This window comes from Vibrio sp. MEBiC08052 (assembly GCF_001506075.1).
Lineage (GTDB): Bacteria > Pseudomonadota > Gammaproteobacteria > Enterobacterales > Vibrionaceae > Vibrio.
Window position 1 is genome coordinate 3,916,473 of sequence record NZ_KQ947475.1, and the last position, 41,173, is coordinate 3,957,645.

At 48.1% G+C, this 41,173-nt stretch carries 32 protein-coding genes (1 of these 32 running past the window's edge); 23 read left to right on the forward strand and 9 right to left on the reverse strand.

Annotation, left to right across the window (positions count from 1 at the left end; all coding sequences use genetic code 11):
- Positions 1 to 1,054: the 3' portion of a carbohydrate-binding protein gene (locus tag VRK_RS16825; protein ID WP_082671423.1), read on the forward strand. 122 nt of this gene lie to the left of the window's left edge; 1,054 of the gene's 1,176 nt are visible here — the last part of the coding sequence; the start codon falls outside the window, past its left edge; its stop codon occupies positions 1,052 to 1,054.
- Positions 1,055 to 1,332: 278 nt separating this feature from the next.
- On the forward strand, positions 1,333 to 2,370 hold the full coding sequence (locus VRK_RS16835) for a tetratricopeptide repeat protein (RefSeq protein ID WP_157371944.1): 1,038 nt from the start codon (positions 1,333 to 1,335) through the stop codon (positions 2,368 to 2,370).
- Between the two features lie 120 nt (positions 2,371 to 2,490).
- Here VRK_RS16835 and puuE read toward each other — a convergent pair whose 3' ends face one another.
- Positions 2,491 to 3,405 carry an allantoinase PuuE gene (gene puuE, locus VRK_RS16840; RefSeq protein ID WP_059122448.1) on the reverse strand — a complete coding sequence of 305 codons (915 nt, stop codon included), beginning with the start codon at positions 3,403 to 3,405 and terminating at the stop codon, positions 2,491 to 2,493.
- Positions 3,406 to 3,429: 24 nt separating this feature from the next.
- Positions 3,430 to 4,104 (reverse strand): GntR family transcriptional regulator, encoded by a 675-nt coding sequence (locus tag VRK_RS16845; RefSeq protein WP_059122449.1) that lies wholly within the window; start codon positions 4,102 to 4,104, stop codon positions 3,430 to 3,432.
- Between the two features lie 332 nt (positions 4,105 to 4,436).
- Between VRK_RS16845 and VRK_RS16850 the strand changes: the two genes are divergently transcribed.
- The 11 genes from VRK_RS16850 (at position 4,437) to VRK_RS16905 (ending at position 17,105) form a co-directional block, all read left to right on the forward strand.
- Positions 4,437 to 5,885 (forward strand): NCS1 family nucleobase:cation symporter-1, encoded by a 1,449-nt coding sequence (locus VRK_RS16850; protein ID WP_231735794.1) that lies wholly within the window; start codon positions 4,437 to 4,439, stop codon positions 5,883 to 5,885.
- Positions 5,886 to 6,847: 962 nt separating this feature from the next.
- Positions 6,848 to 7,597, forward strand: coding sequence for a transporter substrate-binding domain-containing protein (locus tag VRK_RS16860; RefSeq protein WP_331456295.1), 750 nt, complete (start codon positions 6,848 to 6,850; stop codon positions 7,595 to 7,597).
- A gap of 16 nt (positions 7,598 to 7,613) precedes the next feature.
- A complete protein-coding gene (locus VRK_RS16865; RefSeq protein ID WP_059122452.1) occupies positions 7,614 to 8,282 on the forward strand; it encodes an amino acid ABC transporter permease in 669 nt (222 codons plus the stop codon).
- A gap of 12 nt (positions 8,283 to 8,294) precedes the next feature.
- Complete coding sequence (locus VRK_RS16870) at positions 8,295 to 8,936, forward strand: amino acid ABC transporter permease (RefSeq protein ID WP_059122453.1); 642 nt, start codon at positions 8,295 to 8,297, stop codon at positions 8,934 to 8,936.
- 62 nt (positions 8,937 to 8,998) lie between these two features.
- Positions 8,999 to 9,727 (forward strand): amino acid ABC transporter ATP-binding protein, encoded by a 729-nt coding sequence (locus VRK_RS16875; protein WP_059122454.1) that lies wholly within the window; start codon positions 8,999 to 9,001, stop codon positions 9,725 to 9,727.
- A 95-nt stretch (positions 9,728 to 9,822) separates the two neighbouring features.
- Positions 9,823 to 10,677, forward strand: a complete 855-nt coding sequence (locus tag VRK_RS16880; RefSeq protein WP_059122455.1) for a MurR/RpiR family transcriptional regulator — start codon at positions 9,823 to 9,825, stop codon at positions 10,675 to 10,677.
- Positions 10,678 to 10,744: 67 nt separating this feature from the next.
- Entirely contained in the window at positions 10,745 to 11,749 is a 1,005-nt protein-coding gene (locus VRK_RS16885; RefSeq protein WP_059122456.1) for a bile acid:sodium symporter family protein, read from the forward strand.
- Positions 11,750 to 11,763: 14 nt separating this feature from the next.
- On the forward strand, positions 11,764 to 12,969 hold the full coding sequence (locus tag VRK_RS16890) for an amidase (RefSeq protein WP_059122457.1): 1,206 nt from the start codon (positions 11,764 to 11,766) through the stop codon (positions 12,967 to 12,969).
- Positions 12,966 to 14,534, forward strand: a complete 1,569-nt coding sequence (locus VRK_RS16895; RefSeq protein ID WP_059122458.1) for a gamma-glutamyltransferase family protein — start codon at positions 12,966 to 12,968, stop codon at positions 14,532 to 14,534. Before VRK_RS16890 ends, VRK_RS16895 begins: the two co-directional genes overlap by 4 nt.
- Before the next feature lie 35 nt (positions 14,535 to 14,569).
- Positions 14,570 to 15,802 carry a pyridoxal-phosphate-dependent aminotransferase family protein gene (locus VRK_RS16900; protein WP_059122459.1) on the forward strand — a complete coding sequence of 411 codons (1,233 nt, stop codon included), beginning with the start codon at positions 14,570 to 14,572 and terminating at the stop codon, positions 15,800 to 15,802.
- Between the two features lie 61 nt (positions 15,803 to 15,863).
- Positions 15,864 to 17,105 (forward strand): allantoate amidohydrolase, encoded by a 1,242-nt coding sequence (locus VRK_RS16905; protein ID WP_059122460.1) that lies wholly within the window; start codon positions 15,864 to 15,866, stop codon positions 17,103 to 17,105.
- 99 nt (positions 17,106 to 17,204) lie between these two features.
- Here the strand turns inward: VRK_RS16905 and VRK_RS16910 are convergent, their stop codons facing one another.
- Positions 17,205 to 17,969, reverse strand: coding sequence for a DUF3307 domain-containing protein (locus VRK_RS16910; RefSeq protein WP_059122461.1), 765 nt, complete (start codon positions 17,967 to 17,969; stop codon positions 17,205 to 17,207).
- Positions 17,962 to 18,612 (reverse strand): DeoR family transcriptional regulator, encoded by a 651-nt coding sequence (locus VRK_RS16915; RefSeq protein ID WP_059122462.1) that lies wholly within the window; start codon positions 18,610 to 18,612, stop codon positions 17,962 to 17,964. Before VRK_RS16915 ends, VRK_RS16910 begins: the two co-directional genes overlap by 8 nt.
- A 245-nt stretch (positions 18,613 to 18,857) precedes the next feature.
- Here VRK_RS16915 and VRK_RS16920 point away from each other — a divergent pair, with 245 nt between their 5' ends.
- Positions 18,858 to 19,535 carry a hypothetical protein gene (locus tag VRK_RS16920; protein ID WP_231735795.1) on the forward strand — a complete coding sequence of 226 codons (678 nt, stop codon included), beginning with the start codon at positions 18,858 to 18,860 and terminating at the stop codon, positions 19,533 to 19,535.
- 56 nt (positions 19,536 to 19,591) lie between these two features.
- The gene (locus VRK_RS21090) at positions 19,592 to 19,756 is read left to right on the forward strand and encodes a hypothetical protein (RefSeq protein ID WP_157371945.1); all 165 of its coding nucleotides are present in this window, start codon (positions 19,592 to 19,594) and stop codon (positions 19,754 to 19,756) included.
- Between the two features lie 164 nt (positions 19,757 to 19,920).
- On the opposite strand, the gene copI is transcribed toward VRK_RS21090, so the two are convergent.
- The 5 genes from copI to VRK_RS16945 form a co-directional block, all read right to left on the reverse strand.
- Positions 19,921 to 20,436: a copper-resistant cuproprotein CopI gene (gene copI / locus VRK_RS16925; RefSeq protein WP_059122819.1), complete on the reverse strand. Its 516-nt coding sequence runs from the start codon at positions 20,434 to 20,436 to the stop codon at positions 19,921 to 19,923.
- Between the two features lie 31 nt (positions 20,437 to 20,467).
- Entirely contained in the window at positions 20,468 to 23,587 is a 3,120-nt protein-coding gene (locus tag VRK_RS16930; RefSeq protein ID WP_059122463.1) for an efflux RND transporter permease subunit, read from the reverse strand.
- Positions 23,584 to 25,068 (reverse strand): efflux RND transporter periplasmic adaptor subunit, encoded by a 1,485-nt coding sequence (locus VRK_RS16935; protein ID WP_059122464.1) that lies wholly within the window; start codon positions 25,066 to 25,068, stop codon positions 23,584 to 23,586. The genes VRK_RS16930 and VRK_RS16935 overlap by 4 nt, the downstream gene beginning before the upstream one ends.
- 16 nt (positions 25,069 to 25,084) lie before the next feature.
- Positions 25,085 to 26,482: a TolC family protein gene (locus tag VRK_RS16940; RefSeq protein ID WP_059122465.1), complete on the reverse strand. Its 1,398-nt coding sequence runs from the start codon at positions 26,480 to 26,482 to the stop codon at positions 25,085 to 25,087.
- A gap of 70 nt (positions 26,483 to 26,552) precedes the next feature.
- Positions 26,553 to 26,939 carry a hypothetical protein gene (locus VRK_RS16945; RefSeq protein ID WP_059122466.1) on the reverse strand — a complete coding sequence of 129 codons (387 nt, stop codon included), beginning with the start codon at positions 26,937 to 26,939 and terminating at the stop codon, positions 26,553 to 26,555.
- A 665-nt stretch (positions 26,940 to 27,604) separates the two neighbouring features.
- Between VRK_RS16945 and VRK_RS16950 the strand changes: the two genes are divergently transcribed.
- From VRK_RS16950 to cas2, 8 genes are read left to right on the forward strand one after another with little or no spacing between them, the layout of a single operon-like run.
- The gene (locus tag VRK_RS16950) at positions 27,605 to 29,425 is read left to right on the forward strand and encodes a Cas10/Cmr2 second palm domain-containing protein (RefSeq protein ID WP_059122467.1); all 1,821 of its coding nucleotides are present in this window, start codon (positions 27,605 to 27,607) and stop codon (positions 29,423 to 29,425) included.
- Positions 29,418 to 31,505 (forward strand): hypothetical protein, encoded by a 2,088-nt coding sequence (locus VRK_RS16955; RefSeq protein ID WP_059122468.1) that lies wholly within the window; start codon positions 29,418 to 29,420, stop codon positions 31,503 to 31,505. The genes VRK_RS16950 and VRK_RS16955 overlap by 8 nt, the downstream gene beginning before the upstream one ends.
- A complete protein-coding gene (locus tag VRK_RS16960; protein ID WP_059122469.1) occupies positions 31,502 to 32,953 on the forward strand; it encodes an RAMP superfamily CRISPR-associated protein in 1,452 nt (483 codons plus the stop codon). The genes VRK_RS16955 and VRK_RS16960 overlap by 4 nt, the downstream gene beginning before the upstream one ends.
- The gene (locus VRK_RS16965; RefSeq protein WP_059122470.1) at positions 32,950 to 33,549 is read left to right on the forward strand and encodes a hypothetical protein; all 600 of its coding nucleotides are present in this window, start codon (positions 32,950 to 32,952) and stop codon (positions 33,547 to 33,549) included. Before VRK_RS16960 ends, VRK_RS16965 begins: the two co-directional genes overlap by 4 nt.
- Positions 33,549 to 35,714, forward strand: coding sequence for a TIGR03986 family type III CRISPR-associated RAMP protein (locus VRK_RS16970; RefSeq protein ID WP_059122471.1), 2,166 nt, complete (start codon positions 33,549 to 33,551; stop codon positions 35,712 to 35,714). Before VRK_RS16965 ends, VRK_RS16970 begins: the two co-directional genes overlap by 1 nt.
- A gap of 20 nt (positions 35,715 to 35,734) precedes the next feature.
- Positions 35,735 to 37,783, forward strand: coding sequence for a hypothetical protein (locus VRK_RS16975; protein ID WP_059122472.1), 2,049 nt, complete (start codon positions 35,735 to 35,737; stop codon positions 37,781 to 37,783).
- A complete protein-coding gene (cas1, locus tag VRK_RS16980) occupies positions 37,776 to 40,622 on the forward strand; it encodes a CRISPR-associated endonuclease Cas1 (RefSeq protein ID WP_059122473.1) in 2,847 nt (948 codons plus the stop codon). Before VRK_RS16975 ends, cas1 begins: the two co-directional genes overlap by 8 nt.
- A gap of 15 nt (positions 40,623 to 40,637) precedes the next feature.
- Positions 40,638 to 40,943, forward strand: a complete 306-nt coding sequence (gene cas2, locus VRK_RS16985; RefSeq protein WP_059122474.1) for a CRISPR-associated endonuclease Cas2 — start codon at positions 40,638 to 40,640, stop codon at positions 40,941 to 40,943.
- Positions 40,944 to 41,173 lie beyond the last annotated feature (230 nt).

Consider the following 41,173-nt stretch of genomic DNA (forward strand, 5'->3'; position numbering starts at 1 on the left):
TTGGGTATTTGAAACCGGTAATGGCAGCAACGGCTGGGGGAATCAGGAGTTGCAATATTATCAACGACAAAATGCCACGGTTGAACAAGGGAACTTGGTGATTACCGCCAAACGTGAAAATGTCAATGGTTTCCGCTATACATCATCGCGGATGAAAACGCAGGGCTTGGCGTCATTCCGTTATGGTCGTGTCGAAGCCCGTATTCGTTTACCGAATGGCAGCGGTCTGTGGCCTGCATTCTGGATGCTGGGCAGCAACATCGATAGTGTTGGCTGGCCGCGCTGTGGTGAACTGGACATCATGGAACATATCAATACCGAGAGCCAAATCTACGGCACTGCGCACTGGGAAGAAAATGGTCATGCGAGCTACTCCAGCCCGAGTTATAACCTCGATGCAAGTCAATACCATAACTATGCAATCGAGTGGGATGAAAATGAAATTCGCTGGTATGTCGATGGCAATATGTATCATGTGATGAGCATTGCCAATAATGCCGGCGGTACCGAAGAGTTACACAACGATTTCTTCTTATTACTCAATATGGCGGTTGGTGGCCAGTGGCCCGGATTCAATATTGATGAAAGTAAACTCCCCGCGAAGATGTATGTCGATTATGTTCGGGTTTACCGCGATGCCGATCGCCCCTCCGATGAGCCGTCAAACGATTTCCCAAAACAGATTGAAGCTGAAGATTATACCAATATGAAAGGGGTCGGAACCGGGCCGAGTAACGATGTCGGCGGTGGTGACAGTGTTGGCTGGATCGACACCGGTGACTGGATGTCCTACGGCAATATCAACATTCCGACCTCAGGCAACTATCGTATTGACTACCGTGTTTCGAGCTTAAACGGTGGCGGGCGCTTGTCGTTGGATCACTCATCTGGCTCAACCGTTTTAGGCTATCTGGACATTGGTGCTACCGGTGGCTGGGACAAGTGGACGACCTTATCACATACCGTGCATATCAATGCCGGGACTTATAACTTTGGAATCTATGCCCAACAGGGAGGCTTTAACTTGAACTGGTGGCGGATAACCAAGTTATAACGCTTGGCTTATCAGTCACAGATACCCCCACGAGACTGAGTCTTGTCGGTGCATCCACCAGTGACGGCGCGAATCTGGTTCAGGAAACCGGTATTTCGGGGGAGCAGTTCGGTTTAAGTCGCTGGATCTTTTGCCCGGATGACAAATCCCCATGCATGGTCATGTGTGGGGATTTTTAATAGAGCGGTGGGTACGGTGAACGCTGTGGTTGATCCGGCGCGCCCAAAAAAACTGACCAGATATCGGGAGAGATTCCGACATCCGTCAGGATCCTGTATTTGAAGGCATTCTGGCAAACGGCTATGCTTGAGTCAGCACAATACCGGGGTAACGGTGGCAACATAACGATGACGCATGGCTATGAACTGGGTCTGAAACTTTATAAAGCAAATCACTATTCGAAAGCGTTTGTGCTGTTTCAATCGCTGGCGCAGGATGGTGACATTCTTGCGCAGGCGATATTGGCTCATATGTATCACAACGGTGAAGGTGTGCGGCAGGATAATCAAACCGCCTCATTCTGGTATCAGCAAGCAGCAGAGCGGGGGCATGCCATTTCCCAATACAATCTCGGCAATCAGTTCAGAGATGGCAACGGGGTTGAACAAAATTATCGCCTGGCGATGCAATGGTATCAAAAGGCCGCAGAACAAGGTCTGCCCGAAGCTCAGGTGGATATCGGTCGTCTCTACTATTATGGTCTCGGGGTTGCCAGAGATTATCAAAAAGCCTTTGCGTGGAATCAAAAAGCGGCCGCGTGTGGGTTAGCTGAAGCACAGGCCAATGTTGGCACCATGTATCGGTACGGACAAGGTGTTGCTCAGGATCTTGCTTTGGCTTATCAATGGTTACTGAAAGCGGCAGAGCAAGGTTCCCCGGTTGCCATGAGTCAGATCGGCGTCATGCATCTGGAAGGTCAGGGAGTTGAACGCAACGCACAACAAGCCTTGCCATGGTTAATGAAAGCTGCCCGTTCAGGGGTTGCCCAAGCCCAATATCAGGTCGGGATCTGTTATCTGGAAGGACACGTGGTGAAAAAGTCGCCCCGGAAAGCTTTCACATGGTTGCAAAAGGCCGCCTTTCAAGGGGATGGCTTGGCGCAGTATCATCTCGGGCTAATGTATATTCACGGTATGGCGGTACCGGTCGATAAAGTGGGAGGGTATGCGTGGTGGATTCTGGCTGCACAATCTACTGAACAGGCACGGATTCAGTCCGCAAATCTGGCGCTCAGTCTGTCATTCTTTGATCGTGCGAAAGCCAAACTCAGAGCTAAAGAACTACAGAAATTGATCGATGAGGGCATTGAGACCTGAGCCGTCTCGGCCTGAACCACTGAAAGCTGAAACGTAGCGCTCGGACAGCCGGGCGTGCAATAGACGAGTTCAGTCATTGAAGACTGAACTCAGTCTCGGTTGGTTTGATTTTGAGAAGGGTTAAATGGCGGGCGGATGCGTCTTAATCCAGTGTCGGGCAATATCTTCCCGCTTGGCGATCCAGACGTGATCGTGTGACTGGACATAATCGAGAAACTTCTTCAGCGCCATAAACCGACTCGGTTTCCCCAGAATCCGACAATGCATGCCAATCGACATCATTTTGGGGCAGTCTTTACCTTCTTCATATAAACAATCGAAATGATCTTTCAGGTACCGGAAGAATTCATCCCCGTGACTGAAACCATAAGGGGAAGCAAAGCGCATATCATTGGTATCAAGGGTATAAGGAATCACCAGATGCGGCTCGGCTTTACCTGCAACGGGCATCCAGAATGGTAGATCGTCTCCATAGTAATCAGAGTCATACAGCAAGCCATCTTGCTCGGCCACTAACTGACGCGTATTCGGGGAGTCGCGTCCGGTGTACCAGCCAATCGGGCGTTTACCGGTCAGGTTTTCAATGATATCCAGTGCTGCTTGCATATGCTGCCGTTCCTGATCGATAGGCATATTTTGATAATGAATCCATTTCAGACCATGACAGACAATCTCATGGTCCGCCTCGATAATCGCCTTGGTCACTGCCGGGTTACGTTGGAGTGCAGTCGCAATGCCGAAAATGGTCAATGGCAGCCTACGTTGATGAAATTCGTTCAGAATCCGCCAGACACCGACCCGGGAGCCGTATTCATACAAGGATTCCATACTCAGATGGCGTCCGGGATAAGGCTCGGCACCAAATATTTCAGAGAGAAATGTCTCGGCATGGTCGTCCCCATGCAGGACACAGTTTTCCCCGCCTTCTTCGTAATTCAAGACAAACTGCAATGCGATACGCGCCTGTCCCGGCCAGCGGGCATTCGGCACTGTGCGGCCATAGCCGATATAATCGCGGGGATTGTTCTCTTCCATGTGTAATTCCTTCCTTCGTTATCATTACTTTGCTGTTCCGGCAAAAATCTGCTGGAAATCAATGACGGTGGTTTGATCGTGTTCAAGCCTCAAAGAGGCACGGATATGATGAAGATGGTGTGTCATCCACTGTTGAGCCGCTTGCGTGTCTTGCCGATTGAGCAGCGCAACCAGCTCGGCATGATCGCCACAGTCACAGCTGACGCTGTGGTGTGAGCCAAATGCTGCAATGACCAATGAAGAGCGGTAGCAGAGTTGTTCGATAAAATCAGCCAGTACCGAGTTACCGGCCAGTTTCGCCAGTTCGTAGTGAAAACGAGCAGTGAGCTGAATGGAATCGGAGAGATGACCATGCTGTTCGGCCTCTTTTTCCTCGTGGATCATCTGGGTAAACCGCTCAGACTGCTGGGCATCCCAGCGCTGCTGTAGCTCAGGAATCAATAAGGGTTCGAGTAATATCCGGCTGCGTAACACTTCTTCTGCTTCTTGTCGGGTGGGGCGATTCACATGTGCGCCTTTATTGGGCTCAATCACCACAAACCGTTCTAATGCCAAACGTTGTAATACCTTGCGAATGCCTGTCCGGCTGACACCGAATGCTTCCGAGAGCCGATCTTCCGGCAGGCGCACGCCCGGTGCAAGTTGATGCTCGACAATTGCTTTGAGTATTTTCTGGTAAATTTTTTCATCATTCGACATCGCGGGTTCTCTTCGTATGACTTAGATTCTTTGACTAATGCATTTTGTATACAGTTTATGTCGGTCTGCTGTATACAGGCAATATATATACCATGGAAAGACACACTTGTTCAGGATGTTTTGCTTGCTTGAGGTTTCCGTGTGACTTGCACAGTGGCCGGCTCCCGAATCTTATCCCCGTGCACCATGAGGCTGCAAAATTGCATGGAATCAGTGCAATTCAGATGAACCATTTTGTCACAAATCCACGCACCATGCGGTTTTGTCATGAGATTTCAGATTGGCACATAAATTGTATTTATCATTGTATACAATCTTGACATGGAGAGTCGATGATGAAAACAACACAACTACCAACCAGCCCACGGCTGAGTAATGCAGATCTGGCCCCGGATACGGAACAAAAATGGGGATGGTATAGTATTTTTGCGTTCTGGATGTCTGATGTCCATAGTGTCGGCGGCTATGTTTTCGCTGCGAGCTTGTTTGCACTCGGACTGAATGGGATTCAGGTATTTATCAGTTTATTGGCCGGAATATCCATCGTGATGGTCTTTGCCAACCTGATGGGCAAGCCGGGTCAACAATCCGGTGCACCGTTTCCGGTCGTTGCCCGGATGTCATTCGGGGTGTTCGGGGCTAATATTCCTGCGGTGATTCGCGGGTTAATCGCGGTGGTCTGGTACGGGATTCAAACCTTTCTGGCTTCAAGTTCATTTATTATTTTGTTGTTGTACTTTTTTCCGCAGATGAGCAGCTTGGCAGATGATAGTTTCCTCGGATTATCCTATCTCGGCTGGATTGGCTTTAGTGCGATGTGGCTGATGCAAGCCATCGTCTTTATGTTTGGCATGGCGATGATTCGCAAAGTGATCGACTGGTCAGGGCCTGCTATTTATGTGGCGATGTTTGCGCTATGTCTGTACATGATTGACCGCGCCGGATGGGACAATATCAGCTTTAACCTGAGTAGCCACAATCTGGAAGGGTGGGACGCGATCACTCAGATGATCATTGCGATTGCACTGGTTGCCGGCTATTTCGCTGGCCCGACTCTCAACTTCAGTGATTTCTCGCGTTATTGCGGCAGCTATCAAAAGCTGAAGCTCGGCAACTGGCTGGGACTGCCGCTCAACTTTATTCTGTTTTCACTGTTCAGCGTGGTGATCGTTTCTGCCTCGATTCCGGTCTTTGGCGAGATGATTACCGATCCGGTTGAAACGGTCAAACGACTCGATTCAGGACTGATTACCGTGCTGGGCGCAATGACATTTATCTTTGCGACCGTTGGGATCAATATTGTGGCGAACTTTGTTGCCCCGGCATTTGATTTCTCAAATGTGTCACCGCAGAAGATCAGTTTCAAACTCGGTGGTTTTATCGCTGCGTTTGGCTCGGTACTGCTGACCCCGTGGAACCTGTTTAGCAACCCGGAAGTCATTCACTACACGGTGGATATTCTGGCTGCGATGATTGGTCCGTTGTATGGCATTATTTTGGTCGATTACTTCCTGATTAAAAAGGGTCAGATTGATGTTCCGTCGTTATATACCGAATCCCCGCAAGGGCAATACTGGTATGAAAATGGGGTGAACAGAAAGAGTATCTACGCCCTGGTTATTGCCGGTTTCGTTGCCGTCTGTGCCACATTCTGGGTCACAGAGCTTGCCAACTATGCGCTGTTTATCGGTGGTGGCGTTGCCGCCTCGACTTATCGTTTCCTGATGGAATCGGAGCGTGCACGTGTCGGCAGCTTGAAGCTGGCGAAACAGAAATCGTAACGAGCATCAAGGCTGTAACAACCCGGTTCGCCTTTGATCGAGTAAAGGCGAACCAACCGATTTTTATCATAAATCGGATCAATCAATCCACCACATCGCAGCCCAATCAAATTTTCAATCAATTGTGAATCTACACGCAAAAAAATGGCACCGAAGTGTTACCAAGCTGGGCTGCTGATGATGCACTGCGACATAATGACAATATATTGAGGCAGAACTGATGAGTGAATTTATCAAAGACAAATTAAAGTTGATTTCCGTCTCTGTCGTGCTCGCCGCATGTGCTTATTTTATTATGACATCACTGAATATGCTGTTGGGTGACAAAATATTGTGGTTATTGACGATCATAGTTGTATATTGGGTTGGATGGCGTTTAGTGCGGCTCTGGAAAATGTACAAATCAAAGCAAAGCTGATGTTCTAGTATGTTGGCAGATTCCTCTAGTTTAGACTGATTCGATTTTCAGGAGGGAGGTTATAGCCTCCTACCTGACATAGTAGACGATTATATTCGTTACGTGTTGCTACACTATGGTTTATTATGCCAGTATCATCGTGGTTAGCGGCATAATAAACCCAACGCACTACTTCCACAGGGTAATGTGTTGTTATTACTTCCATTTTTCCTTCTCCCTCTCCTTCAATTATCCAAGCGTAAATTGCTCCATTTTGGATAGGAAGTGTGGTCGAATTTAGAAACAGTACGCCATTTTTTGTTTGTGTTCCACTGCACCGTATTGGTTCATTAACTGCATGAGAATAGCCCAATGATGTGCGATGACGGATCGCTATAGTTATGTTTATTGATTTTATACTTAATAAAATCAATAAGATAAATTGTTAATTTTAAAATGGCACAATCGTTGCAGAATTTGATTTGATTGTTTCAATCGTTTCATGACAAGATAAGGGACTCAAATGAAATTACTTCGATTGTTTGCTATAGCAGTGGCTTCGGTCATGTGTATGGGATACGCGCTGACTGCGTCAGCCGATCAACTGGAAACCATCCATCAACGTGGGGTGTTAAAAGTGGCGGTGCCACAGGACTTTCCACCGTTTGGTTCTGTCGGAACTGACATGCAACCGCAGGGATATGATATCGATATGGCGGCCTACATTGCCAAGCAGATGAAGGTCAAACTGGAATTGGTGCCGGTTACCAGTGCCAACCGGATTCCGTATCTGCAAACGCAAAAAGTCAACTTGGTGATTTCAAGTATGGGTAAAAATCCGCAGCGTGAAAAAGCCATCGACTTCAGTGAAGCGTATGCGCCGTTTTATCTGGGCGTATTCGGTGCCGCAGACGAGCAAGTGACCTCGGCGGATGACTTGGCAGGTAAGACGGTCGGCGTGACGCGCGGTTCAGTGGAAGACCTTGAGTTAAGCAAACTGGCTCCGGCATCGGCAACGATCAAACGGTTTGAAGACAACAATGCTACGCTGTCGGCTTTCTTATCAGGGCAGATCAGTCTGATCGCGACCGGTAATCTGGTGGTGACTGAGATTGCGACGCGCTATCCGAATAAAGCACCACAGACCAAGTTTTTGCTGAAAAATTCCCCATGCTATGTCGGTGTGATGAAAGGTGAGAGTGCGTTGGTCAGCGAAGTGAACCGGTTGATCGAACAGGCGAAAGCCGACGGTGTATTGGAGCAGTTTTCACAAAAATGGCTCAAGGCACCGTTTCCGAAAGATTTAGGCGCTTAACCTCCGGGAGAACAGCATGAGTTATCAGCTAGACTATGCCGGACTCGCGCCATACCTGCCACAGTTTGTGGCAGGTGTCTGGACGACTGTGCAACTGACGGTAATTTCTACTGTGGCAGGGCTGGTGGTCGGCACACTGTGCGCGGCAGGGCGAACCGGACGTCAATCCGGGTTACGTTTGCTATGTGCCAGTTACATTGAAGTGACGCGCAATACCCCGTTTATTGTGCAGCTCTTTTTTATATTTTTCGGTTTACCGGCGCTCGGTCTCAAGCTTACCGCATGGGAGGCCGGTGTGATTGCCATGGTGTTCAATTTGGGTGCATACAGTGCGGAGATTATCCGGGCAGGGATTGATGCGGTGCCACAAGGGCAATGGGAAGCCGGCAAAACGCTGGGGCTGACCCGACGTCAAATCTTCATCCACATTGTTTTGCCACCGGCATACCAGCGGGTTTATCCGGCATTGGTGAGTCAGTGCATTATTGTGATGCTCGGTTCGGCGGTGGTATCGCAGATTTCGGTCGAAGACCTGACGTTTGCGGCAAACTTTGTGCAATCGCGTAGTTTTCTGAGCTTTGAATCTTACACATTAACCGCAGTGATTTATCTGGTGCTGGCGATTTTGATGCGCCAAGGATTCGCTTATCTTCGCTACCTTGCATTTAAAAACCCATCGTTATAGGAGAGATTCAGGATGATGCAGTTTACCGATTGGGATATCTTCCGTAACCTCCTGCTGGCTGCCCGCTGGACAGTACTCTTGTCCGTGTATGCCTTTATCGGCGGTGGTTTGGTCGGGCTGGCGCTGACTTTATTGCGCAGTACACGCAATCCGTTGTTTACCCGCCTGATTCAGCTCTATGTTGAATTGTTTCAAGGTACACCGTTACTGATGCAGCTTTTTCTGGCTTTCTTTGGCTTGTCGCTGCTCGGTATCGAAGTCAGTGCATGGTCGGCAGCGATTCTGGCGTTAACGCTATTCAGTAGTGCGTATTTCCATGATATCTGGCGGGGATGTATTGAATCCTTACCTAAAGGTCAGTGGGAAGCCTGTCGTACATTGGGTCTGACTTACCTGCAAACAATGCGGCATGTCATTTTCCCGCAGGCGATGCGCATTGCCATTGCACCGACGGTTGGTTTCTCGGTGCAAATTGTCAAAGGAACCGCTTTGGCATCGATCATTGGTTTTGTCGAGCTGACTAAAGCCGGCACCATGCTCAACAACGCAACATTTCAACCGTTTAAAGTGTTTGCCATGGTCGCGTTGCTCTATTTTGCGATCTGTTTTCCTTTATCGATGTTCGCCCGTTATCTCGAATCACGGAAGGTGTGAGGTTACTGGTGTGGAAAAACTGAAAATAAGACGACTCATTTACAGCTCGGAGGCAAAGTATTATGTCACTTATCAGTGTTGATCAGGTTCATAAGTTTTATGGTGAAAACCATGTGTTGAAAGGGGTAGACCTGAAAATTCAAGCCGGAGAAGTGATCTCGATTATCGGCCGGAGCGGTTCAGGAAAAAGCACTTTGCTGCGGTGTATGAACGGGCTGGAAACCTATCAGGAAGGGGCGATCATCGTCGATCAGCAGGCCATCGAAAATGATGAATATAAACTGCGTCTTTTGAGTCAGAGTGTCGGTATGGTTTTTCAGAGCTTCAATCTGTTTCCGCATAAAACGGTCGGTGAAAATGTCATGCTGGCACCGAAGCTGGTGCAGAAAAAATCTGCCGCAGACTGTCAGCGGATTGCGCGTGAGCTCTTGGAAAAAGTCGGGCTGGGCGATAAATTCGACGCCTATCCGGGTAACCTTTCCGGCGGGCAGCAACAGCGCGTGGCGATTGCGCGCTCACTGGCGATGTCGCCGAAGGTTTTGTTGTGTGATGAGATCACCTCAGCACTGGACCCGGAACTGGTCGGTGAAGTATTGAAAGTGCTTGAACAGTTGAAAGCCGAAGGGATGACTTTGATTTTAGTTACCCATGAAATGAATTTTGCCCGGGATGTCGGGGATCGGGTCGTGTTTATGAATGAAGGGAAAGTGTGGGAAACCGGGCCGAGTGAAGCCGTGTTTGCCAACCCACAAACTGCGGAGCTGAGAAGTTTTCTCTCTGCGGTACTTTAACTGAATATTTTGAGGTGACCCTTGATAGAACCGACCGTTGCATGCCGAGCGTCAGTAGCCACGATAACAGCGTCCGGCAGGAGATAAAACCAGTGATGAATGACCGAACCTCTGATGTCAATCAATCCAAGCAGCCGACGGCAAACTGTCCGCTCAGTGAACGGATTACCCGTCATTATGCCAGTTTGACAGACAATAATCGGCGTTTGGCGGATTACTTGCAACTCAATCCGGAAAAGGTGTTGATGCTGTCAACCAGTGAAATCGCAGAGGCGTGTCAGGTCTCGAAAACCAGTGTCAGCCGCTTTATTCGTAAACTCGGCTATGAAGACCATCTCGCCTTACGTCAAGAGCTGATGACGGAGCGGGACAACGGTCAGCCGGTGATGATGACGACACTGGACGATTCTGAATTCAATCATGAAGTCCGGGCACTGGAAAAACTCTGGGAACAACTGACCCGACAGGATCACCAGCCATTAATTGAGAAACTGGCAACAGCGAAGCGGATTAAAATCATCGGCTATCGCAATAGTTACCCGCTGGCAATGCATTTTCGTCAGCAATTGATGCAATGCCGGACTCATGTTGAACTGTTGCCGCTGCCCGGTCAGACCATCGGTGAGGATCTGGCATCCATTGATGAGGATGATTTCACGATTGTGATCGGTATCCGTCGTCGCGTGGCAAACTTTGAGAAAATGATGGCTTTTCTGGCGCAACGAGATTGCTTGCTGATTACCGATCAGTCCGGACAGAAGTACGCGCAGCAAGCCACGCATTACTTCATCTGTTATATGAACAATGAGCTGCCGTTGGACAGCTATGCAGTGCCGATGAGTTTGATTGCGCATCTGGTCAATCAAACGTTTTTACACTTAAACAGCAAATCGACGCAGGTCAGTCGAAAGATCAGCATGAACTATGCGCAGCTCAATGAGTTAGAGTAAGGTCTGCGGGTCGTGATAACGAGACGATAAATACATGATAAACACATCAACATGGATATAAACAAGAATGGGTATCATCAATAAATTAAAAAAAGAGTGGTTTCTGGTTGGCATGGTGGTCGCGATTGCGCTGGCGACCGTTTCTGAGCAGGTTGGTCGTTCCGGTGGCTTGATTCATCTCGATAAACTGACCGGGATTGGGGTTGCAATTGTGTTCTTCTTACACGGGCTGGGGCTGTCTCCGCAAAAGATTAAAGCCGGGGTGAGTAACTGGAAACTGCACGTCTATATCCAGTTGGCGACTTATCTGTTTTATCCGTTACTGTGGTTGATTTTAGGCAATGGCATGTTGGCATTTATGCCGACAGCGCTCGCCTTTGGTTTCTGCTATCTGTTTGTGCTGCCCAGCACGATTTCCTCCTCGGTGGCGATGACCAGTGTCGGCAAAGGCAATGTACCGGGGGCAATTTTCAACGCATCACTTTCCAGTATCCTCGGTGTGTTTCTCACCCCGTTGTTAATTCAGTTTTTTATGGGGATGACCGGGGTGCAATTGGATCTGATGAGCTCGGTGATCTCCATCGCCAAACTGTTGTTAATCCCGATGATTGCCGGGCAACTTGCCAGACCGTTATTAATCAATTTTATTGAACGGCATAAGTCTGTGGTCAACAAAGTCGATAAGTACGTTATTCTACTGATTGTCTATAATGCGTTTTGTGACTCGGTTGCAAATGGCATCTGGCATAACTTCTCGGTCGGGATGCTTGCCACTGCGATTGGCATTTGTTGCATCGTGCTGTTGGTGATGGTTCATGCGATTCAGTGGGGCGCGCAGCGCTGTCAGTTTTCACGGCCAGATGAAGTCGCTGCGGTGTTTTGCGGGACCAAGAAAACCTTGGCGGCAGGGGTGCCGATGGCGACGGCCATTTTCGGCACCGACCCGAATCTGGGCATGATTTTGCTACCGATTATGCTTTATCACCCGATTCAGATTTTCTACTGTGCAATTCTTGCGAATCGGTATGCCAAACGTGATCAGCCGGCCAGTGAGGCGGCTGCGAACTCGTAAGCGGAGAGACAGATATGGGACAACATCAGGTCAGAGACCAACGTATTTACTGTCAGCAGGGGCCGGATTATCTTGCGGCAACCGATGATGGGGCGTTATCCGGTCTGAGCTTTGTGTTTAAAGATTTATTTGATGTCGCAGGCTATAACACCGGTGCCGGTAATCCCGCATGGCTAGAGAGTCATGCCTCGGCAAAGGCGACCTCACCGATTATCGAAACTTTACTCAGCGCCGGGGCAACCTGTCGCGGCCGGGTTCAGACTGACGAGCTGGCTTACAGCCTGAACGGGCAAAACATTCATTACGGCACACCTGAAAACCCGGCTGCCCCCGGCTGTATTCCCGGTGGTTCATCAAGCGGCAGTGCCGTCACCGTCGCTCAGGGAGATGTCGATTTCTCTATCGGGACTGACACCGGTGGTTCGGTGCGGATTCCTGCCAGTTATTGCGGTTTATTCGGCTTACGGCCGACGTTGGGGAAATTTGACCTCACCCACTGCTTTGAACTCGCTAAAAGCTTTGATACCGCAGGTATTTTTGCCCGGGATCTGTCGGTTTTGACATCGGTTTACTGTGAACTATCGACAGAAACTGTGCCGGATGCGGTCGATCCGATTCCGACCCTTTATCTCGACCGTTTTATGGCGCAGCATCTGAGTGAAGATCGTTATCAGCGGGTGCATGACCGTTGCCGTTGGGCCGGAATTGCGCTTGAAGAGAAAGACTTTATCACACAGTCCGAGTGGACACTGGATGGGCTGAGTCTGCTGTTTCGCAGTATTCAAGGTTATGAAATTATTCAGAAACATGGCCGCTGGCTGACGGAACACGAGGACTCGCTCGACCCTGCCATTTTGGAACGAGTCAAATGGGCGAGAACCGTTGCTGATACCACTTACCAACAAGGAAAACTTCGCCAGAAAGCATTCCGCACGTGGTTATACGCCCAGCTTGATGAACACGGCGGCGTCTGGCTGTTACCGACTACACCTGCCGGGCCACCGTCACTGGATATTTCGCCACAAGCTATGGCCGATTACCGGACTGAGCTGATGGGATTAACCGCAATTGCCGGCTTGTCCGGATTCCCTCAGTTACATTTACCGTTTCAGGGAATGACTGACGGCCCGTGTGGGATGTCGCTGCTGGGACTGCCCAATGAAGAAGGTCGATTACTGGCAATTGCCGCAAGACTGATGGCCGGAGAGGACAGTCAATGAAATATCAGACAGCATTTACCGCGCCCCATTACCGGGCGGCACAAGCCGGACAAAAAATTCTCGATGAGGGCGGCACCGCCAGTGAAGCGATGGTTGCTGCGGCAGCAATGGTGACGGTGCAGTATCCGCATATGAATAGTATTGGCGGAGACAGCTTCTGGTTAATTTGCCATCCGGGACAACAACCGATAGCCATTGACGGCTGTGGCGCGGCTGCATTGAATATTGATCCGGCTGTATATCGTGCGCAAGGTGATGCATTACCGGCGAGCGGTGGCAGAGCGGCGATCACCATGGCCGGAACGATCGCGGGCTGGCAGCAGGCTTTAACGCTCAATCATCGCCGACACTCGTTGCAGCAACTGTTGCAACCGGCGATCACGGCTGCCCGGGAAGGGATTGAGGTCACTCAGAGTCTGGTCAATGCGAGCGAAAAAACGGTGGCGATGTTGGCGGATATTCCGTCATTTGCTCAGCACTATTTACCGGACGGTAAGACCCTTGAGATTGGGCAGATTCTGCGAAATCCGACACTGGCGACCACTTTTGAGCGGCTTGCAACCGCAGGTCTGGATGATTTTTATCGGGGAGAAATTGCCAAGCAAGCTGCGGCGGATCTGGCGGCATTAGGCAGCCCGCTGACCCTTGACGATTTCCACCACCATCAGGCTCGGGTTATGGCACCGTTATCGGTGCAGACCGGTAAAGGAAAACTGTATAACTTCGGTGCTCCGACGCAAGGGGTCGCCTCACTGCTGATCTTGTCGATTTATGACCGACTGGTTGCTCAGGCTGACGGTGAGATTGACCACATCCATTTGCTGGTCGAAGCGACCAAACAGGCGTTTATTCTGCGTGATCAATACGTGACCGATGAAGCGGATCTCTCTATATCGTTGCAGCAATTATTGACTGAGCAGAGCATTGACGCATGTGCGACACGTATTTCGCCGGCGCAGGCTCAGCCATGGCCGCATATCGCCAAACCCGGTGATACGGTGTGGATGGGGGCGACCGACCAGTACGGCACCATGGTCAGCTTTATTCAGAGTGTGTACTGGGAGTTCGGCAGCGGGGCGGTTTTGCCGAATTTAGGATTTGTCTGGAATAACCGGGCGAAAAGCTTTTCGCTTGATAGCGCGCATCACAATGTGCTGAAACCGGGCAAAAAACCATTCCACACTTTAAACCCAGCTTATGCCGAGCTGAACGATGGACAACGGATCGTGTACGGCACCATGGGTGGGGAAGGGCAGCCGCAGACACAGGCCTGCCTGTTCAGCCGTTATGTCTATCAGGGCTATGCGCTGGATGAAGCGATTGCGATGCCGCGCTGGTTGCTGGGACGCACTTGGGGGGATGATACCCACCAGTTGCGGCTGGAGCAGAGTTTATATCTGGCGTATCAGGATACATTGCGCGAGCGCGGTCACGAAATTACACAAGTGAAAGATCAAAATGAACTGATGGGTCATGCCGGTGCAATCACGTTAGATCAAAGCGGTCAAGCCACTCCGGCAACGGATCCGCGCAGTGATGGTGATGCCTTGACCGGTCCGTTTTAAACCGACGATTTGAATCAGATTTTATGGAGAGATGTATGGAAACCAATCCACTATTTGAAACCCTCAACCCACCACAGCGGATGCTGATGGGACCGGGACCGATTAACGCGTATCCCCGGGTGCATCAGGCGATTTCGTCGGCTTTGATTGGGCAGTACGATCCGGTCATGACCGGCTATATGAATCAGGTACAAGCCCTTTATCGCAATGTATTTGAGACGCAGAATCAACAGACCTTGCTTGTTGATGGTACCGCGCGGGCCGGGATTGAGGCCGTACTGGTATCGGTGTTGCAGCCGGGGGACAAAGTGTTGATTCCGGTGATTGGCCGGTTCGGCCATCTGTTGTGTGAAATCGCTCACCGGGTTGGTGCTGCGGTACAGACGATCGATATTGAATGGGGCGAGGTGTGCCCGCCGGAGAAAGTTGAAGCCGCGATTCGTGAGTTTCAGCCGAAAATGCTGGCTACTGTGCAAGGTGATACCTCAACCACCATGAATCAGCCGCTGGCTGAGATCGGTGAAATCTGTCAGCGTTACGGGGTGCTGTTTTACTGTGATGCAACGGCATCGATTGCCGGGAATGAGCTTAAAGTGGATGCATGGCATCTCGATGCGGTCTCTGCCGGACTACAAAAATGTCTGGGCGGGCCGTCGGGTAGCGCACCGGTGACGCTCAGTGAACGCTGCGTTGAGGTGATTAACCGGCGCAAACGGGTTGAAGCCGGCATTCGTACCGCAGCCCATCAGGATGGGGAGGATACGCCGATTTTATCCAACTACTTTGATTTAGCGATGGTGATGGATTACTGGGGGCCGGAGCGACTCAACCACCACACGGAAGCAACCAGTATGTTGTATGCTGCGCGTGAGTGTGCCCGGCTCTATCTCGAAGAGGGCGCAACGCAGGTGATCGCCCGCCACCAACAAGCCGGACGGGCGATGGCGGTCGGCCTTGAAGCGATGGGCTTAACGCTGTTCGGTAATCAACAATACAAAATGAACAATGTGGTCGGGGTTTATATTCCTGAACAAATCAATGGTGATCTCGTTCGCCAAGAACTGTTACATCGCTTCGGTATCGAAATCGGCACCTCATTCGGACCACTTCACGGCAAAATCTGGCGCATTGGCACTATGGGGTATAACGCCCGTCAGGAATGTGTCCTGATGACACTGGCGGCACTGGAATCGGTGTTACTGAAAGCCAGAGTACCCGTCGCTCCCGGTCAGGCTGTTGCTGCGGCAATGGATGTCTTCGGTGCCTGATTCGGACCATCGTCAAAGCAAGGAAAAGTCACAAAATATGAGGCAATCACAAGGAGCGCGTATGCAGGCGGCACACCGGGCCACACAGGTGATGGAAAGAATTCAGACATTAGCCTCATTCAGCGCAATGCCAAACGGCATTCTACGGGCTTATCTGACCGAAGAGCATCGTCAAGCACATCAACAACTGGCGCAGTGGATGACGCAGGCCGGTCTGGAAATCTGGCAGGATGAAGTCGGCAATCAGTGGGGCAGAAAAGTCTCGGCACATCCTGAAATGCCGACGCTGATCATCGGTTCGCACAGTGATACTGTCGCCAATGCCGGTGGTTATGACGGCCCGCTGGGGATTTTACTGGCAATTGAAGCACTAGATGCGCTCAAAGGCGTTGATTTACCGTTTCATGTTGATGTGGTGGCATTTGCCGATGAAGAAGGCACCCGTTTTCAGACCACGCTGCTGGGTTCCAGCCCGGTGGCCGGCATGTGGAATCCGGCCTTATTAGATCGCAAAGATAAAGATGGCGTCACGATTGGCGAAGCGATGAAGCGGTTCGGGCTCGATCCTGACAAAGTGGTTGATGCTGCCCGCCAGCCGGAAGAGACGCTCGCTTATCTGGAAGTGCATATCGAACAAGGGCCGCTGCTGGAAAGTCTCGACTTGCCCGTCGGCGTGGTGACTGCGATTGCCGGGGCAAAACGGTTTCTGATTGATGTGTCTGGTGTTGCCGGACATGCCGGTACCGTGCCGCTGCCGCTGCGTCATGATGCGCTATGTGGCACGGCGGAGATGATTGCCTGTATTGAAGCGTTTGCTACCGAGCATGAAATTGTCGCGACGGTTGGCAAGTGTGAGGTGCGCTCCGCAGCGGTCAATGTGATTCCCGGACAGGTGCAGTTTTCATTGGATATTCGCAGTCAGTCGCAAGACAAACTGGATTACTGTGCACCATTACTGATGACACAATTAGCGGCTATCGCTGACAAGCGCGGTTTAACCATAACCCATGAACAGATCTATCAGGCGCAGGCCGTGCCATGTAGTGATCGGCTACAACAGGTCTGGGCAGATGTGGTCGAATCAGCGACCGGGAAAGATGTCTGTTATCTTGCCAGTGGTGCCGGTCATGATGCGATGGTGATGGCAAATATTGCCGAGATGGGCATGTTGTTTGTCCGTTGTGAAAAAGGCATCAGCCATAATCCGCGAGAAAATGTAGAGACTCAGGATGTGGCGGTGGCGCTGGACTGCTTGATCAACATGATCTGTGCTCTGTCACCATCCCGTGCCAGTACTGATTAACCACAAGCCAAAATCCTTCTTTGCCCGGACAGGAACACCGTCCGGGTATTTTTTAGCTGCTATCACTGTTTTTATGGACGTAAATGTTTCACCATCGCTTTATTTTGATATCGAGATTTTGATATCGAGGCCGAGTGAAACTAGGGTGCCGACAAGGGTGGCGATCACCACCGATAACAGCGAACCGATCAAAACATATTCGGTGAGGTTGCGGCTGTCTGATTTGTTCAGTTCACCGAATCTGAATATGGATTTGGCGGTGAAGACAAAACCGACCGCGGCATAACTTCCGACCAGCGTAAATGTCAGGATCAGGATTCGCTCTAAATAACCGATCAACTCACCACCTGCGACAAGGCCATTCATTTGCGGATGGTTGTCAGTCACGGTCATGGAATATTTGTTTAAGAGGCTGCCAATCCCTACTGACGTCGGTTTGAGAACCAGCACATATGCCAAGGCCACCAACATACCTTGAGCAAACTTGTCATGCTGAAGCATCGTGCTAATGGTGATATCCGTGGTGATGTAAAATGCGAGCAGTGCAAACACGACAGTATGGAGGGCTTGCTCTGCCACCATATGCGTAAATTGATGTGGATTGCGCGTCGCTTGCCACAGGTCAATCAGCACATGAATCACTGCAACAATCGCAATCAAACAAGCCGTGGTACGCCAATCCATGCCAAGCACCATGGCCGGCACCGAGAGCGCAATGCCCTGCAATAACGCATGAATATATAGTTGCGGGGCGCGATAGGTGGATTTGTGCTTGGCTGCCCGCCATCGTCCGGGTTGGAGGTAAAAATCACCGATCAGATGAATCAGTAAAAACGCGATGAAAACCGTCAAAAAATCAGACATTTTTGAACCCTGCCACTTGGTTGATAAATTGTTGATTGAGTGCACTGATGAGCGACCAGCCCGACGCCTTCAGTGATTTACTGACCGTTGCCGTCGCAATACCGAGCTGTTCGGCTAACTCACTCACCGACAGATCCTGATGGCTTTGCAGCATCGGCAGCATGACTTCACACTGGCGTGCGGTTAAGTCAGTCAACTGTCTGTCGAGGTATTGAAAGAGTAAGTCAAACTGTGCGTTGAGTTCCGGACGGTCAGAACTAAAAATCAACCGATGGTTTTTTAATGACTTGAGCCCGCGTCCGGACAGGACAAATGCCTCTCCCATCGATTCCGAGACCGACTCACGCAGATCGGCATGAGCCGCAATAGCGAAGCTAATCCGGCTGTCAAAGGTTTTGCCGAGCGCTTTAATCCCGAGCCGATAAAGGAGGGTGTATCTCAGCGCATTTTCAATATCATGCACCACACTCTGAAATTCATCCCCCCGGATAATACTGTGCGCATTGGATGTGTTTTCGGTACTCATCCATGTCTGAATCTCTTTGATGCGTGTCAGGAGTCGGTCAAACTGCTCAGCATCTAACTGAGTTGAATTAACGATATCACCACTGATCACGGCAATTGCTTTATCGGTCGCCGCCACATGAAACTCCGCGCTATTTCCTTGTGTTAATTTAGCTGTTTATGGCTAATTATACAAGTTTAGCTGTTTATGGCTAAATTTGGTGGTTTGGCGATATGGGGCTAAACCGACATTGTGTGAATCTGTATATGTTGAGGGCGGGAAATGAGTACGGAGCAATATTCTGGCTTTAAAGTTATTGATTTATCAGTTGCGGATATGCGTCTCTTGTCACTTTGTTGAGGCAGTTTTATGAGATCATACAGATGATTATCAATCATAAGTCTGTTTTTTTGCCAAATTATGCGGATGATTCTTGGTTGAAACGTCAGTGCTATAAAAACGTGGTATCATTTTTTCAATTAAATATTAGTAGATATAATAGAAGCATGAATAACCCAGCTATTGCTAATAAGTATCAACAACTTAGACTTGCTGTATTAGCTCAGACTCAAGATGATTTTGAGCAGTTTGAGCCTGACTTTATTGGTCATATTGATTTAACAGAAATCAGTGAAGATGCTCTCCACTCTCAGGATAAATGGGATATACCAGTAAATCGTCAAATCGGATGGGATTGGCGACAAGTGCGAGATCAATACCGCAGAGATCATATGGCTAGAGTAGAGCTTGCTGTATGGTATGGTGAAGATTTGTGTGGTCTTATGATCGGCAAAGCGAGTGAAGGGAAATTGGTTGTTAAAATCAACTATATTCAGGGTGGTGAAGTTGAAAATCCTTTAAAAGGGTACATTGTTCCTATTGCTTCACGCTGTGCGGAGTTGTTTGCTGTTGCTATTAAAGCGGATTGGATTGGTATTCAAGATCCAATCGATGATGAGCATTTGTTAAATTACTATCGTGAATTAGGCTTTGATGAAAGTGATCCATTTGATCCTAAAAACAATGCATTGTTTAAACGTGTTGTAGTAGATGAAGGCTAAGCTGCTTTCCAAATTGGTTATGATCAGTTATAGTTAGGACAACTAAGGGGGCTATTATGTTGACTGTAGCAACAGACAAAGCAAATGATGTAAATGTAGATAAAGCTATTAAGCGTATGCAGGTTCACGCTTCTAAGAGTAAGTCATCATTTGGTAAAACTTTAAGAGTTCAGGCCCCTAAATCTGCTTATGGACGTCTTGCCGGGCCGGCCAAAGCATAGAAAAACTCAGATATTAAGCATCGCAACAGCGGTGCTTTTTTTATGCTCGAAAGGCATATACAAACGGTTCAAGAGTGATGTCCCACATTTGGCATTTTAGTTCATGCCGGGGCTTGTGTTTAATCGTCATCGCCCCAAGAGGAAACTCTTGGGGCGGATTGCATTTAAAGTGTGATGTTCTTCGTCATACCGGCTTCGGCATGACCCGGAATATTACAGGCAAATTCAACGTTTTTTTCACCGTGGAAATGCCACATAAGCTGCTTGGCCTTTCCGGGCTCGACTGTAACGGCATTTCCCATATCATGCATATGTTGGCCGTTCATTTCTTTCATCATGTCACGATGCATCAGTTGTTCGGCTTCAGAGCCAATCGTGAACTCATGATCTATCTTACCCGTATTCATCACGACAAATTGAACCACATCGTTAGGGGCAATGTTTATCTCTTTTTTGAATGTGATCTTCATATCATCAGAAAGCAGGACATGAACAACCTTGTTCGGTTTTACGCCGGTGGCAGGCATACCGACATCAGACATATGATCCATATTCATCATATTACGATGATTCATATTCGTGCCATTGTTCATTGAGCCGTGGTTCTGCGCATTATTCGTGTCTGCGAAAGCAACAGATGAACTGATGGTTAACGCGATAGCTAAAGTGAGTTTTTTCATCATTATTTATTTCCTCATTAATGGTCGATATCTATTTAGTTTCACGCTGTTTCCACAGCTTGAAGATTGCTGGTATGACAAGCAGAGTCAGTAGTAGGGCTGAAGCCATACCGCCGATCATCGGTGCAGCGATACGTTGCATGATTTGTGAGCCGGTACCGTGGCCGTACATGATCGGAATCAGACCGATAATGACGGTAATAACCGTCATCATGACCGGGCGAACACGCAATCCCGCACCTTCGCGGATGGCGTTGTTCAAGTCCTTGGGTGTGATGGGAACGTTTTGTTCCCGGGCTTTGAGTTTGGTGTAGTGCCAAGCCTGATTGAGATAAACCAACATGATGACGCCAATTTCAACCGCGACACCGGATAGCGCGATAAAGCCAACCCCCACGGCGATAGATAAGTTGTAATTGAGCGCATACATCAGCCATAAGCCGCCAACCATAGCCAGAGGCAGTGTCGCCATAATAATCAGGACTTCGCCTATGCGTCGGAAGCTGAAATAGAGCAGTAGCGTGATGATGGTGAGTGTAATGGGAATCACCACACTCAGGCGCTGTTTCGCACGTTCCATATATTCGTATTGTCCTGACCATGCCAGAGAATATCCCGCGGGCAGTTTCAGCTCATCAGCAACACGTTGTTGCGCTTCTGTCACATAGGAGCCAAGATCTCTGCCGTCGATATCGACGAAAACCCAACCGTTAGGGCGCGCGTTTTCGGTTTTGATCATGGGAGGCCCGTCTTCGTAACGAATATCAGCGACATCGGCCAACGCAATCCGTGCACCATTTGGCGTGACTAACGGCAGGTTTTGCAGCTTAGTGACGGAATCACGGTAGTCTTGCGGGTAGCGAACATTAATGGGATAGCGCTCTAGCCCTTCAATGGTTTCACCGACATTCATACCGCCAATGGCCGTTGACACAACTTGCTGAACATCTTTGATATTGAGTCCGTATCGCGCTGCGGCTTTACGTTTGATATCTACGGTGACATACCGGCCGCCCGCGACGCGTTCAGCGTAGACAGACGCTGTGCCGTGAATCTGGTTGAGAATGGGTTCCAGCGCTGAACCTATGCGCTCAATGGTTTTGAGTTCCGGTCCCACAATTTTGATACCGATCGGGGTTTTTATCCCTGTTGCCAACATGTCGATGCGGGTTTTAATTGGCATGACCCATGCGTTGGTTAATCCGGGGAACTGAATCAGATTGTCAAACTCCTTCCGTAAGGATTCGCTGGTGACACCGGCTCGCCACTCTGCGCGTGGTTTCAGCTGAATCACGGTTTCGATCATTGTCAGTGGGGCAGGGTCGGTTGCGGTTTCGGCTCGTCCCACTTTGCCCCACACGGTTTTCACTTCAGGAACCGTTTTAATCAGTTTATTGGTTTGTTGTAGCAATTCGCGCGCTTTACCAATGGAAATCCCCGGATAAGTGGTCGGCATATACATCAAATCGCCCTCATCCAATGGCGGAATAAATTCACTGCCGAGTTGACTGGTTGGGTAATACGCTGAAGCCATCAGCGCAATTGCCAGAACTAACACTGATTTAGGATAGTTGAGGCTCAGGTTGAGCAGTGGACGATAAAGACCGACTAACGCTTTGTTTACCGGGTTTTTATGTTCCGGTAGGATCTTACCGCGAATAAAATAGCCCATGAGTACAGGCACTAATGTAATGGCCAGCCCCGCTGATGCTGCCATGGCATAGGTTTTCGTAAACGCTAACGGAGAGAACATTTTCCCTTCCTGACCTTCCAGTGCGAAGACCGGGACAAAGCTTAACGTGATAATCAGCAGAGAGAAAAACAGGGGTGGCCCCACTTCCTGAGCGGCATTGCCGATGACTTGCCAGCGGTTTTTATCCGTCAGGGGTGTTCGCTCAATATGTTTATGCACATTTTCGATCATGACGATAGCACCATCGACCATTGCGCCGATGGCAATAGCGATACCGCCCAATGACATAATATTTGCGTTAATCCCTTGCCAGTGCATGATAATGAAAGCCGACAAAATGCCCACCGGTAAGCTCAGGGCGATCACGAGTGATGAACGAATGTGGAACAGGAACAGAGCACATACAATGGCAACCACGATGAACTCTTCTGCCAGTTTCTGCCAAAGATTATCAACCGCAGCATTAATGAGCGTCGAGCGATCATAAGTCGGGACGATCTCCACGCCCTGAGGCAGACCGCGCTGCAATGCTTCAAGCTTGGCTTTCACGTTGTCGATAACCTGGCTTGCGTTTTCACCAAAGCGCATCACAATCACACCACCGACGGCTTCACCTTCACCGTTGAGTTCAGAAATCCCACGGCGCATTTGTGGCCCTAAGTTGATATCGGCAATATCACCGAGTCGCAGTGGCGTTCCCTTTGCTGTCACTTTCAGCGGCAATGATTCAATGTCTTCAATACTTGTCAGATATCCGGTAGTACGAACCATGTGCTCGGCTTCCGCGACTTCAATGACCGATGCACCCGTTTCCTGATTGCCGTTCTGAATTGCCATATTGATTTGTTGAAGGGTCAGGTTATAAGCACGCAGTTTTGCCGGATCAATCTGAATCTGATATTGCTTGACCATACCGCCGACGGTGGCGACTTCTGATACGCCATCAACGGTTTGTAACTCATACTTTAAGAACCAATCCTGTAAGCTGCGAAGCTGAGCCAAATCATGCTGACCGGTTTTATCTTGCAGGACATAACTGAACACCCAACCGACTCCTGTCGCATCCGGGCCAAGCGTTGGTTTGGCATTGGCCGGCAATTTGGGCGCAACCTGACTGAGGTATTCCAATACCCGAGAACGCGCCCAATACATATCGGTCTGATCATTAAAAATGATATAGACGTACGAGTCACCGAAGAAGGAGTAGCCACGAACGGTTTCTGCTCCCGGTACCGCGAGCATAGCTGTGGTCAGCGGATAGGTCACCTGATCTTCAACAACCTGCGGGGCTTGCCCCGGATAGCTGGTTTTTATGATGACCTGCACGTCGGACAAATCAGGAATTGCATCGACCGGCGTATTTTTCACACTGAACAGCCCTGCGCCGACAAGCGCAATTGTCGCCAGAAGGACAATGAAGCGGTTGTGCAGAGACCAGCGAATTATGGCATTGATCATTGCTTGCCTCCGATACGTTCAATGCTTTTCAAAGCGAAATCATCGTTCTGTTTTTGCACCAGAAATCGAACCCGGTCACCTTCTGCCAGACCTGTCAGTTTTACATCAGGGTCAACAGTAAAGTTCATTTCACCGGCTTGCCAGTGCCATTCAGAAACCGGTAAATGCTGCAGTGTAATCATGCCGAAGTCCGGCATCAGCGTGGTGATATCACCTTCGACCCAAACTTCGCCCGCGATAACGCTGTTGGTCTTCTCTCCTATGCCATCGATACGCGCTAAGTCAGCGGTTTGGCTGGACTCGGAATCAAGCAGGAAGTGTGCGGATGAGACAACGCGACTTTGCGGGGTCAGCCCCTGAAGCACTTCAATTTGGTCTCCGGCTTCGCGTCCAACCTGAATTCGTGCAGAACGATATTTGCCATTGCCTTCAGATAACACCACGCGAGTCATTCCCCCCGTGCGGATGACTGCGGATTTAGGAATGGTCAGAACCGATTCGTCAGTCACCGGTTGCAGCGAAATATTGGCAAACATGTTCGGTTTCAGTTCGCCTTGTGAGTTGGGAAATTTTAGCCGCAGGCGTAACGTCCGGGTCTGCGGATCTAAAATGGGATAGACATAGTCAATTTCCCCTTGCCATTCTTTTCCCGGAATCGCATCCAATGTCATTTTGGCTTTGCTGCCGGCTTTTACCCAGTGTGACTGGCGCTCAAATACTTCTGCATCAACCCAGACATGATCAATGGGGCCCGCGCTAATAACGGCTTGTGCCGGAGACAGATAACCGCCTTCGCGAATATTCAGGCTGGCGATAATGCCGTCCGATTTTGCCTTAATATCCATGGTTTGTGATGTTTTACCGCGTTGCAAAATAGCTTGAATCTGCTGACGGTCAACACCCAGTGTCATTAACCGCTCGGTTGCACCTTTAACCAATCCACTCCTGCCTGTGCGGTAAGCATTTAAAAGCTCTTCCTGTGCTTTGACTAATTCAGGAGAATAAAGGGTAAAGAGCACATCCCCTTGAGTGACCTTATCGCCGACGGCATTGATATTCAGCTTTTCTACCCAACCGGCGACACGGACGTTGGTCTGCCATAACTGACTTTCATCAAAAGCGATATAACCGACCGTTTCGATGTGGGGAGACAAGGGAGCCATCTGAGCCTGTTGCCATTTAACTCCGAGATTATTTTCAACGGCCGGATCAATCGTCACTGTCCCCGGTTTGGTGTCTTGGGCTGCATCTTCCGCATAGACCGGAATCAGATCCATTCCCATCGGAGACTTACCCGGCTGGTCGCGCCGGTAGTTCGGATCCATTGGCGCGACCCAGTAAAGCGGCTCATTACTTGCCTGAGCTTGCGTTGTATCAGTGGAATGATTCGCCATGTCTGATTGTGAGAGTTGTGTTTGTACACCAAACCCTAACGTTGCGCCGATAATCAGCGCGAGTGTTGTAATGTAAAGTGTTTTCATTATTCTGCCTTGTTATTTATTGCTGCCCTGACTCGATAGAAATTTCCGGTTTATCGACCTGATAGCTATAGCTGTTCAGTAACGCGGAAAGGTTGTTATTCACCAGATTGAGATCGGTGATGAGGCGCTGGTATTCCAGCTCTAATGCGAGTGCATCACGGCTGGCTAGAATCACATCATTTAATTGAGCCGTGTTGTTCTGATAGCCTCGTTCGGTTGCTTTGACGCGTGAATCCGCCTGAGGTAATAAGGTGGATTCAAAGCGTTCGAGACGCTGAGCAAGGTTATTTTTATCCGTCAGCAAGGCATTCACTTTGGCGTTCATTTGACTGATAAGGGTGTCTTTTTGCGACTGAGCCGCACTGACCTGATATTGTGCGGCGGCTAAGTTTCGATCTTGTTTATTCCCTGTAAACAAAGGGATATCCACGGTGATGTAGGCACTGATTAAGTCAGAAGCGGGGTCACCTCGCATATCGTTTGACTGGCGATAGGCATACATCAGCTCCACACCGAACTGTGGTGTGTAGGATTGACGCGCGAGGTCAACTTGCGTGCGACGCACATCAATGGAAGCATCGGCCATCCGTACCACAGGGTTTTGATTGAGCTGAGAGTAATAGTTGTGATGGGGTGCTGTCGTTTCGATATCGTGTAAAGTGTCCCAATTCAGTTGGTTAGACGCTGTCAGCGATTTGGTATTGAAGAGCCAATCAGAGCCTAACCATTCTGAGAACTGGGCGCTGAGTCGCTGTTGCATTTGCTCATTCGCCTGAATTTTTTCATCCAGCTTGGTCACTTGCAGCTGGGCATTAATCAGATCCTGAGTTTCGCTTTTGCCAATGGCGTAATTGGTTTGAATGAAACTTTCCAGCTCTTGCATGAGTTTGCGATTTTCAAGCAGAACCCGGTTTGCCACTTGCTGATAACCCAGTTCGAGCCATATTTTAGTCATGGCGTTGATGACTTCGAGTTCTCTGGCCGCAGCCTGAACTTCCAATCCGCCTGCTTGAAATACGGCTTTTCTATCATTGAGTGCAGCAGTATTTCCACGGTTGAATTGCTGCATCAGACCCACCGAAATATTCGTCATTGGGTCTTCATCGAAAGCAAAGCTATCGGTCGGTAATCCTGTTACTCCGAATCTGAGTTTGGGATCCATTAAGGTTGCACTTGCTTTACCCGTTTCACGCATCGCTTGAGCTTCTGCGTAATACTGACGGCGAATCCCGTCATTAGAAAGCGCCGCTTCGATGAGTTGAGAGAGCATATTTTCGGCTATTGGCTTGACGACGCCACCGGCTTGCCCAGTACTGAGTTGCTCACTGGCGTATACAGATGTTGTCGTCAATACCGCTGCGCTAACCGATAGCGCTAAAAGGTATTGTTGTAATTTCACTTGTTTAAAATCCATCACTGAGCGCGTGACGCGCACGAAAATCTCTCCGTATCAATTTACGGAACCAAAAGGGTGAGAGATGGATTTAAGCGATTGGGGGCCTATAGAGGCTTTGAGTTTGGTGAACGACATCACCAAAAAGGAGGGTGGTGAATAAGGCGAGTGATATATTGGCTGTGAACAGGGTATTCGGTGTGATGAGAATCGCAGCAGATGTTGTACAGGTCGAATCACAACACTCGTGGATCATATCGGCCTGTACTTCACATTGCACATTCATTGAATTATCGATGTCCATGCTTTGATGATGTGATGACATCTTTTGAAAACTTGGGCAACTTGATGTTGCCGCTTGATTGCCGTGTGGCATGGCACTATTCATCATTGTTGAACTGAAAGCAAAACCTGACATAAGCTGTGCTGCTAATGCCAAGATAGCGATCCAAGTTGTCGGAATGATATTTAAGTGCATATTGAAACTTTCTTAACCGAATTAGAGAAAATATAAACCTTTCCCCCGGGGGAAGGTCAAGGTGTATATCCGTAGCGACATATTCTGGGTGGCATTTAGCGTTCTGTTCTAAACAATAAGCACGAATTAGAGCCGATATTATATACGAAGAGCAGGGCGTTAGCTTACGGACTTACAAATGCAAGTATGGTTTAGACGGGCATCTAACTAAGGATAATTATTAGTCTATTAGTTAGTAATACCTTTGTCATTATATTGATAAGGGTGTTACCTGCAATCGCAGAAAATAGGCCTAACCAGATCTCCGGAATCCATTGAACTCTATGCTAAATTTGGCCGGATAGATAGAATTATCAAATTTCAATCTAGCTTTAAATTGTAATGAATATGATTTTTAATTGAGAGAAACGGTAATTATTGTCTAGAGTTCAAGATGATGAACCTAGCCAGACCCATGTATTTACATCTTTTGTACGTAATTGATTCAAGTGATTCATTGATGTCGGGTTGCATTTTACATTATCGAATTAGCCCGGATCTTTTCTTAATTTAATTTCAAATTACTTAATAAAAAATTTTAATTAATTTTTTTGAACTGAAACATGAAATTTATTTTTTTACCATTATTCTAATTAATTATTACTCAATCGACAGAGAAGACAAGGATGCTCATTGTAAAATTGGAATTTAAAAGAATTCAAACCTATCTGTTTGAGTCTTCACGCTTTAAAGACATGGTTGGTGCCAATGCACTGCTTGGCGACGTCATTCGACGGCAGCTTCCGAAATTAGTCGCAGAATTCCCCCAATCAGTAGCAGAATTGAAACAATCGCAAGATTTTGCCAAGGGATTAAAGGTTATTCAGGAACAATGTACTGATACTGATACTGATACTGATACTGATACTGATACTGGTATAACCGAGGCGGAGGATGTTAATTGGGAGAAGGACAACCCTTGTTCCTGCTGGAAATCCGGAGTGTTGAGTCGTGATGGCGGGCATTTCTATGCCGTGTTTAATCATCATGATTACGCAAATGAGTTTATTAAGCGTGCAACACATATTCTCAACGAAAAATTACCCGGAATTATTTGTGAGTATTCGATCAGTACGCCTGATGAGTTAAAACAAAAAGACTCTCAACCGGTTCAACAGCAATTTCGTAGTGATAACTTTCCTGATTTACCGGTATTTCAGCCGTGTCAGTTCAGTGAAAGAGGTATTGCCGAGGCAGTACAGGAGAGTAAAACAGAGACCAGAAAGTCGAGAGATTATATTTCCAGAGCAAGTCAGGCAAAGCAGAAGTTCTGGTATAACATCGGGCCGAAGCAAGGGAAAGGATCTGCCGATAACGCCAGTATCTTAATGAAGAATTGGTTAGGAAATAACGGTGTCGATAAATATAACAAAGACTTTGATAGCTTGGTTGAAGATGAATATTTTGCCCTCATTGTTGCCGATGGCAATGATATGGGCAGTCGGTTTAAAACTTGGTTGGACACCGTTAAAAAAACACCTGATTCAACCCTGAGCTGGCTTGAAGAACAAGCATTCGTCGAATCATTTTTCTTTTCGGCCCGTAGAGCATTAAGAGATGCGACAGAGCAGGCTTTGGCGCACCAGTTCAAAGATTATCAGGGGAACACAGTCCCTTTCCATTTATTGATGCTCGGCGGGGATGATGTGCTGCTCGCTTGTCGGGCAAAAGATGCGTTACCTTTGGTGACGGCCATCAATGAAAACTTGCAGACTAAACTATTGCTTGACGGCAAACCGATGACACTCGGTGTCGGAGTGGTCATCGCCTCACACAAACTGCCGTTTTATCGACTCCATTATATTGCAGAACAGTTGGCAGCAAGTGCTAAAGTCAGATATCGCTCAGAAGCCGCGCAAGGTGCCCATTCCTATGTAGACTGGCAAGTCGTCACTCAGAGTTGGATCAATGATCCGATTGAAGAGAGAAAAAGCGCTTCGCTGATTCAATATATGACAAAAGACGACCAAGATAATGACCTTCAGGAAACGCTGATTTTAAGTGCCAAACCCTACCCGATTCATGCTGACAATGTGCCGTCATTGGCGTTGTTGGTTAAACATGCCGGATGTATCTATAAAAAACTGTCAGTCAATAGCGCCACTGACTCTGCTGCGGAGGAAGAGGAAGATATCGAGATCGCAAGATCGCAACTGCGTTTTCTGCAAAGTCAGTTGCCCGCAGGCAGACGACATGCGCAATATGTCTGGGATAATTTGCCGGCAAAAGTGATCTCAGAAATCGAAAAGATCAAAGAAAAACTTCCTGAACCGCTTCGCAATATACTGAATTTTCCGTGGAGGAAAGAGCCAGAAGATCAAGATATCTACCTGACCTGGCTGATTGACCTGATTGAACTGGTTGAAATCAACTTACTACAGCGAGAGCAGAAGAAGAACGGGGCAGATAAAACAAAACAGCCAGTCAAGGAGGGGCATCATGGGTAACAGTCCGGCCGTTGAATTAAGTCATATAACCATCGTCATCACATTGCTTGATGATCTCCATACCGGAAGCGGACTGGGCAATGGTTTTGTCGATAGCCTTCAGGCAAGAGATCGGAACGGGAATCCGGTTATTTCCCGACAGCATTTTAAAGGGGTGTTGGTTGATACACTGAAAGAGTACATCCGGCTTGTGGGAGAGAATGAAAGTACAGCATCCATGTCAGCTCTTCTCGGACTTGTTCCGGAACGCTCCGAATCGGTTCAACTGCTGCTGGGTTCATTTTATTTGAAGGATCCGGTTGAAGAGTCGCCCTACATTGAATGGAGCAGCAGTGCCAGAGGTAAAGGGGGAGATCGGCTCAATCGGGCTCCCAAGGATGATACGCTACGGGTGGTCGAGTATGTCAAAGCCGGCTTACAGTTTGAATCCCATGCCATACTGATCAGTGATAAGGCATCTCATCAAACTTTATGCAGCGATTTCAAAAAGTTCGTGCGGAGAATCGACCGTCTGGGTAGTAAAAGAAATCGGGGGGCCGGCGGAATTACAATGGAGATCGATGGGCCGAAACGTATCCTGCCTCATAATAAAAAGAGTAAACATCATCCAGCGGATGAACAACCTTATACGCTCAGAATCACTCTGGAAAATCAGGAGCCGCTGCGTTTGCCTTCAACCCGGGTACCGGGCAATGTGATTCCGACCGAGAGTTATATCCGTAGTGCGACATTGCGCGGTGCTTTGGCAAACTGGTTTAAAGTTCTGGGGTTTACCGCTCAGTTTGAACAACTGTTGTCATTCGAGGGTGACGACGCCATTGTTGTGACCGATGCACTGCCATCAGTCACCGGGCTGCAATCGCATGTCTGGCCGTTAAGCCTGCAACTGACGAAGAAGAAAACAGAGGTAGCAACATCCATATTGCCTTGGTGGTTCAGTGGCACGAGTGAAAATATCAAGGACACATTGAATGATCCATTAGATGAGCAGAATAAAGAATCATATAAACGCAATAAAAAAGACGATTTTATTGTTCATGTGAACGGGCAATGGCAGCGAGTGTCTCCTGCAAAAGCCGTGCATATGAGAAATAAAGTCCGGACTCAGTTTTCCGGTCAGGAAGATGATTCTGAATTATTCAGTGAAGAGGTGTTATCAGAGCAAAGTCGTTTTACTGCCGAATTGACTTTTCCTTCCAGAGCGAAGGCTGCCATGTTCGAGCTGACTCTGAATTGGGCACAAAGACAAAGCGTGACCTTTGGGTTAGGGCGGGGCAAAGCTCCTTGTAAGATCGTTGATGTGCAGGACGTAGTGCGCTTACCAACCGACGATATTGATTGGGAAAAACCATTTACCGTGGTGTTGCAAAGTCCGTGGTTGCTGTATTCACCAGAGACCCTCCAAAGTCATGAAGCACTGACAAATGAGGTTATCTGTCAGGCGTTTCAGGTTGTACCTTTAGGCAATACCTTTGAGATTCGCTCCGATCCGATGCATATCTCAGGGTTTAATTTTGCCACGGGCTTGCCGCGTAAAAGTGTCGCGGTGATTGCTCCGGGGAGTGTTTTCCGGGTTAAAAACCCGAGTGCGGAATTGGTAGCAGCGATTCAATCCGGGCAAGCTGTGGGGGAACGGACGGTAGAAGGCTTTGGCCGTTACTGGTGTTATCAGGACTTAACGCTCACTGCTTCTGAGATTCCGTCTGAGAAACAATACCCTAACAATATTCAAGAAACCCTGTCTGCCAAAGTTAAAAAAATGGTGTCAGACGACTTCAAGGTATCATCACGGCATCAGTGGCAACACATCAAAAATCAACTTTTATTAATTCAACAACAGAAACACCCAATCGGGAAAGAGAAACACGAACTGGAAAAATTGTTAAAAGTTCAGCTGAATCCTACGACTCAAGGCGGACGGGAGTTTCTCAATAGCGATAAGACGAAAGATTTACTGGAAGACTGGAAACATGCCATCAACGTGGACAATGTAGTAATTAAGTACCCGCTGCATTTTTCTTTATTGTTGGTTGATCATGTAATCGCTGGGTTAGGGAAAAGTCAGGAGCCACAATCATGAATGAATTCAGTCAATACCGAACGATTTATCGCGGTACGCTCAAACAGATCTCTGATATGAGTATCGGTGGCACCGAAGCGATTTCCCCGGTTGATATGCCTTTAGCCAAAGACGGTCAGGGACGCTATGTGATTAAAGGGACGACACTGGCCGGCGCGTTGGTTTATACCCTGAATAAACTCAATGTCCGGTTTCCGAAAGAAGTGGCGTTTGATGATGAATATCATCGGCACCATGATGAGCCACGGGAACTCGGACCTTCGGCATGGAAAGTCAGTAACAGCTATCTGAGTAGTGATCATCAAAATGTTAAAACGCAATTGCGTCAGTATGTCAAGATAGATGCAGCTTCCGGTGCGGCCGAAGATGGTGCTCTGTTTTCAATGGAAGTTATCTCGCGGGGCGTGGACTGGGATTTTCTCATGGAAGTTAATACCCGGATTGAACCTTCCCGGCTAATCAGTCAGCAAGATGAAACGGTGCCAACACCGGATGAACTGGCGCAGTTAGCCCTGCGTCACTGGCTCCGGGAAGGGGTTTTTCTTGGGCGACGTTCCGTTGCCGGAAATGGTTGGTTTGAGTTATCAGCGGTTGAAAAACTGACCCTGACAACAGAACATATTGATTGCTGGCCGAATAATGAACTTACGCCTCAAGCTTCGTTTGACCGCTTAAAAAAAATGAAATCAGTGCAGGTTTGTCAGCTTGAGCCTGCTGAGAATGCTCATTCAAACCGGATTGAAATCGAATTCACGTTAACGGCAGGCCCGTACCGTGATGACGACGGCAAAGAATGGGGATTGGATGGCTTCTTGATTGCCGGACATGCCGCCGAACAGCCATTGGATATCGATAATTCTTATCTGAAGAAGCATATTGGTTTTCCTGAGCATTACTCATATAACGTCCATCACGATGAACCTGACCGCTTTTTTGTTCAGGATCAGAACGGGCAGCCGTTTATTCCGGGAAGTACGCTGCGGGGCATATTGCATCATGAAATCAGCCGGATATTAATATCTGAAGACGCCACCTTAGCGCAGAGCAAAGAATTACAGCCAAAAATAGAACAGTTATTTGGCTCGACAGATGTTAGCAGCCGGTTGTTTGTCGGTGATGCCACGCTGGACAAAACTGAGGCAGCAAAAACAGCGGACTGGCAAGGATTGATCCTGCATAACCATGCCGAAAATGAATTTACCGCCGGGGTGTATGGCAGCAATAAGTTTGTGCGGATGAGTATCGTTAACGGTACATTCCGGGGCAAAATCATTCTCGAAGCAGCAAACTCACAGACCCTGCAAGAGCAGCATGACCTTCTGTTGCAAGCGATTGAGAAAGGTAAAAAGCGACAGTTGCCAGTTGGCGGCAAACAGTGGGTCGATAGTGGCTGGTTAGAGTGGGATATAGAACCGGCTCAGGATAGCGCAGAGGAGAAAGCATCATGATCGATGACATGGATAAGTCTCATCAAATAAACTCAAACCCGTCTCATGAAATAAACAAGCAGCAAGTACCGGTTTGCGAAGTAAAAACCTGCCGGATAGAAAGCGGTGAGCAATTATCTGACATCATTGAGGGAATGATTCAAGGTTCAGCCCCTCACTCCCTTGGCGTTTTACCCGGTATCCAAACCGATGACTGGCTGTTATGGGTGGAGCCAATCCCTAAAGCGACGGCTGAAAAATGCCCGGCAATGTTTACCCACCACGAGCTGAGCCAATTACAAGATAAGCTCAGTCAGGCATGGCAGTTCAGCGAATTTTTCTTACTGTTTGTCCATCATACCGTTCATGGGATTCAAACCAGACAAGGCGTACTGCTGAAACATGTCTGGCTGGATGACGCTGTGCAACAAGAGGCGAAGCAAGAGATACGCCGTCAGCCTTACTTATGGCATGACACCGCACGCTTTGATGACAATCTGAGCTGGATAGCGCAAGTCACCGAGTCTGCATTAGTTAGTCAATTTCGCCAACTGAATTTTATTGAATGTCAGGATAACACCGGGTGTTCAGAGTATGTTTTGGGAGGGAATCTGTAATGGCCAGTCAAAGAAATAAAGGAAGCAACCCTAATAGAAGTAGTCATAATGGCAATCATGTTTCAAATGATATCAAATTAAAACAATGGCCTTACGATTTTGTCGCTATAAGAAAAATTAAACACAATCAGACGGCGGCTGTGCCCCATAGTCACTATTTTCCGGAAAAAGAAAGTGGTGAATTCCGGTGTGAGCTAACCACTGAGACGGCAGCGATTTTTGCCAACCATCAGCAAAGATTTGTAGAGAAGAATCCAACAGAAGGTGATTTACCACTGCATCAATTTAGTGAGCTCATGAAGCGTTACGCGCTCACTGATAACGAAAGAAATCTGATTGATGATAAGCAAGAGGAAAAGGAGGAAAAAGAGCAGAAAAAAGAGAAAAATGTTCTATTTCCACTCACGTATCAGGGGCGTTCGCTGATTGCCGGCTCTTCAATTATGGGGATGTTGCGCAACTCGATTGCAGCTCTAACTGCGGCAAAGATGGAGCGGGTGCAGGAACAAAGTTTTTCTTATCGGCCTAACATTGGTGCAGTACATAATGAGAAAAAGAAATTCTCAAAAATTGCAATCGTGGAAACAACTGATCCATTGAATTTAAAAGTGATGGCCTCTGATGCGTCCAGTCAAGATCATATTTTTGTAGATCAATTCTATTTTAGTGCTCTTCCAGAGCTTATTTCAGGAGGAGAACCTATATCGGGGAGTTTTTTAAAGTCGAAAAAAGGTCATAGCTATAGTCTGCTCAAATACTCTAATGATATTAGGAATAAAAATAAGCTTAAAGATGATGAAGAATTGCCGTTTGTACCCAAAGAAAATTACCTATTGTATCCATACCAAGGTGGACTGGATGAGCAGGGAATGTTATCAAATGGAATGATTTATAAAGGAATTATGATTAAAGAGAGTGTGGTCAAAAAGGCTGAAGATGATGTTAAAGTTGCTCCAGAAGTGGAAAAGATGTATGAACTCACCACTGAGCATTTGACAGATGCAGTAAGCGGCCATATATCAACCCGTCATCCATCATTACCGAATAATAAAAATCAGCTTATTACCGCTATTAAAAATAACAGAAAACTTAAGAAAGGCCAGGTTATATTTGTTGAAACCGATAGCCAGAACAATGTGATTTCATATGGGAACAACTACCTGTATCGCTGGCGGTATAAAAATACCATCAGAGAGGTCAATCATTTGGCGGATAGGGAATATGTATCGCGCATACGCGATGAGATTTTCGACCCCCAAGAAGGCTACCCCGCTTTATCTCACAGTAAACCCACGGATTTAAACATTGTTCATGCACTATTTGGTTATACCGATAACGATGATACGCAGTATGACGAGCAAACAAAGCGTAAGCGGTTAAGTCGATTAGCCGGCAGAATTTCAGTGAATCATGCGCTGGAAGTTAATCCGCGTGAGGCGTCAGTGCTGAACAAACGCAACAAAGAAGAAAATAACAAGTTACATGTTGCCGTGCTGCCGATTTCCGGTGCGCCGAAAGCCAGTGCTGTCGAGCACTATATTCAACAGCCGGGGGGTAAGCTGTTGACAAAAACTTATGGCGATGACACTAGACTGTCAACGTCTGATTTAAGTGGTCGAAAGTTCTACCGACATTTTGCCCGGGATTATGCCTGGGATGAATTTGTGACGGGACGAAGTGCCGGGGATTTAGGCAGTAACCAATCTGCGATGGCTTTAAACCCAATCCCTGCGGGCACAACCTACCGCTTTACCCTCAGGTTTCGCTCGCTGAGTGATTGGGAGCAAGGCTTGATTCTCGCTGCGCTGCAACCGGAGCTGGTGGCACAGGCGTTATCGAAATTTGAGTTGCCATTGCTGTCTCGATGCAAAACTCATATAGCAAAACTCCCATCGTTATATGGTGTCAAACTCGGTTATGGCAGAGCCTTCGGGTTTGGGAGTTGCCGAATCCGACTGAATAATCTTGATGAAGAAAGTGCTTTGCAGAAAGTTAAGGCATTTTTAGAGCGTTTTGGGGAACATGGCACTTATAACGATATACTGAGGCAGTGGCTGGAGGTTCACGCAATGGATCTGAATACAGTACAAGAAACTTATGATGATCAGGTGCTTAACTATCATTCTAAGATGCGGCAGGGTTACCTGCAAAAAAGACGGCAGTGATAAGCGTAATGGGAGGAAAAATGGATAAGACTGACAATCAACCCGTGGCACTTTTTATCACGGTTGGACAAACCGATCTTCAGGTGATGGTGACCTTTGAAAACCAACAAACTAAGGAACGGTTTTCATTTCCGTTTAGTGTAGGCAAAAATTCTGTCAAACTATTTTGCGATGAATTTCTGACTGAGCAGCAAAGCGAGCAAAAAAAGATTCGTTTGATTTCATACAAGCACTACCAGTCACTTGCTGCTCTATCAATACCTGAACATCCCGATACTTTGATGACACGGTTAGAAGAAAACAAGGAAAAATATCGGGGAGAAATTTCGTCCGACAAGAGTAATCGAAAGAATGTAAAGAACTGGATGAATGATAAGTTCGTTGAGTTGAGAGATCAGAAAAACGTACTAAGTCTATATAAAGAAAGTGATTTAGCGAAAAAATTTGATATCCGCATCGGTCCTTTTACCGCATCGACCAGATCTGATGAACCTGATATAGCGGTTACTCTGCTCCCGACCAAACTATTCACCATGCTTAAATACTTGGGGGTGTATCAACAAGGCCAACAGGGATATCCGATGGTAAGCTCTGTAGTGGTGTTTAATACCTGCCGTGATAAAGGCTCAACTCACAGCGATAAGGAACCTTATGCCTATGGGCCGGTGATTGCCCGGTGGCTGGCGACAGAGCTGAACCTGACTTACTGTGGCGAATACATTGCCGGGCAATCTTCACCGGTTGGCGGGGCGTTTTATTGTAACTATCTGTATGGCGATATGAATGCTGAAGGCGATAAACAGCATGCACCGGTCAACCGCAAAGCGGTGCAGAATATTGATCAGGTGGTCAGGCATCTGGTTCAGGCTTACGCACAAGAAAAAATTAAACCGCAGGCATTGTATAGCCCCGGAGGTGGATTGCCGCAGTTTAAATCTCCGATTGAATCGGTGCTGCGTTACTATTTTGACAAAGTGGATATTTGGGTCGCTGCCGATGGAGATTCGCGGTTTACCACTGAGGATCAAAGACAAGATGCTCATGCGTACCCGACGCTGGATATTTCTTATCAGGCAAGGCGTCAGGCTCTGGGCTTGATCTGTCAGGGTAACTTTGAAGGGGCGCGAGCGATTGCCGAATTCTTTGTCTCGCCAGAGCAGAAGGTTGTGTCCGATCGGCAGTGGGCAGAGGCCGTCATCATGACGGCAAAATGGTTTCAGGGCAACGCGAGTCTGGAAGAACTGAATCAGGTCTATTGTCAACAAACCGGTGAACCTGTGCTGGATTTTGCCAGCGAGTCCGCGATGCCGAATACCCTGTGGGCGGCGTTTCGCATTGAAGCCGCGCTGAGAAAACAAAACTATCAGGAAGCGATGCGTTTCACCGCTGATCTCTATGATGTCGCTCTGTATGACATTTTTGGTCAGGCCCTGGCGGGTAATTTTGACTACTTTCATGGCAACAATTTTTATACCAGCAATCTTCATACCAACAATCCGAAATCGTCAGACTATGATCGCGCAAAATATGAGAGAGCTTGCCAGAGGTTACTCCCGGGTGAAGAGTGGACAAAAAGCAGACTACAGGTCGTAAAAGAAAAAAATATCTCGATAGACACCAGAATTAGTTACAGAAGTCCTCAAAGGTCACTCGCCAACGATATCGCTGTGTTGCTCAGTTCTCAATTGATTGAGACGGAGAGCGGTGAGATACCCGCAGACAAGCTCGACCAGCATCCGCTGACGGTGTTCAGAAGCCGGTTGCGAGACGAACTGTTGGACGAGTCTCAGCCCACGGCTCAGCAATACCGCAATATCATTACGCATGGTTATTTACCGGTCGAAAAACAACAAGCGGCGGTGAACTATTATCGTCACGAAAAAGTGGGATTGTGGGCAGCTCAGGAAAGGGAGACGTTTCAGTTTTTATCTCAGCCACTATTTAAGGATTTGTATGGTTTACTTAGCCCGGAAAATACGGATGAGCCTGCACTGTTGTATCGTCAGTTGACGGACAAACTAACCGTCATACTGACGAATGTTGTGATCGACAGTGCGGTGGATGAATAAGTTGAATACTCTGGAACTGTTAAAGTCGGTTTTACCGATACGGATTTATCAGATGGAGCTGCGCTGGCTTGAGTCAGTTCAACTGCCTTTCTTTCATCAGTCGCCGGTCTCCGGCTTTTTGCGCACCCTGTTAAAACTGTCCGGCAAGAAGAGTGAGCATATTGCCATTCATACCCCGGAAAGTGGTGAGACCAACTATCATCAGGGAGACAGCTATACTTTTTACATCATCCATTGCGGTGAAAATTTAACGCTGATGCAGGCGGTTTTTCTGCTATTTTCTCAGCTTCCCGCCTCGGCTTATCAGGCGCAGTGTAAAGGTCTGATGCAGGACAATATTGAACTCGTCGCCATCCGGGATGCATTGAGCGGACAGTTGCTTGCCGAACCCGCCGCCGCCGGGGTGATTGATTGGGCGTCACTGACGGAACAGATCGGCATGTGGCGGGAATTATCCCCCTATCAAGTCACCCTTGAGTTTATCAGTCCGACCCGGCTTTTAGTGTCCAAAACGCAAACGCACACTGGTCATCACATCAAAAGCCGATTGTGTAAAACCAATCAGCAAATCAGTGCCGAATTGTTGTTCAGCCGGATATTCGACACGGTCGCAAGCGTGGCTCAGCAGTTGGATGCCTTTGACCGCAGACCGACCCGAACGGCACCGCCAGCGATAGAAATCACGGAGAAACAATTATTCTGGGCAGATACTTTTTATCAGTCCGCCGATAAATTTGCCAAAGAGATGGGCGGGTTACTGGGTTTGGTGTCGGTTGCTCTGCCTCCTTTAACGGATGATGAATGGTTGATCCTGATCCTGGGGCAATATCTTGGTATCGGTCAGAACCGCAGATTCGGCACGGGTCGCTATCGGCTGATGACTCAGGACGGTGAAACTATGATGCCGGCACTCAGCCGCAGCCGGACCTTGTTGCAACGGGTGATCAACTATTCGTCACTTGAGCACAGTTGGCAGCATGAATTTCATAAGCTCAATGATGAGCAGCAGGCGCTCGAACAACAGCGGAGTGATCTTCCTGAAATGTTACAACAAGTCCTGCATCACGATTACTGGCCAGCCCCTTTAACACCGTGGCTGATGCAAGAGCAGGGACGTAAAGAACGGCTGATTCTGTTGGCTGAATTTAATGACAAAGTGCTCCATAAAACGATTAGTCTCTGGCTTGGCGCCAGTCTGGATCAACTCTACAGCAAAACCAGTTACGGCTATCGCAAAGGCTATTCCCGACTGTCCGCCAAAGATCGGATTATCAACCGGATCCGGGCCGGATATGTCTATGCCGTCGATGCCGATATCCGGGATTTTTTCCCTTCCGTCGAACAGTCCCGCGTGTTAAACCGCCTGTCTGCGCTTTATGGTGCCGACCCGCTCTGGACACTGGTTGAACGTTTTCTGTCCGCCCCTATCCGCAGGCAGCATCTGCCGGCAGGGTATGAAGATTATGAAAGAACCGGGCTTGATTTGGGGAATTCTCTCAGCCCGGTTCTGGCAAACCTGATGCTGGATCATCTTGATGCGGTGATGGAAAGTCTGGGATATGAGCTGATCCGATATGCGGATGACTTTCTGGTTCTGACCAAAAGCCGGGACAAAGCACAACAAGCGCTGCATATGATTGAGGAGATCCTGACGGCTCAGGGATTTGCGCTGAACCATGAGAAAACGCGGATCAGACATTTTTCCGAAGGGATTCACTTTCTGGGCTATCTGTTTGTCAATGATCTGGTGATTGAAGCCAAAGAAGTCAATACAACCCAGATTTCAGCACCGGCTGTAGGCCGCCAGAATCAGCCATCCCCGCCGCCTCTGAAAACCGAAAAAGAAGCAAAACAGCTTTTTTATCAGCAGATCAAAGGGCAAACCCTGTGTGTGGTTGGTGAGCATTGTGTACTCCACCTTGCAAAGCACCGGCTGGTGGTCAATCGGGAAGATGATGTGGTTGCGGATCTCCCTATCAGCCAGTTAGATACAGTCGTTTTGTTTGGTCATCATCAGATCACCACTCAGGCACTCACTGCCGCGATGGGGCAGGGAATCCATATCTACTTTTGCAGTCATAGCGGCAAATATGAAGGTGTTGCCTCTTTGCACGCCGGCAATCCTGAACTTTACCTCCAGCAAGTGGTGTATTTTAAAAATCAAACCACTCAGCTGCGTTTTGTTAAATCGCTGGTGACGGCAAAACTAAGAAGCCAGAAGGAAGTATTACGCCGACGGGATTTGTCATTTGATCCCATCGATAAGCTGCTGCAACAGCTCACTCATGCCAAAGCGATTGACGAATGTTTAGGGATTGAAGGTTATGCAGCAAAACAGTATTGGGGCCAACTGAAGTTGAATCTGGGTGAGGAATGGCACTTTACTCACCGGCAAAAAAGACGTGCGCAAGATCCGGTCAATTCGATGCTGTCTTACGGATATTCACTGCTTTACAGCCATGTTGACAGCCTGATCCGAACAGTGGGACTGTCTCCAGCCAATGGTGGCTATCATCAGGCCAGAGGCACGCATAGTGCACTGGCATCAGATTTGATGGAACCCTTTCGCTACATTGTTGACCGCAGTGTCTTTACGTTGATCAACACCGGGCAGATCAAACCGGCTGACTTTTATGAGAAGGGCGGTGTCTGTTGGTTAGATAAGGCAGCGAGAAAGAAATATACGGGTTATCTGATGGATCAGTTGCAAAAACCACAGTTTACCGACCCGGACGGAGAGAAACGCTCCGTGCTGGATCAAATCGTTCAGCAGAACCATAATCTGCTGCAAGCGATTATCGGTGAAGCAGATGAATTTTATCCGTGGCAGCCCCGCTGATGAGGTGAAAACAGAATGGCGTTAAAATATCTGGTCTGTTTTGATATTGAAGATGATAAAATCCGCCGGAGAATGGGCAATAAGTTGTTAGAGTTCGGAGAGCGGGTGCAGTATTCCGTATTTGAAATCAAATGCAGAACCGAGTCACAGCTCAACGGACTCAAGCGAGAGCTTGAAAAGCTGATGGAGGGGAGTGAAAATCCGGGTGACGCTGGCTCGCTCTGCCACACTCGATGGTCAGCCTGTCGGTGTATTTCCGTCAGCCACCATTGTTTAGGTTATGGTCTACCGGTTACTGGCGGTGCTCACACGACAAAATGACAAATCAGCGCTTTTCCTTGAAGGTCAGTATGTTATACTTAGTCAGGTTGTCGAGGTGCGCCAGTTCTTTAAAAACAAAGGGTTAATCCACGCAGAGCGGTTAATATGGATGGATTTAAGGTAAAATGAGTGTAATTTTGCTGTTTGTCACAGAGGTTCGCCGATCCGGGTTGATCAGCCCAGATTTTTCGGGCATTGTAGAAGGTGCTGTCGCAGACAGCGTTGCCGTT

Coding starts and splice junctions, on each gene's coding strand:
- puuE (WP_059122448.1), bottom strand. CDS start 3,405: ATGGAAGAGAACAATCCCCGCGATTATATCGGCTATGGCCGCACAGTG.
- VRK_RS16845 (WP_059122449.1), bottom strand. CDS start 4,104: ATGTCGAATGATGAAAAAATTTACCAGAAAATACTCAAAGCAATTGTC.
- VRK_RS16850 (WP_231735794.1), top strand. CDS start 4,437: ATGATGAAAACAACACAACTACCAACCAGCCCACGGCTGAGTAATGCA.
- VRK_RS16860 (WP_331456295.1), top strand. CDS start 6,848: ATGTGTATGGGATACGCGCTGACTGCGTCAGCCGATCAACTGGAAACC.
- VRK_RS16865 (WP_059122452.1), top strand. CDS start 7,614: ATGAGTTATCAGCTAGACTATGCCGGACTCGCGCCATACCTGCCACAG.
- VRK_RS16870 (WP_059122453.1), top strand. CDS start 8,295: ATGATGCAGTTTACCGATTGGGATATCTTCCGTAACCTCCTGCTGGCT.
- VRK_RS16875 (WP_059122454.1), top strand. CDS start 8,999: ATGTCACTTATCAGTGTTGATCAGGTTCATAAGTTTTATGGTGAAAAC.
- VRK_RS16880 (WP_059122455.1), top strand. CDS start 9,823: ATGAATGACCGAACCTCTGATGTCAATCAATCCAAGCAGCCGACGGCA.
- VRK_RS16885 (WP_059122456.1), top strand. CDS start 10,745: ATGGGTATCATCAATAAATTAAAAAAAGAGTGGTTTCTGGTTGGCATG.
- VRK_RS16890 (WP_059122457.1), top strand. CDS start 11,764: ATGGGACAACATCAGGTCAGAGACCAACGTATTTACTGTCAGCAGGGG.
- VRK_RS16895 (WP_059122458.1), top strand. CDS start 12,966: ATGAAATATCAGACAGCATTTACCGCGCCCCATTACCGGGCGGCACAA.
- VRK_RS16900 (WP_059122459.1), top strand. CDS start 14,570: ATGGAAACCAATCCACTATTTGAAACCCTCAACCCACCACAGCGGATG.
- VRK_RS16905 (WP_059122460.1), top strand. CDS start 15,864: ATGCAGGCGGCACACCGGGCCACACAGGTGATGGAAAGAATTCAGACA.
- VRK_RS16910 (WP_059122461.1), bottom strand. CDS start 17,969: ATGTCTGATTTTTTGACGGTTTTCATCGCGTTTTTACTGATTCATCTG.
- VRK_RS16920 (WP_231735795.1), top strand. CDS start 18,858: ATGATTATCAATCATAAGTCTGTTTTTTTGCCAAATTATGCGGATGAT.
- VRK_RS21090 (WP_157371945.1), top strand. CDS start 19,592: ATGTTGACTGTAGCAACAGACAAAGCAAATGATGTAAATGTAGATAAA.
- copI (WP_059122819.1), bottom strand. CDS start 20,436: ATGAAAAAACTCACTTTAGCTATCGCGTTAACCATCAGTTCATCTGTT.
- VRK_RS16930 (WP_059122463.1), bottom strand. CDS start 23,587: ATGATCAATGCCATAATTCGCTGGTCTCTGCACAACCGCTTCATTGTC.
- VRK_RS16935 (WP_059122464.1), bottom strand. CDS start 25,068: ATGAAAACACTTTACATTACAACACTCGCGCTGATTATCGGCGCAACG.
- VRK_RS16940 (WP_059122465.1), bottom strand. CDS start 26,482: ATGGATTTTAAACAAGTGAAATTACAACAATACCTTTTAGCGCTATCG.
- VRK_RS16945 (WP_059122466.1), bottom strand. CDS start 26,939: ATGCACTTAAATATCATTCCGACAACTTGGATCGCTATCTTGGCATTA.
- VRK_RS16950 (WP_059122467.1), top strand. CDS start 27,605: ATGCTCATTGTAAAATTGGAATTTAAAAGAATTCAAACCTATCTGTTT.
- VRK_RS16955 (WP_059122468.1), top strand. CDS start 29,418: ATGGGTAACAGTCCGGCCGTTGAATTAAGTCATATAACCATCGTCATC.
- VRK_RS16960 (WP_059122469.1), top strand. CDS start 31,502: ATGAATGAATTCAGTCAATACCGAACGATTTATCGCGGTACGCTCAAA.
- VRK_RS16965 (WP_059122470.1), top strand. CDS start 32,950: ATGATCGATGACATGGATAAGTCTCATCAAATAAACTCAAACCCGTCT.
- VRK_RS16970 (WP_059122471.1), top strand. CDS start 33,549: ATGGCCAGTCAAAGAAATAAAGGAAGCAACCCTAATAGAAGTAGTCAT.
- VRK_RS16975 (WP_059122472.1), top strand. CDS start 35,735: ATGGATAAGACTGACAATCAACCCGTGGCACTTTTTATCACGGTTGGA.
- cas1 (WP_059122473.1), top strand. CDS start 37,776: ATGAATAAGTTGAATACTCTGGAACTGTTAAAGTCGGTTTTACCGATA.
- cas2 (WP_059122474.1), top strand. CDS start 40,638: ATGGCGTTAAAATATCTGGTCTGTTTTGATATTGAAGATGATAAAATC.